33 protein-coding genes and 2 pseudogenes are annotated in these 41,544 nt (G+C 70.8%); 11 read left to right on the plus strand and 24 right to left on the minus strand.

Going from position 1 to position 41,544, the window contains the following annotated elements; translation table 11 throughout:
- Positions 1-23: 23 nt before the first annotated feature.
- The 9 genes from ABT116_RS12380 to ABT116_RS12420 form a co-directional block, all read right to left on the minus strand.
- Complete coding sequence (locus ABT116_RS12380; protein ID WP_351631477.1) at positions 24-1,805, minus strand: sensor histidine kinase; 1,782 nt, start codon at positions 1,803-1,805, stop codon at positions 24-26.
- A gap of 15 nt (positions 1,806-1,820) precedes the next feature.
- Positions 1,821-2,708, minus strand: coding sequence for a DUF5936 domain-containing protein (locus tag ABT116_RS12385; protein ID WP_003992659.1), 888 nt, complete (start codon positions 2,706-2,708; stop codon positions 1,821-1,823).
- 16 nt (positions 2,709-2,724) lie between these two features.
- A complete protein-coding gene (locus ABT116_RS12390; protein ID WP_351631480.1) occupies positions 2,725-3,669 on the minus strand; it encodes a type II secretion system F family protein in 945 nt (314 codons plus the stop codon).
- A gap of 9 nt (positions 3,670-3,678) precedes the next feature.
- A complete protein-coding gene (locus ABT116_RS12395) occupies positions 3,679-5,016 on the minus strand; it encodes a TadA family conjugal transfer-associated ATPase (protein ID WP_351631484.1) in 1,338 nt (445 codons plus the stop codon).
- A 25-nt stretch (positions 5,017-5,041) separates the two neighbouring features.
- Positions 5,042-5,398 carry a TadE/TadG family type IV pilus assembly protein gene (locus tag ABT116_RS12400; RefSeq protein WP_351631486.1) on the minus strand — a complete coding sequence of 119 codons (357 nt, stop codon included), beginning with the start codon at positions 5,396-5,398 and terminating at the stop codon, positions 5,042-5,044.
- Positions 5,395-5,790, minus strand: coding sequence for a TadE family protein (locus ABT116_RS12405; protein WP_351631488.1), 396 nt, complete (start codon positions 5,788-5,790; stop codon positions 5,395-5,397). The genes ABT116_RS12400 and ABT116_RS12405 overlap by 4 nt, the downstream gene beginning before the upstream one ends.
- Complete coding sequence (locus ABT116_RS12410; protein ID WP_351631490.1) at positions 5,787-7,019, minus strand: CpaE/TadZ family protein; 1,233 nt, start codon at positions 7,017-7,019, stop codon at positions 5,787-5,789. Before ABT116_RS12410 ends, ABT116_RS12405 begins: the two co-directional genes overlap by 4 nt.
- A 9-nt stretch (positions 7,020-7,028) precedes the next feature.
- Positions 7,029-7,736: a Flp pilus assembly protein CpaB gene (gene cpaB / locus ABT116_RS12415; protein WP_351631493.1), complete on the minus strand. Its 708-nt coding sequence runs from the start codon at positions 7,734-7,736 to the stop codon at positions 7,029-7,031.
- A gap of 69 nt (positions 7,737-7,805) precedes the next feature.
- Positions 7,806-8,639, minus strand: a complete 834-nt coding sequence (locus ABT116_RS12420) for a hypothetical protein (RefSeq protein ID WP_351631560.1) — start codon at positions 8,637-8,639, stop codon at positions 7,806-7,808.
- 410 nt (positions 8,640-9,049) lie between these two features.
- Between ABT116_RS12420 and ABT116_RS12425 the strand changes: the two genes are divergently transcribed.
- Complete coding sequence (locus tag ABT116_RS12425) at positions 9,050-10,738, plus strand: chitinase (protein WP_351631495.1); 1,689 nt, start codon at positions 9,050-9,052, stop codon at positions 10,736-10,738.
- Between the two features lie 6 nt (positions 10,739-10,744).
- On the opposite strand, the gene ABT116_RS12430 is transcribed toward ABT116_RS12425, so the two are convergent.
- The 5 genes from ABT116_RS12430 to ABT116_RS12450 all read right to left on the minus strand — a co-directional run bounded on the left by ABT116_RS12430 (position 10,745) and on the right by ABT116_RS12450 (position 16,740).
- Entirely contained in the window at positions 10,745-11,104 is a 360-nt protein-coding gene (locus ABT116_RS12430) for a hypothetical protein (RefSeq protein WP_351631498.1), read from the minus strand.
- Positions 11,086-12,390, minus strand: a complete 1,305-nt coding sequence (locus ABT116_RS12435) for an Nramp family divalent metal transporter (RefSeq protein ID WP_351631501.1) — start codon at positions 12,388-12,390, stop codon at positions 11,086-11,088. The genes ABT116_RS12430 and ABT116_RS12435 overlap by 19 nt, the downstream gene beginning before the upstream one ends.
- 157 nt (positions 12,391-12,547) lie before the next feature.
- Positions 12,548-13,033, minus strand: a complete 486-nt coding sequence (locus tag ABT116_RS12440) for an ATP-binding protein (RefSeq protein ID WP_351631504.1) — start codon at positions 13,031-13,033, stop codon at positions 12,548-12,550.
- Positions 13,034-13,114: 81 nt separating this feature from the next.
- Positions 13,115-14,014, minus strand: a complete 900-nt coding sequence (locus ABT116_RS12445) for an anti-sigma factor RsbA family regulatory protein (RefSeq protein ID WP_351631507.1) — start codon at positions 14,012-14,014, stop codon at positions 13,115-13,117.
- Entirely contained in the window at positions 14,011-16,740 is a 2,730-nt protein-coding gene (locus ABT116_RS12450; protein ID WP_351631510.1) for an ATP-binding protein, read from the minus strand. Before ABT116_RS12450 ends, ABT116_RS12445 begins: the two co-directional genes overlap by 4 nt.
- Before the next feature lie 273 nt (positions 16,741-17,013).
- On the opposite strand from ABT116_RS12450, the gene ABT116_RS12455 reads away from it, so the two are divergent.
- A complete protein-coding gene (locus tag ABT116_RS12455) occupies positions 17,014-18,366 on the plus strand; it encodes a M14 family metallopeptidase (protein ID WP_351631512.1) in 1,353 nt (450 codons plus the stop codon).
- Here the strand turns inward: ABT116_RS12455 and ABT116_RS12460 are convergent.
- The 5 genes from ABT116_RS12460 to ABT116_RS12480 all read right to left on the minus strand — a co-directional run bounded on the left by ABT116_RS12460 (position 18,363) and on the right by ABT116_RS12480 (position 22,747).
- Positions 18,363-18,902: a hypothetical protein gene (locus tag ABT116_RS12460; RefSeq protein ID WP_351631515.1), complete on the minus strand. Its 540-nt coding sequence runs from the start codon at positions 18,900-18,902 to the stop codon at positions 18,363-18,365. The two genes, ABT116_RS12455 and ABT116_RS12460, sit on opposite strands and share 4 nt — an antisense overlap.
- Positions 18,903-18,967: 65 nt before the next feature.
- Positions 18,968-20,446 carry a GntP family permease gene (locus ABT116_RS12465; protein ID WP_351631518.1) on the minus strand — a complete coding sequence of 493 codons (1,479 nt, stop codon included), beginning with the start codon at positions 20,444-20,446 and terminating at the stop codon, positions 18,968-18,970.
- A gap of 101 nt (positions 20,447-20,547) precedes the next feature.
- A complete protein-coding gene (locus tag ABT116_RS12470) occupies positions 20,548-20,958 on the minus strand; it encodes a RidA family protein (RefSeq protein ID WP_351631520.1) in 411 nt (136 codons plus the stop codon).
- The gene (locus ABT116_RS12475; RefSeq protein ID WP_351631523.1) at positions 20,955-21,716 is read right to left on the minus strand and encodes an IclR family transcriptional regulator; all 762 of its coding nucleotides are present in this window, start codon (positions 21,714-21,716) and stop codon (positions 20,955-20,957) included. Before ABT116_RS12475 ends, ABT116_RS12470 begins: the two co-directional genes overlap by 4 nt.
- A complete protein-coding gene (locus ABT116_RS12480) occupies positions 21,713-22,747 on the minus strand; it encodes a sugar kinase (protein ID WP_351631526.1) in 1,035 nt (344 codons plus the stop codon). Before ABT116_RS12480 ends, ABT116_RS12475 begins: the two co-directional genes overlap by 4 nt.
- Positions 22,748-22,881: 134 nt before the next feature.
- Between ABT116_RS12480 and ABT116_RS12485 the strand changes: the two genes are divergently transcribed.
- Both ABT116_RS12485 and ABT116_RS12490 read left to right on the plus strand, forming a co-directional pair.
- Positions 22,882-24,165, plus strand: coding sequence for an amino acid deaminase (locus ABT116_RS12485; protein WP_351631529.1), 1,284 nt, complete (start codon positions 22,882-22,884; stop codon positions 24,163-24,165).
- 13 nt (positions 24,166-24,178) lie between these two features.
- A complete protein-coding gene (locus ABT116_RS12490; RefSeq protein ID WP_351631532.1) occupies positions 24,179-25,792 on the plus strand; it encodes an N-acyl-D-amino-acid deacylase family protein in 1,614 nt (537 codons plus the stop codon).
- A gap of 21 nt (positions 25,793-25,813) precedes the next feature.
- Here ABT116_RS12490 and ABT116_RS12495 read toward each other — a convergent pair whose 3' ends face one another.
- Positions 25,814-26,740: a S1 family peptidase gene (locus ABT116_RS12495; RefSeq protein WP_351631535.1), complete on the minus strand. Its 927-nt coding sequence runs from the start codon at positions 26,738-26,740 to the stop codon at positions 25,814-25,816.
- Between the two features lie 162 nt (positions 26,741-26,902).
- Positions 26,903-27,991: a hypothetical protein gene (locus ABT116_RS12500; protein ID WP_351631538.1), complete on the minus strand. Its 1,089-nt coding sequence runs from the start codon at positions 27,989-27,991 to the stop codon at positions 26,903-26,905.
- A gap of 126 nt (positions 27,992-28,117) precedes the next feature.
- Between ABT116_RS12500 and ABT116_RS12505 the strand changes: the two genes are divergently transcribed.
- Together ABT116_RS12505 and ABT116_RS12510 are read left to right on the plus strand one after the other, a co-directional pair.
- Complete coding sequence (locus tag ABT116_RS12505) at positions 28,118-29,329, plus strand: pyridoxal phosphate-dependent aminotransferase (protein ID WP_344458447.1); 1,212 nt, start codon at positions 28,118-28,120, stop codon at positions 29,327-29,329.
- A gap of 128 nt (positions 29,330-29,457) precedes the next feature.
- Entirely contained in the window at positions 29,458-29,877 is a 420-nt protein-coding gene (locus ABT116_RS12510; RefSeq protein WP_351631541.1) for an SCO4983 family protein, read from the plus strand.
- 333 nt (positions 29,878-30,210) lie between these two features.
- On the opposite strand, the gene ABT116_RS12515 is transcribed toward ABT116_RS12510, so the two are convergent.
- Positions 30,211-30,507 carry a hypothetical protein gene (locus ABT116_RS12515; protein ID WP_351631544.1) on the minus strand — a complete coding sequence of 99 codons (297 nt, stop codon included), beginning with the start codon at positions 30,505-30,507 and terminating at the stop codon, positions 30,211-30,213.
- An 808-nt stretch (positions 30,508-31,315) separates the two neighbouring features.
- Between ABT116_RS12515 and ABT116_RS12520 the strand changes: the two genes are divergently transcribed.
- Complete coding sequence (locus tag ABT116_RS12520) at positions 31,316-34,516, plus strand: RHS repeat-associated core domain-containing protein (RefSeq protein WP_351631547.1); 3,201 nt, start codon at positions 31,316-31,318, stop codon at positions 34,514-34,516.
- A gap of 312 nt (positions 34,517-34,828) precedes the next feature.
- Positions 34,829-35,598: pseudogene (locus ABT116_RS12525) on the plus strand (transposase).
- A 17-nt stretch (positions 35,599-35,615) separates the two neighbouring features.
- Here the strand turns inward: ABT116_RS12525 and ABT116_RS12530 are convergent.
- Positions 35,616-36,248, minus strand: a complete 633-nt coding sequence (locus ABT116_RS12530) for a hypothetical protein (RefSeq protein ID WP_351631550.1) — start codon at positions 36,246-36,248, stop codon at positions 35,616-35,618.
- Positions 36,249-37,052: 804 nt separating this feature from the next.
- The gene (locus tag ABT116_RS12535) at positions 37,053-38,882 is read right to left on the minus strand and encodes a phosphoenolpyruvate carboxykinase (GTP) (protein ID WP_351631551.1); all 1,830 of its coding nucleotides are present in this window, start codon (positions 38,880-38,882) and stop codon (positions 37,053-37,055) included.
- Positions 38,883-39,210: 328 nt separating this feature from the next.
- Between ABT116_RS12535 and trhA the strand changes: the two genes are divergently transcribed.
- The 3 genes and pseudogenes from trhA to ABT116_RS12550 all read left to right on the plus strand — a co-directional run.
- Positions 39,211-39,924: a PAQR family membrane homeostasis protein TrhA gene (trhA, locus tag ABT116_RS12540; protein WP_351631554.1), complete on the plus strand. Its 714-nt coding sequence runs from the start codon at positions 39,211-39,213 to the stop codon at positions 39,922-39,924.
- A gap of 138 nt (positions 39,925-40,062) precedes the next feature.
- On the plus strand, positions 40,063-40,689 hold the full coding sequence (locus tag ABT116_RS12545) for a TetR/AcrR family transcriptional regulator (RefSeq protein WP_351631557.1): 627 nt from the start codon (positions 40,063-40,065) through the stop codon (positions 40,687-40,689).
- A gap of 33 nt (positions 40,690-40,722) precedes the next feature.
- Positions 40,723-41,445, plus strand: a pseudogene (locus ABT116_RS12550) (Mut7-C RNAse domain-containing protein); the annotation flags it as partial.
- Positions 41,446-41,544: the final 99 nt, after the last annotated feature.

Genomic DNA, 41,544 nt, shown 5'->3' on the forward strand with positions numbered 1-41,544 from the left:
GGGCCTCCTCTCGGGTCGTGGGGTCATGCGGTGGGGGTGGTCAGGGCGGCCAGGGGCAGTTCCAGGCGTACCTCCGTGCCCTGGGAGTGGCCGCCGCGGCCTATGCGGATGCGGGCGCCGACCGAGGCGGCGCGTTCGACCATGCCGACCAGGCCGAAGTGGCCCGCCCGGCGCAGCTGTTCGAGGGTGGTGCCCGGCGGGAGGCCGCAGCCGTCGTCGTAGACGCTGATGCGGAGCAGGTGGCCGTGGACGCCCGCGCTGACGTCGACGCGGGTGGGGTGGGCGTGGCGGTGGGCGTTCTCCATGGCTTCCGAGGCGATGGTGAGGAGTTGGCGGGCCACGGCCGGGGGGACAGGGGGTACGGCGTGGGCGCCGGTGGGGCGGTAGACCGCCGGGAGGCCGGTGCGGGTGCTGAAGTCACGTGTGCGGGCGGCCAGTTCGACCAGGACGTCCGTGGCCTGGGACGGGTCCGATTCTCGGCGCAGGTCGGCCAGGAGTTCCCGGGATTCCGCGGCGGCCCGGCGGGCCGAGCGGGCGACCAGAGCTGCCTGCTGGCTCACCAGGGCCGGGTCCATACGGTCGGCGTTCGTCGAGGTGGTCAGGCCGTCGGCGGCCAGGGCCACGCCGTGCAGGGTCTTCGCGACCGAGTCGTGCATCTCGCGGGCGAGGCGGGCTCGTTCGGCGCTGACCGCTTCCGTCACGGCGAGCCGGGCCTGGACGGTGGTGAGGGCCTGGGTGGCCGCGCCGAAGCGGAGCATGAGGTTGCGGAGGCTGGAACCGACGGCGCCGGCGATGACGCAGAGGCCGGGCAGAAGGGCGGACTCGGTGATGCCGGGGGCCGGGTCCTCCTGTGCCGCGTGGATGAGGAGCAGGAGGAGGGCCTGGAGGGAGGCGAAGACCGCCGCGCCGCGCCAGCCGTAGACGAGGCCTGCCAGGAGCGGGGTGCAGACGCTGACGTAGGCGAGGGTGCTGTCGGGGCCTGCGGCGATGAGGAGCAGGGCGCCGAAGAGGGTGTCCACGGCGAGGAGGGAGGGGTGGCGCAGGAGGAGGGGGCCGAAGCGTTCCCAGTCTCGGAAGAGGACGTAGGAGGTCATGAAGGTGACGACCACGGCCGCGCCGACGAGGCGGGTGGGCAGGCCGTCGTTCGCGTTGACGAGGGCGGTGGGGGTCGCCAGGGCGATCATGGCCAGGCGGAAGCCGAAGACCTGGCGGCACATGGCCTGGAGGGCATTGATCTGGATGTCGATCGCGGGACCGGCGGGATGGGTCGTGTCCTGGCCTTCTTCGGCCGGGAGCCGGGTTGCCACCGCACCACCCGGGCGGCCGCCGCCGTCGGGTGCGGGCGGTGCGGGGTGGCTGGTCTCCTGGTCTTCTTCGGCCGGGAGCTGACCCCCGGCCGCACCACCCGGGCTGCCGTCGTCGTCGGGCGCGGGTGGCCCCTGCAAGGGCGCGGCGCCCTCGGCGGCCGATCGGCCGTTCAACGACGCTTGCGACTCACCGTCCGCGTGTCGCTCCGGTGCGGCGCTGCCCGCGGCCGTCGGCAGGTGACCCGGCGCAGCCCCCCTCGGCCCCCCGGCCTTCCGCCGCCCACCCCCGTTGATCCGCAGCGTCGGCTCACCGCCCACCGCCGCCTCCCACCCCGGTGGCAGCGCAGGCGTCACCGATGTCACGGGCACGTCCGGTGCACCCGTGCGGACATGCGCCGGCAGCACGGTCCCCGCCGGGGGCGTCGTGATCTCCGGTGGCTGCTCGGTCCGGCGGCGGCGACGGCCCAGCAGCCCCGTCCGCTCCCCTGTCATCGACATACCGTCGCCCCTCCCCTACTTCCCCGTGACCGAGCCGAAGTCCGTGCCCGAGCCGAGGATCAGGCCGGCGCCGAGCAGGAGCATGGTGGCCGGGACCATGAAGGTCGTGATCATCATCGTGGCCTTGGGGACGGCCCGGGCCGCCTTGCGGCGGGCGTTCTGCGCGTCCGTGCGGCGCATGTCCTTGGCGAGGGACACCAGCGTGTCGACGATCGGCGCGCCCAGTTCCTCGCCCTGCTGCAGTGCCGTCACGAACATCGCCACCTGCTCGGAGTCGTTGCGGCGGCGCAGTTCCGCGAAGGCCTGGCGGCGGCTCATGCCGAGGTCCATCTGGCGCAGGGTGATGCGCAGTTCGTCGGCCCAGGGGCCCTCGTAGCGGGAGGCGACCCGGTCCAGCGCCTGGCGGAATCCGAGGCCGGCGCTCACCACGACCGCCAGGACGTCCAGGAAGTCCGGCAGGGTCCGTTCGATGACGTCCTTGCGGATGCGGATCGCCGACCAGATGCCGACCTCCGTCCAGAATGCTCCGAAGGCCAGCAGGAGCAGGGCGACCAGCAGCTGGCCCCGCATGAGGAAGACCAGGAAGCCCACCGCGCCCAGGAAGCCGTAGACCGCCCGCCGCGCCGCGTACCGGTCGATCGTCAGGCCGCCGGGGTTGCCCGCGAGGTCGATCTTGCGGCGGTACTTGGCCACCTGCTTCGGACCCATCAGCCGCAGCACCGCGGGCGCGTAGCGCATGCCCAGGCGGTCGATGAGCGAGTCGACCGCGCCGGTGCGGGTGGAGCCGACCTCCAGGGCCAGGGCAAGGTCGCCGGGCAGTTTGGCCTCCGCGCGGTACATGCGGATGCCGGCGAAGACGCCCCAGACACTGAGGCCCATCAGCAGGGCGAGCAGCAGTCCCATGGTTGCCTCCGTGCTCTCAGACGTCGATGCGGGACAGGCGGCGGATGAGGACGAAGCCCACGGCGTAGAGCGAGAAGGCGATGATGACCGCCGCCTGGCCGAAGGCGGAGCCGGTCATGCGGTCCAGGGCGCCGTCCTTCACCCCGTTCATCAGGAAGAGGGAGCCGACGCCCAGGACCGGGACGGCGTACGACGTCATGTTGACCTGGGAGAGCTGGGTGCGGACCTCGCGCCGGGTCTCCTTGCGTTCCTCCAGCGTCTCCGTCAGGTTGCGCAGGGCGCTGACCACCTGACCACCGGCCCGGTTGGACAGGACCAGTGTGGTGACGAGGACGACCAGTTCGCGGGAGGGGAGGCGGTCGGCCAGTTCGCCCAGCGCGTCGTCCATCGAGGCGCCGACCGCCAGCTGGTTGGACACCTTGCCGAGTTCCTCGCCCGCGGGGGCTTCCATCTCCTCGGCGGCCATGCCGATCGCCGTACGCAGGGCGAGGCCCGCCTGGGTGGCGTTGGCGAGGATCCGGGCCATCTCGGGGAGCTGGTTGATGAACTTCTCGATGCGTTTCTGGCGCTGCCAGTTGAGGAACTGGACCGCCACCCCGATGCCCAGGAGGCCCGCCAGAGGCCCGAAGAACGGGGCCAGGGCCGCCTGGCCGATCAGCCACAGGCCCGCGACCGTGGCGAGCATGTAGACGAAGAACTCGCCCGGGGTGATGTCCAGGCCGGTCGCCGCCAGGCGCAGTTCCAGTTTCTTGCCGAGCCTGGTGCGTCGCAGACGGCGGTCGATGCCGCGGAAGTTGCGGCGTCGGCCGCCGGCCGGGATCTGGCCCGTGGTGGACAGGCGGTCGACCAGGGCCTGCCGTTGTGCCTTGCCCATGGCGTAGGAGTGCAGGCCGACGACCACGAGGACGCAGGTCAGCAGAGTGACGCCGGTGGTGAGCGTGATGAGCGATTGCAGTTCCATCGGTCGGTCCTACCTGGCTTCTCGGGTGGCTAGCTGGTCCGCCGACCGAGCGATGCCGAACGCCTGCGGAAGGGGCTGGCTCGCCATGTAGAGGCGGTCGGCGGTGCGGCGCGGGAGGGGGTAGTACTCGAAGGCCCCGTGGATACGGCCGTCGGAGGTCATGGGTTGCGCGTTGAAGCGGGCGACCGTGACCAGGCGGTAGGGGTCGCTGCCGTGGCTGTCCATCAGGGCGATCTCGGTGATGCGGCGGGCGCCGTCGGCGAACCTCGTCAGCTGCACGATGACGTCGACCGCGCTGTTGATCTGGTCGTGCAGCGCCACGAAGGGGATCTCGACGTCCGACATGGACGCCAGGGTCTGCAGTCGCATCAGCGCGTCCTCGGCGCTGTTGGCGTGGACGGTGGCGAGTGAGCCGTCGTGGCCCGTGGACATCGCCTGGAGCATGTCGAGGGACTCGCCGCCGCGGACCTCACCGACGACGATCCGGTCGGGGCGCATGCGCAGGGAGTTGCGGACGAGGTCGCGGATGGTGATCTGGCCCTTGCCCTCGACGTTCGGGGGCCGCGACTCCAGGCGGATCACGTGGGGTTGCTGGAGCTGGAGTTCGGCGGAGTCCTCGATGGTGATGATGCGTTCGCCCTCGGGGATGAGGCCGGACAGCGCGTTGAGCAGCGTCGTCTTGCCGGTGCCCGTCGCACCGGAGACGATGATGTTGAACTTCGCCTGCACCAGGCCCGCCAGCAGATACAGCATGTGCTCGTCGAGCGAGCCGAGGCCGATCAGCTCCTGGAGCGTGAAGGAGCGCGGGAAGCGGCGGATGGTGAGGGTGGCGCCCGTCAGGGACAGGGGCGGGATGATGACGTTGACGCGCTCGCCGGAGGGCAGGCGGGCGTCGACCATCGGGTTGGACTCGTCCACGCGGCGGTTGACCGTGGAGACGATCCGCTCGATCGTCTGCATGAGCTGGTCGTTGGAGGCGAAGCGCAACGGCAGTTGCTCGACCCGGCCGCCGCGCTCCACGAAGATCGCGTCCGGGCCGTTCACCATGATCTCGGTGATGGACGCGTCCTCCAGGAGCGGTTCCAGGATGCCGAGGCCCAGTGCCTCGTCGACCACCCTGCGGATCAGCTGCGAGCGCTCCACCGTCGACAGGACCGGGCCCTCGCGGCTGATGATGTGCCCCAGCACCCGCTCAAGCCGCGCCCTGCGCTCGGCGGCGGCCAGCGAACTCATTTCCGCGAGGTCGATCTCCTCCAGGAGCTTGGCCCGGTAGGAGGCGACCATGTGGCCGTCCTCGCCCCGGTTGCCCTTCTCCTCGGGGGTGTTGATCCGTGCTCGCAGGCTCATGAGTCGGGTGCTCCTCGTTCGTCGCTCAGTGGTCGCGCGGCATCGTGGCGGTCTTGACGGCCGGGTCGAACTTCCAGCCCGGCACGAGGGACGGGATCTGCACGGTGGCCGTGACCGTGACCTCGTCCCCGCCGGTCGGCGCCGAGCAGCTCGTCCCGTCTGCCAGCCAGCTGCTGACCGCTGCCCTGCAGTCCGCCTCGGACGGACCGTCCAGCGACGCACTGCGCGCCCCCGTCCTGGCCGCCGTGCCGGCCTGCTGGGCCGTGTAGGCGATCAGGCCGAGCTGCACGGCCCCCAGCGCGACGATCAGCAGGATCGGCAGGAAGCCGATGTACTCGATGGCGACCTGGCCGCGGTCGCGGACCTTGCGGATACCGGTCATCTCGGTTTCGCCTCCTCGACCGCCCCGGCGTGGCCTTCGACCGTGAACCCGAAGGACAGCGTGCCGGGGAACAGGACCGGGACCTCCAGGGCCACGTCGGCCGTCACGAAGCCCGAGCCGCCGCAGGTCACCTCGGCCCCGGAACGCCACGCGTCCGACAGCTTGTCCTTGCCCGCCTGCTCGCACACGCCCTGCCGCACCCCCGGCTCCGCAGCCGTCCCCTGCCGTACGGCCTCGTCGGCGGCGTTGCCCGCGAGGATGTAGGTGTAGCCGACGAGGACGGCCTGCCACAGCGCGATCAGCGTCACGATGATCGTCGGCGTCATCCCCAGGAACTCGATCGTCACCTGCCCCCTGTCCCGCTTCCTTAAAGGCACCCTCAGCACCCTCATCCCTCCCTCCTCCGCCGGAAGCCCACCGCCCCCCGGCCCCCCTTCTGGGCACCGTCCGGGGTCTTGACCAGCCCCAGCTCCCCCGCCAGGCCCCACAGGGCCTGCTTCACGGAGCTCTTGTTCTCCAGTTCGTGGATACGGCCCGCGTCCACGACGCTCTGCAGTTCCTTGAAGTTGGCGGGGACCACGGTGGCCGCGACCGCCGTGCCGGTGATCTTCTGGATCAGGGGCGGCTGGATCTCCGTACCGCGCGAGTGCCGGTTGACGACGACGGTCGTCTCCTCGGCCTTGCGGATCTGCAGCCGGTCCCACATCCGCACGGCCCGTTTCGCGCCCCGTACGGCGACCACGTCCGGCGTGGTGACGAGCAGGGCCCGGTCGGCCATCTCCACGGCCGCCGCCCCGGCGCCGCCGAGCTGGGCGCCGCAGTCGATGACGACGACCTCGTAGCGCGAGCGCAGGGCGCTGACGATCTGCCGGGCGGCGCGGTCGGTGACGTCCTCGCCGCGTTCCCCTTCGGCGGGGGCGAGCAGCAGGGCGAGGCCGGTGTCGTGCCGGAAGACCGCGTCGGCGAGGACACGCGGGGAGATGTCGGTGATGGCGGCGAGGTCGACGACGGAGCGGCGGAACTGGACGTCCAGGTAGGAGGCGACGTCGCCGGTCTGGAGGTCCATGTCGACCAGGGCGGTGCTGCGGCCGGAGGCCTGGGCGGCCAGGGCGAGCTGGATGGCGGTCAGGGTGGTGCCTGCGCCGCCCTTGGCGCCGCTGACCGTGACGACGGTGCCGCCGACGCCGGTGAACACGTCGCCGCCGGCGCCCAGGTGCCGTCGTACGCCGGTGGACCACTGGGCGACGGCCTGGACGCGGCTGGCGAGTTCCTCGTAACTGAGGGGCAGGGCGACCAGGCCGCGGGCGCCGTAGTCCATGGCGGCCTGGAAGAGGCCGGGGCTCGCGTCGGAGGTGACGAGGATGACGCCGACGGCCGGGAAGCGCAGGGCCACTTCGCGGATCAGTTCCAGCGCGGGAACCGGGCCGATCCGCTCGTGGACGATCACGACCTCCGGCAGCTCGTCGACCGATTCGGCGGCCAGCCGCGCGAGGGTGTCGATGAGCTGGGTGGAGTCGACCACGGGGGCGACGGGCTCGGCGTCCGGGAGCTGGCTGAGCAGTGTCGTGACGGACCGGACCGCGTCCGTGTCACCGACTGCCGGGAGGATCCTCGTGGGCATGGCAGCCTCTCACTTGTCCTTCGCGAGTTCGTACGTCCGGTCCCGCTCGGGGACGGTGGTGTCGCCGCCGGGCGCGACCAGGGCGAGCCGGACCCGCTTGGCGAACGACTCGGCGTAGGTGATGCGCTGGGCGTCGAGGGCGGACAGTGCGAAGGTGATCGGGACGGCGTCGGTGGGCTGCTGGGTTCGGTTGCTCTCGTCGGGTTTGAGCGCGGTGAGGTCGCCGACGTCGAGGACCTTGGCGTTGGTGACGATGATCTTCGACTGGTCGGGGTCGCCCTCGCGTGCGCCCTCGAAGGTGGCGTAGACGTTGACCGAGGCGCCGGGCGTGATCTTGCCGGCCACGCCGGTCGCCGCGTCGATCATGATGGCGACCTCCTGCTGGCCGGGCTGGAGGGCCGGCCGGCGGACGATCATGTCGGACTGGAGCAGGGAGCCCGCGCGCAGCGTGGTGACGGCGATCTTGCCCTGGATCTCCCGCAGATCGGTGACCGCGTTGTCGGACAGCCACCGTTCGGGCATCTTGATCTTCTCGAACTGGCCCGTGCTGAGGGTGGTGTAGGGCGGCACCTCGGACTTCAGCCGGTAGGCGGTGACCTCGGGGCCGACCTTCGACTTCACGTCGCTGATGACGGAGAGCACGCCGGCGAAGGCGCCGAGGGCGCAGACGACCGACAGGAGCAGGAGAATCACGCCGCGGCGCTGACGGGAGTTCATGAACCGTACAACCTCGTTGGGGATATGGTCGAGCGGGATCGGAACAGTGCTGACGAGCGGTGTCAGGCCTCAGCCGACGGCCGTTCGGTTCTCGAGCTGCTGGTGGGGCGGGCTGTCGTGGACGGGTGGCGTGGCCGAGCAGAACACGCAGCGGTCCCCGATGACGTCGATGCCGCACCAGTGGCACCGGCTGCGCCGGACGGAGGTGACCAGCTGGTAGAGGACGGACAGGTCGGGCAGGTAGCTGCAGAACTCGATGAGCCTGCCGGTGCCCCACCAGCCGGGTGATTCGGCCGGGAGCGGGGTCTCACGCAGGCCCTGCACCTTCCAGGAGGGGGCGAGGGTGCCGGTGACCCAGTCGGACTGGAGCTGGCCCTTGGCGAGAAGCATCCAGGTGCCGAACTCGGGGCCGGGAAGCTGCGCCTCGGGGGTGATCCTCACGAGGTGCGGCTCGGGGTGGGCGAGGACGCCGAACTGGCTGCCGGGCACCCAGGACTTGGCGTGCGACTTCAGGCCGACGGGAACGCGGTCGAGGCGGGCCACGGAGTTCAGCAGCGCGCCGGCGTGGATGTAGTGGACGAGCAGCCGGCCGGCCGAGGCGAGCACGCCGGGGCTGATGTCGCAGGAGGCGAGCTGCCGTAACTGGCGGGCCAGGACGGCCAGTCCGAGGGGTGGCAGGTCGGGGCGGAACAGGGCGATCCGGTCGCTCTCCATGAGGGAGCGCAGGGTGTGCAGGCGTCGCTGCACCGCGGTGGGCGCGGCCTGCGAGCAGACCACGATCACATGTCCGTGGTGCTCGACGAGGGCCTGCATCTCGGCCAGCGCCTGCTCCAGGGGGCGTCGGTCGACGTCCCGCAGCACGACGGCGGGCAGGGTGCGTTCGTCCTGTGGCGGCAGCGCCATGTCGGCGCTGGTCACGGCAATGGCAGTTGGCACGCGCAGCTCCCCGTTTCCCCATGCCGGTCGGAACGCCGGGTGTCACTCCGGCGCACCGTGTCGACTTCACTGCGTGACTACCTCAGCACTGTATCCACGCCTCTGTGACCGGAGAACAGCGTTTGTGTAGCTGGAGGGCAACTGCCGTTGCACAAGAGGCGTCAAAACGGGGCACGTTGAGCATCTTGCCGGTCATCTCGGCGGCCGGGGCGGTCCCGGGCGGTGGGCCCAGCGGGCCCAGTGGTGACGGCGGGCCTTCGCTCGGGTCCTTAAGGCCCACGCCTGGCGCCGCGTCGCGTACCCGCGCTCGCGCATCCCGCTCGACCGGTTGGTCTGGACCTCTTGACAGTCGCTTTGGTCTGGACCATTTTCTTGTCATGTCCCCACACAGACGATCCCTGCGGCTCTGGTCGGGTGCCGTCACGGCTGCCCTGGCCCTCACTGTCACGACCGTCGGCCAGGCCAGCGCCGCCGACGTCAACAACGCCAGGAACGCCGGCTTCGAGTCGGGCCTGAGCGACTGGACCTGCTCGGCGGGCAGCGGCACGACGGTCTCCTCCCCGGTCCGCACCGGCACGGCCGCGCTGCGGGCGACCCCCTCGGGGCAGGACAACGCCCGGTGCGCCCAGACGGTCCGGGTGAAGCCCGACTCGACGTACACGCTGGGCGCCTGGGTCCGGGGCGGGTACGCCTACCTCGGCGTGACGGGCACGGGCACGACGGACGTGTCCACCTGGACGCCCGACTCCTCCTCCTGGAAGCAGCTGTCGACCACCTTCACCACGGGCTCCTCGACCACCTCGGTGACGGTGTACACGCACGGCTGGTACGGGCAGGCGGCCTACTACGCGGACGACGTGTCGGTGTTCGGCCCCGACGGCGGCGGGGGCACGGACCCCGGCCCCACGATCCCGCCCGCGCCGGGCGGCCTGAACGTCTCCGGCACCACGTCCTCCTCGGTCTCCCTGGCGTGGAACACGGTGTCGGGGGCGACGGGTTACACCGTCTACCGCGACGGCACGAAGGTGACGGCGGTCTCCGGCACCTCGGCGACGGTGACCGGGCTCGCGGCCTCGACGTCGTACTCCTTCCAGGTGACGGCGACGAACGGGGCCGGTGAGTCGCCGAAGTCGGCGGCCGTGACGGGGACCACGAACAAGCCGAACGGGCCGGGCCCCGCCCTGCCCGAGCACGCGGTGACCGGCTACTGGCAGAACTTCGACAACGGCGCGACGGTCCAGCGCATCTCGGACGTCCCCGCCGCCTACGACATCATCGCGGTGGCCTTCGCCGACGCCACGGGCACGCCCGGGGCGGTGTCCTTCACCCTCGACTCGGCCGGGCTGAACGGCTACACGGTCGAGCAGTTCAAGGCGGACGTGAAGGCGAAGCAGGCCGCCGGCAAGAAGGTCATCATCTCGGTCGGCGGTGAGCGCGGCACGGTGTCGGTCAACGACGCGGCCTCCGCGACGAACTTCGCGAACAGCGTGTACTCCGTGATGCAGACGTACGGCTTCGACGGCGTCGACATCGACCTGGAGAACGGCCTGAACGCGACGTACATGACGCAGGCGCTGCGTGCGCTGTCGGCGAAGGCGGGCCCGTCCCTCGTCCTCACGATGGCTCCGCAGACGATCGACATGCAGTCGACGTCCAACGGCTACTTCCGGACCGCGCTGAACGTGAAGGACATCCTCACGGTCGTCAACATGCAGTACTACAACAGCGGTTCCATGCTCGGCTGCGACGGCAAGGTCTACAGCCAGGGCTCGGTCGACTTCCTGACGGCCCTGGCCTGCATCCAGCTGGAGAACGGCCTCGCCCCGTCCCAGGTGGGTCTGGGCCTGCCGGCCTCGACGCGCGGCGCGGGCAGCGGCTACGTCTCGCCGGCCGTGGTGAACAACGCCCTGGACTGTCTGACCAGGGCCACCGGCTGCGGCACCTTCAAGCCGCCGCGGACGTACCCCGGCCTGCGCGGTGCGATGACCTGGTCGACCAACTGGGACGCCGCGGCGGGCAACGCCTGGTCCAACGCGGTGGGGCCGCATGTGCACGGGCTCCCGTAACAGCCCCTATCCCGTCGGACGGTAGTGGCCGAGCACCCAGGCCAGCTGCGGGAACCACTCCTGGAGCCGCGACCTGGGCTTGGCCTCCACCACGCACTCGAAGAACCGGCCGTCCATGTGGATCACGGCGACCATCAGCGCCTTGCCGCCCGGGCTCGCCTGGTAGTGGACGCTGCGGATCTCGGGCCAGCGGAACTCGATCGAGAGCCCGGACGACTCGAAGGCGACGCCCGACGCGTCGACGACGACCGCGTTGCGCTTGTCGACGGCCAGGAAGTCCGGGCCGTCCGCCACAGGCTGCGACGGAGCCTGGGCGTACGGCGGCTGCTGCGGAGCCTGGGCCTGCCCTAGAAGAACTCCCCCCACGGCTGGTCCCAGATCTGCTTCACGCACAGGATCAGGAACAGCAGGCCGGCGACGGCGAGCATGACGTTGCTGAGGGCCCCGTTGCGCCACTCCCGGGGCGTGCGGGAGGAGTTGAGGAGCCAGAGTAGGGTGCCGGCGAGGAAGGGCAGGAAGGCCGCGCCGAGGACGCCGTAGATGATGATCAGACGGAAGGGCTGGCCCTCGAAGAGCAGAATCATCGGCGGGAAGGTCAGCCAGAGCAGGTAGGCGCGGAACGGCCAGGAGCGCTCGCGGGTCCCCGAGGCGACCTCCTCCCCCTTGGCCTGTCCCCGGCCCGACAAGCGGGCCACGAAGTCGGCGAACATCAGGCTCACGCCGTGCCAGACGCCGATCAGCGAGGTGAAGGACGTGGCGAAGAAGCCGATCAGGAAGAACTTCGCCGTGGCCGAGCCGTACTCCTTCTCCAGGATGTCGCCCAGCTGGATCAGACCCTTGTCACCGCTGGCGATGGCCACGTTCGCCGAGTGGAGCAGCTCCGCGCCGACGAACAGCATCGCGACGACGAAGACGCCGGTGGTGGCGTAGGCGACGCGGTTGTCCAGCCGCATGACCTTCATCCAGCCGGTGTCGGTCCAGCCCTTGGCGTTGACCCAGTAGCCGTACGCCGCGAGCGTGATCGTGCCGCCCACCCCGCCGATCAGGCCCAGCGTGTTGAGGATCGAGTCCTTCTCGTCCGGCAGTACCGGCAGGAGTCCGGCGAAGGCGTCGGGGATGTTCGGCGTGACCCGGATCGCCAGGTACACCGTCACCACGAACATGACGCCCACCAGGACCGTCATGACCTTCTCGAACACCGCGTACTTGTTGAACCAGACGAAGACCAGGCCGACCAGGCCGCAGGCGATGCCCCACCACTTGAGGTCCATCACGTCCGGGAACAGCGCCTGCAGCGGCAGCGCGCTCGACGACATCGCCGCGGCGCCGTAGACGAAGCCCCAGACCACGACGTAGACCGCGAAGAACCAGGTGGTCCAGCGGCCGAGGCTCGCCCAGCCGTCGAACAGGGTGCGGCCGGTGGACAGATGCCAGCGACCCGCCGCCTCGGCCAGGGAGATCTTCACCAGACAGCCGATGATCGCGGCCCACAGGAGGGTGTAGCCGAAGTTGCTGCCCGCGATCAGCGTGGCGACCAGGTCACCGGCGCCGACACCGGTCGCCGCGACGACGATGCCCGGACCGATGTGTTTCCAACTCGCCTTTCGCGGTTGGGGTTGCTGCGTACCCGTGTGCTCCGTGGTGTCGGCCATACAGATCAAGAAACCGTAAAGAACGGGACCCGACAAGAGGGCCTGAGCGGGATCGCCTCAGGGGCGCGGGGAACTGCGCGATCAACCACGACGGGCCGCGGCCCGAAGACGGGCCCAGGCGGGCAGAAACGCACCGCCAGGGCCCACCCGCGGAGCGTCACGGCTGTCGCCGACCGCAGCCGTCCGATCCGCACGTGCCGAGCTCGAACCACACGGTCTTGCCCGGCCCGTCCCGGTGGCAGCCCCAGCGCTGGGCGAGCGCGTCCACCAGGAACATCCCACGGCCGCTCTCCCCGGTGCCCGCGTCCAGCACCCGCGGCACACGGCGTGCGGCGTCGGCGACCTCGCAGCGCAGGAGGCCGTGCGCGGCGAAGAGGGTGAGCCGGAAGGGGCTCGCGGCATGCACCACGGCGTTGGTGGCCAGTTCGCCGACGAGCAGTTCGGCCACCTCCGCGACGTCACCGCGCTCGCCGAGCCCCCAGCCCTCCAACTGCCTGCGGACCTCCGCGCGTGCCTCACGGACGGCGGAGGGCCGGGGTGCGTACTCGACCCTCAGGTGCCCCGCTCCCAGCGGTGGTTGCGGGAACGGGCCGTAGCGGGCGTCGGGGTCGGGGAGGTGGTGCCGCCCGGAGAGTTGCAGCATGGGTCCAGGGTGATCCCCTCGGGCGGTCCCGCGCACGGGGAGGACTACCCGATCCCCTACCTGCTTGTGCAGGTGAGGGGGTCACGCGTACTGGAGACGGACCGTCGCGCCGTCGGCGTCGTCGCGGATGTCCACGTAGGCGCAGACCTGACGCGCGTACCACAGCCCTGGTCCCGGTTCCGGGCCGGCGGCCGGCGGGACGAAGCCGGCGAGCGCGTCGTCGAGACGGCGGGCCGAGCGCAGTTCGCAGACACAGCCGGGAGCCTCCCCCCACAGCAGCAGGCCACCGTCGAGGGGCGCGAGGGCCGCCGCGCTCTCCGCCACGGCGGCGGCGAACAGCTCGGCGTCCGCATCAGGCAGCCCCCGCCCCACGGCCCAGCTCTGCACGGCCGCACCGTGCGGCTCCGGGACGCGCAGCGCACCGGCGGGGGGCAACGGCAGCGGTACGGCGTCGAGTTCGGCCGCGAGCCGCAGCGGGTCCTCGTACACCTCGGTGTCGGGGTGGGTGCGGCGGGCCGCGGCGACGACGGCGGGCCCGGCGGTGCGGGTGTCGTACGCGCACAGGGCGGTCGTGGCCATGGGGGCGAAGAGGAGGTTGGCGAGGGCCTCGTAGCGGATCCACTCGGTGGTCTCGCGGGCCGAACGGCCGGCGCGGCCGCTCCAGACGGGCTCCATGACGAGGTGGAGCCGGCCGCCGGGGCCGGCGTGCGCCGTGAGGTACGCGGCGGCCCGGGCGACGGCGTTGGCGGCGGAGCCGGTGTACCAGTCGGTGTGCGGGATGCAGGTGACGTCCTTCGCGCCGGAGCCGAGGGCGTCGCGCAGGAGGTCCAGGTGGTGCGGGGCGGCGATGGCCACCGGCGGCGGTTCGCCGGAGGCGTCGAGGCCCTCGCCGAGGAAGGGCAGGGCGGCGGCCAGGAAGCCGTCGTCGGAGTCGAAGACGGCCATGCGGTGGTCGAACGGGCTGAGTTCTCCGGTGGTCACGTGATCCCCTCGGGTGGGTGGGTGGGGGTGGGGCAGCGCTGGGCCGTCACCCAGGCGGCGATCTGGCTGCGGTTGCTGAAGCCGAGCTTGCCGAGGATGCGTTCCACATGGCCCTCGGCGGTGCGGCGGGCGATCACCAGGCGGTCGGCGATCTGCTGGTTGGCGAGCCCTTCGGCGACGAGCTGGGCGACCTCCGTCTCACGGCGGGTCAGACGGACCGTGCCGTCGTGCGGGGGCGCGGTGGCGGGTTCCGTGGGGTGCGGGCGGCCCGGCTCCTGGAGCTCGTGGCCGGCCAGTTCCGCGAGACCCAGGGCTCCACCACGGCGATGGGCCCGCTCGAACACCTCGTGCCCGAGGGCCCGGGCCGCCCGCTCCTCGCTGTCCCGGCGTGCGGAGTTGAGGGTGTGGGAGCCCCAGCGGCCGGTGTCGATGTCGGCCCAGACGCGGTCGGCGCCGCCCAGCAGCACGGCGGCGTGCTCGTGGTCGCCGCGTGCGGTCGCGATCGAGGCGAGCAGATCGAGGGTGAGGGCGATGCCGATGACGTCGTGGACGGCGAGTTTGAGCCGCAGGGCCTCTCTGGCGTGCCGTTCGGCCCGGGGCCAGTCGCCGCGCACGGTGTGGGCGAGGGCGAGAATGCGCAGCACGTAGGACCGGACCCACTGTTCGCCGTGCCGCTCGCACAGCCTGAGGGCCCGCTCGCAGACCTCAACGGCCCGCTCTGCCTCGCCCAGGTAGCCCAGCGCGCAGGCGAGTTCCACCTGGTCGAGGCCGACGAGGCTGAGGTGCTGGCCGGGCACGGGGCCGCGGGCGACGGTGGTCTCGAAGTGCCGCAGCGCTCCGGGCAGGTCGTCTCCGAACAGCCGGATGACGCCGATGACGTACTCGGCGTGCGCGGCCTCGGCGTCGTCGCCGAGGGCGCGGGCGAGGGCGAGGGCGTCGGTGGCGTGGCGGCGGCCCCGGGGGAAGTCCCGGGTGGCGGCGGCCAGCAGCCCGGCGACCCACAGGCCGCGCGCGCGTTCCCGGGTCGGTCCGGGGGCGGCGGTCAGGGCCCGGTCGAGCCAGTACAGGCCCTCGCGGGAGGCGCCGCAGGCGTGCCAGTAAAACCAGAGCGTGCCGGCGAGACGCAGCCCGGCGAGGGCCTCTCCTGGGGCGGAGAGGCTGAAGTCGAGGGCGGCGCGGAGGTTGTCCCGGTCGGCGCGCAGCCGGGCGACCGTCTCCGGCTGCCCGGGCCCGAACCAGCCGCGCTCGTACTCCTCGGCCCGCCGCGCCATCCAGTCCCGCTGCCGCCGCCGGGCGGCCTCCTCCTGTCCGGCGCCCCACCGCAACTGCTCAAGACCGTACTGCCGCAGGGTGTCGAGCAGCCGGTAGCGCACACCGCCGGGCCCGGGCTCCCGGCAGAGCACGGACTTGTCCACGAGCCCGGCGAGGGCCTCCAGGACGTCGTCCGTGCGCAGGCCGGGGGGCGGGGCCGGGGCCCCCGCGACCGCTGCCGCGGCCCGGGCGTATGGGTCGGAGCCGTCCGGGCACCGGTCCGGCAGGCCGGGCAGGGCGGCCGGTGCCGCGCGCCGGAGCGCGACGAGCTGTCCACGGCCCCCCGGAACCGGGACGAGGCCCCCAACGGGGCGGGTGCTCTCCAGGGACCGAGCACCGCCCGGACACACAGCCCCACCCAAAGGCCCGGCGTCTTCCCGAAGCTCGGCCCCGTCCAGAGACCCAGCACCACCCGGACACACGGCCCCACTCAAAGGCCCGGCGCTTTCCCGAAGCTCGGCCCCGTCCAGACACGCGGTCCTGGCCAAAGGCCCGCTGTTGTCCTGGGCGGGACCGTCCGCGCACACCGCCTCCGCCGTCTCCAGGTCGAAGCCGCCGGCCAGGACCGACAGCCGGGCCCACACCGTCTGCTCGGGGACGGTGCACAGGTCGTGGCTCCAGGCGACCGCCGCGCGCAGGGTCTGGTGGCGGGGCAGGGCCGCGGGGCTGCCGGTGGTGAGGAAGCGGTAGCGGTCGTCGAGGCGGTCGAGGAGCTGGTCGACGTCGAGGACCCGCATGCGGACGGCGGCGAGTTCGATGGCCAGGGGCAGCCCGTCCAGGCGGTGGCACAGCCGGGCGACCGAGGCGCGGTTGGCCGGGGTGAGGCGGAAGCCGGGGACGACGGCGGCGGCCCGGTCGCTGAAGAGCCGGAGGGCGGGGTAGCCCTCGGCGGCGGACAGGTCGCCGTCCGGGTCGGGCACCGGCAGCGGCCGTACCTCCAGCAGGTGCTCCTCGGTGAGACCGAGCCGGTGCCGGCTGGTGGCGAGGACCCGGACGCCCCCGGAGCCGTGCAGCAGGGCGGCGGCGAGCCGGGCGCACGCGTCCGCCAGGTGCTCGCAGTTGTCGACGACGAGGAGCAGCCGCCGGTCCCGTAGCTGTTCCACGAGGGCGTCCAGGGGCGGCTGGGCGGAGCGGTCGTGGAGCCCGAGCGCGTCGGCGACGGCCAGCGGGACCAGAGCCGGGTCGTGCAGTCCGGACAGGTGCACGCAGCGCACGCCGTCCGGGAAGGCGCGCTGCACCCGGGCCGCGATGCGTGCGGCGAGCCGGGTCTTGCCGACGCCGCCCGGTCCGGTCAGCGTCACCAGCCGTGCGCGGGCCAGCAGTTCGCGGCCCTGGGTCAGTTCGCCACGCCGGTCGACGAAGCTGGTCGTCTCGGCCGGCAGGTGGTGGTCCCGTCGTGGCGCTGATCCGCCCATGATCAGCCAGTCCTCTGAGGGGTGGGGGTCGGGGATCCGGACACTCCGGCTCCCTGTGCGCGGACCTCACTCTCTCCGAGTCCCGTACATATATGCACGCCGGAGCCACCCCTGGGGGTGCACTTCCGCCGTGACACCTCGACCGTGACGCCGCGCGCGTACACTGCGCGGCCACTTTCAGTCTTGACCTGCTCATGCCATTGGCAGAACGATATGCGCCACCCGCACCACGTACGTCGCACGGAACAACCCCACCTCCCACAAGGAGATTTCATGCGACTTCGCATACGAGGCTCCGGTGCCCGCACCGGCAGACGCACCGCCGCCCTCGCCGGCCTCCTCGCCCTGGTCCTCGCGGCGCCCCTGTCCGCGACGACCGGCGACGCCACCGCCGACAGCGCCCGCAAGCCGGCCGCCTCGGCGGACGACGTCCGGCAGTACGAGATCCATCTGCACTCGACGGCCAAGGACCGCACGGCACTTCAGCGCACGGGCGTGACCGTGGACGAGGTCCACGGCCACGGTGTCGTGGTCTCCGGCCGCGCCGGCCAGATCAAGAAGCTGCGCGCCCTGGGTTACGAGGTCACCCCGCTCGGCGCCGTGCCGGACCGGTCCGCCGGCGAGGACGACGTCCGGCTCCTCGACTTCCCGTCGGCCGACTCGAAATACCACAACTACGCGGAGATGACGAACGAGATCAACTCGATCGTCTCTGCCAACCCGTCCATCGCGAGCCAGCGCGTGATCGGCAAGTCCTACCAGGGCCGGAACATCGTCGCCATCAAGATCAGCGACAACGTGGGCGCCGACGAGTCCGAGCCGGAGGTGCTGTTCACGCACCACCAGCACGCCCGCGAGCATCTGACCGTCGAGATGGCGCTGTACCTGCTGCGCGAGCTGACCTCCGACTACGGCTCCGACTCACGCGTCACCGGCATGGTGAACAACCGTGAGATCTGGATCGTCCCGGACATCAACCCGGACGGCGGCGAGTACGACATCGCCACCGGCTCGTACCGCTCCTGGCGCAAGAACCGGCAGCCCAACTCCGGTTCGTCGTACGTCGGCACGGACCTGAACCGCAACTGGAACTACCGCTGGGGCTGCTGCGGCGGCTCCTCGGGCTCCACGTCCTCCGACACGTACCGGGGTTCGGCCGCGGAGTCCGCGCCCGAGGTGAAGGTCGTGGCCGACTTCGTGCGCAGCCGGGTCGTGGGCGGCAAGCAGCAGATCAAGGCGGGCGTGGACTTCCACACCTACAGCGAGCTGGTGCTGTGGCCGTTCGGCTACACGTACTCCGACACGACGACCGGGATGACCGCCGACGACCACGCGGCGTTCAAGACGGTCGGCCAGAAGATGGCCGCGAGCAACGGGTACACGGCGGAGCAGTCCAGCGACCTGTACATCACGGACGGGTCGATCGACGACTACCTCTGGGGTGCGCACAAGATCTTCGGCTACACCTTCGAGATGTACCCGCGCTCCGGCGGGGGTGGGTTCTACCCGCCCGACGAGGTGATCGAGCGGGAGACCTCCCGTAACCGCGACGCGGTGCTGCAGTTGCTGGAGAACGCGGACTGCATGTACCGGTCGATCGGTAAGGAAACGCAGTACTGCAGTTAGGTGCGCGGTTCCTCGCGCCCCTCAGGTTCACTCACCTCGAAGTAGGCATCGAGGACCGCGTCCAACTGCTCGTCCCACTCCTTGAAGTGGCTCCTGGCCGGCGCCTCGATCTCGATCGGGTACCAGCGCCGGTCAGGGGTGTGGACGGTGACGGTGTACCGCTTGCCGAAGCGGGCCGTCTCCGTCTCCACCGCGCCGATCTCGTCCCAGCGGAACTCGCACTCCTGGTCGTCCAGGGACAGGCGTACGCCTCTGTGGTCGGCGACCAGCCGGGCGCGGCGGTCGGACGCCTCGAAGACGGGGCCGTCGACGTCGGCTTCGGTGTCCTCCTCCGGCTCGGAGGGGGACGCCTTCGCCGTCTCCTCCGACTCGGCGGCGGCCTCTTCGGCCTCCTCGACGTCCGCGACCTCAGGCTCCTTCTCCGGCCCGTCCTCCTCCGTCCGTCCGGACGCGGGTGACGTGAGCCCGGGGATGAAGGCCGGGTCGAATCCGGCGCCTTCCAGGGGCTGGCTGCTCGAACCTATGCGCTGCTCCACAGGGGAGCAGTATGGTCGAGAAACCTGTGCGGCACACAGTCGACCCCGACTTCGTTATCAGACGCCTACACGAACAGGCTCAATACCGCCGCCACCGCGAACCCCGCCACGGACAGCACACTCTCCAGCACCGTCCAGGTCTTGAGGGTGTCCCGCTCGCTGATGCCGAAGTACTTGGCCACCATCCAGAAGCCCCCGTCGTTGACGTGCGAAGCGAAGATGGAGCCGGCCGAGATGGCCATGATGACCAGGGCGACGAAGGCCTGAGAGTGGTTTGTCTCGGAGAGGAGCGGGGCCACGATGCCCGCCGTCGTCACGATCGCCACCGTCGCCGAGCCCTGGGCCACGCGCAGGACCACGGAGATCAGGTAGGAAAGGACGAGCACCGGCAGACCCACGTCGTTGAACGTGTCCGAGAGGGCCTGGGCGACACCGCTGGCCTTGAGGACCGCGCCGAAGATGCCGCCCGCACCGACCACCAGCAGGATGTTGCCGACCGGCTTGAGGGACGCGGTCGACACCGTCTCCAGGGACTTGCGGGACCAGCCGCGGCGGATGCCCAGCAGGTAGTACGCGAGGAACAGGGCGATCGTCAGCGCCACGAAGGGGTTGCCGAAGAACTCGATCACCGAGCGGAGCGTGGAGGGGTCCAGGGCGATCGAGGAGAAGGTCGCGGCGAGGATGAGGACCAGGGGCGTGCCGATGATGGCCAGGACCGTGCCGAGGGACACCGGCTGCTCGCTGGGCGCGACCCCGGCGGCCCGCTGCTCGTCGACGACGGCCTGCTTCGCCTCCTGAGCCGCCTCGACCATGTCCTGCGGCACGGCGACGAAGATGCGGCGGCCGATCCACGCCGAGTAGGCCCACGCGGCCGCCACGGCCGGCAGACCGCAGACGATGCCCATCAGGATGACCCAGCCGAGGTCGACGTGGAGGAGACCGGCGGCGGCGACCGGGCCGGGGTGCGGCGGCAGGAACGCGTGCGTCACGGAGAGGCCCGCGAGCAGGGGCAGGCAGTACAGCAGGATCGACTTGCCCGACCGCTTGGCGGCGGCGTAGACGATCGGGGCCAGGACGAAGATGCCGACGTCGAAGAAGACCGGGATGCCGAAGATCAGGCCCGTGAGGCCCATGGCGAGCGGGGCGCGCTTCTCGCCGAACAGGCCGAGCAGCCGCCGGGCCAGCACCTCGGCGCCGCCGCTGACTTCGAGGATCGCGCCGAGCATGGTGCCCAGGCCGATGATGATGGCGACGTGGCCGAGGATGCCGCCCATGCCGGACTCGATGGTGGAGACGGCGTCCGACTTCTGGACCGTGCCGAAGAGTTCGGTGACCGACAGACCGGCGGCGAGGCCGACGGCTATGGAGACCGCGAGCAGGGCGACGAACGGCTGGAGTCTCATCCGGATGATGAGGAAGAGCAGCAGCACGATGCCGAGCGCTGCGGTGAGCAGGAGTCCGGCGGTGCCGTCCACGAGGAGGAGCAGTCCTCCGGTGTGGGGTGGGGTCTCGGCAGGGGCGGACGCGGCGAGCGAAGGGGACATTCGGGGGTCCTCTGCGTAAATGCATGCGGCTTCTGGGTAGGGGGGAGCGCGGCGCGGCGCATCGAACGGCGCCGCGCCTCGAAAAGGCCGGTGGGGGTGGGTCAGCCGAGGACGGCCAGCGCGTCGATCTCGATGAGGAGACCCGCGGGGAGGCCGACGTAGACCGTCGTGCGCGCGGCGGGCGGCTGGGTCAGGCCCTGCTCCTCGAAGTACGCGTTGTAGATCTCGTTCATCTCGGCGAAGTGGGCCACGTCCGTCAGGTAGACGCGGATCATCATCACGTCGTCCCAGGAGGCGCCGCCCTCCTCCAGGATCGCCTTGACGTTGGCCAGGGTCTGGAGGGTCTGCTCGCGCAGGGTCGGTCCGGCGGGGGTGGGCGCCTTGCCCTCCTCGGCGGGCAGGAAGCCGACCTGGCCGGCGACCTGGAGGATGTTGCCCTTCTTCACACCGTGGGAGAACTTCGCCGGCGGGGTGGTGTGGGTCTTCGGGGTGAGTGCGATCTTGTCCGTCATGCGGTGCCCTTCACTGGTGTCCTGCCGGAGTACTCACCGCTGATGGCGTCCGCCGTACGGCGCACCAGCGGCAGGAGGGTGAGGAGTTCGTCGGCGGTGACGACGACGTTCGGCGCGGAGACCGACATCGCGGCGACGACCCGGCCGTCGGCGCCGCGGACGGGTGCCGCGACGCAGTTGATGGACTCCTCGTGGCCGCCGAGGTCGGTGGCCCAGCCCTGTTCGCGCACCTTCTCCAACTCGCGCAGGAACGCGGCCGCGTCGGGGGTCGAACGGGACGTGTAGGTGGGGTAGTCGAGCTTCTCCGCGATCGCCCGCCGCTCGTGCTCCGGCAGGTCGGCCAGCAGCAGCTTCGCGACCGCGGCGACGGTGATGGCGACGGGCTTGCCGATGCGGGAGTACATCCGCACGGGGTAGCGGCTGTCGACCTTGTCGATGTAGAGGACCTCGTTCTCCTCGTACACCGCGAGGTGCACGGTGTGCCCACAGCTCTCGTTGAGGCGGACCAGGTGGGGATGGGCGATCTCGCGGACGTCGAGGTTCTCCATCGCCTCCTGGGCGAGCGCGAAGAGCCGGGCGCCGAGGCGGTAGCGCTGGTCGGACTGGCGGTAGACGAGTCCGTGCTCGTGAAGGGTGCGCAGCAGGCGCAGGGCCGTGGACTTGTGCACGCCGAGGCGGTCGGCGACCCGTCCCAGGTCGGCGGGGCCCTCGGCGAGCAGCGGCAGGATGCTGAGCGCGCGGTCGACGGTCTGGCTCATGGCGTACGTACCTCCTCGGCGGCCCGCTGTGTCCCCTCGGTCCAGCCCGGGCCGAATCGCAGTCTCCCCCATGCCGCGTCGTCCAGGGCGGCGAGCCGGTCGGCGTGCTCCCGGGCGGGCGGTGTCGCGAGGTCGCCGGGCACGGTGAGGGCGGCTGCGGCCATGAGGTGTCCGTGCCGCAGCCGGTCCCGCACGGGCAGTGCGCGCAGGGTGGCGGAGAGGAACCCGGCGGCGAAGGCGTCCCCCGCGCCGACTGCGGCGACGACGTCGACCCGGGGCGCGGGCACGAAGGTGACGTCCCGCTGCTCGAAGACGGTGGCTCCGGCGGCGCCCTGCTTGACGACCAGCACCTCGGGTTCGGGGAGGGCGGCGCGGACGGCCTCGGGGCTGCTCAGGCCCCAGGCCTCGTCCTGCCCGACGAACACCAGGTCGGCGCCCCGGGCGAGGTCGCGCAGGACCGTGGGGGCGTCCCCGTCGCGCCACAGGCCGGGCCGGTGGTTGACGTCGAAGGAGACCAGGGGGCGGCCGGGGCGGCGGGCGGTCAGCTCGCGCATCAGGTCGAGGCAGGTTTTGGACAGGGCCGCGGTGATCCCGGAGAGGTGCAGCACACGGCCCGCGCGCACCGCCGCCGGGTGCACCGTGTCGGCGGACATCGCCGAGGCGGCCGATCCGGCCCGGTAGTAGGCCACCTCGTGGGCGTCGCCGGCCCGGTCCCCGGCGGTGCGGAAGTAGATGCCGGTGGGGCGGTCGGGGTCGCGCCGGACGTGCGCCACGTCGACCCCGTACCCGCCGATCGTCTCCACCAGGTGGTCGCCGAACGGGTCGGCCCCCACCCTGCTGATCCACCGCGCGGAGTGCCCCGCGGCCGCCAGCACACAGGCCACGTTCGACTCCGCCCCGCCGATCCCCCGCTCGAAGGACGGAACGTCGGCGAGGCGTCCCGGCCCGGACGGCAGGAACGTGACCATGGACTCGCCGAGCGCGACGACGTCCACGACGCCGGGGGCGTCGCAAGGTCCGGTGGGGGTCACGATGGTCGTAGCTCCTCGGCGGCTCGGGTGGGTGGCGGTTTCATTGACCGGCGGTGGCCGAGATGTTAGACAGCGTTCAGCGCCCTATGCAATGAAGGTTGCAAATACTGCAACACCGCAGATCAGGAGGCTCCATGCCAGCCGACACCGCAGCCGAGGCCCTCGCCCGGCTCGCCGCCGAGCGCGTCGACCACCGCTTCAAGGGCCTCCCGCCGGACGCCGACGGGCTGACCGTCGCCGAGCTGGCCGGCCAGCGCCGCAACCTCTTCACCGGCGGCTTCGCCACGCCCGTGCTCGCGCTGTCCGCCGAGCGCCTGGAGCACAACCTGAAGCTCATGGAGACCTACGCGGCCCGGCACGGCCTGGCCTTCGCGCCGCACGGCAAGACCTCCATGGCCCCGCAGCTGTTCCAGCGGCAGATCGAGCACGGGGCGTGGGGCATCACGCTGGCCGTTCCGCACCAGGTGCGGGTGGCGCGGGCGTTCGGGACCCGGCGCGTGTTCCTGGCCAACGAGCTGGTCGACACGGCGGCCCTGCGCTGGATCGCGGCCGAGCTCGACGCCGACCCGGACTTCGAGCTGGTCTGCTACGTCGACTCCGTGCGCGGCGTCGAGCTGATGGACGCCGCGCTGCGGGACGCCGGCGCCACGCGCCCCGTGGACGTCGTCGTCGAGCTCGCCGCGGGCGAGGGCGCCCGGACCGGTGTCCGCACGGAGACCGAGTGCGCTGCGGTCGCGGACGCGGTGGCGGGCACCCGGACCCTGCGGCTCGTCGGTGTCGCGGGCTACGAGGGCGAGGTGCCGAAGGCCGACACCGAGCGGGTGACGTCCTGGCTGCGCCGGCTGGTGGCGCTCGCCGCCGACTTCGACAAGGCGGGCCGTTTCGCGGGCCTGGACGAGATCGTGGTCAGCGCGGGCGGCAGCGCCTGGTTCGACGCGGTCGCCGAGGTCTTCGCGGAGATTCCCGAACTGTCCCGTCCCGTACTGAAGTTGCTGCGCTCGGGCGCCTACGTCTCGCACGACGACGGCCACTACCGCAAGCTGACCCCGTTCAACCGGGTGCCCGAGGAGGGCGCCCTGGAGCCGGCGTTCCGCCTGTGGACGCAGGTGGTCTCGCGCCCCTCCGCCGAGCAGGCCTTCGTCAACGCGGGCAAGCGGGACGCGGCCTACGACCTCGACCTGCCCTTCGCCCAGGTGATCCGCAGGGACGGCGCCGAGCGCCCGGCCACCGGCGTGTCCGTGACCGGCCTGTCCGACCAGCACGCCTGGCTCGCCACCGCGCCGGAGGCGGACCTGGAGGTCGGCGACTGGGTCGGGCTCGGGCTGTCCCACCCGTGCACCTCGTTCGACAAGTGGCAGCTGATCCCCGTCGCGGAGGCGGACGGCACGGTCGTCGACTACGTCCGCACGTTCTTCTAGGAGGCAGACAGCGATGGAAGAGCTCGTCATCCGGGACGCCGACGTCGTCGACGGCTCGGGCTCGGACGCGTACCGGGCCGATGTCGTGGTCGACGGCGGCCGGATCGTCTCCATCGTCAAGGAGGCCGCCGCGGCCGGCTGCCAGCGGCCGAAGGCACGCCGGGAGCTGGACGCCGAGGGGCTCGTCCTCTCCCCCGGGTTCGTGGACATGCACGCCCACAGCGACCTGGCGCTGCTGCGCGACCACGACCACAGCGCCAAGGCCGCGCAGGGCGTGACCCTGGAGGTCATCGGCCAGGACGGCCTGTCGTACGCGCCGGTCGACGACCGCACCCTCGGCGAGGTGCGGCGGGCGATCGCCGGGTGGAACGGCCCGGGGGACGACATCGACTTCGACTGGCGCACGGTCGGCGAGTACCTGGACCGGCTGGACCGCGGGATCGCCGTGAACGCGGCCTACCTGATCCCGCAGGGCACGGTCCGGGCGCTCGCCGTCGGCTGGGAGGACCGCGAGGCGACCCCGGCCGAGCTGGACCGGATGCGCCGGCTGGTCGCGGAGGGGCTGGAGCAGGGCGCCGTCGGCATGTCGTCGGGGCTGACGTACACGCCCGGCATGTACGCGCAGGATGCCGAACTGACGGAGTTGTGCCGGGTGGTGGCGACGTACGGCGGCTACTACTGCCCGCACCACCGCTCCTACGGCGCCGGGGCCCTTGAGGCGTACGAGGAGATGGTCGCGCTGACCCGGGAGGCCGGCTGCTCCCTCCATCTCGCGCACGCCACCATGAACTTCGGCGTGAACAAGGGCCGGGCACCCGAGCTGCTGACCCTGCTGGACGAGGCCCTCGCGGCCGGGTCCGACATCAGCCTCGACACCTACCCGTACACCCCGGGCTGTACGACACTGGCGGCCGTGCTGCCGAGCTGGGCGAGTGAGGGCGGCCCCGAGCAGACCCTGAAGCGGCTGGCGGACGAGGAGACGGCGGAACGCATCCGCCACCATCTGGAGGTCACCGGCTCGGACGGCTGCCACGGCGTGCCCGTCGAGTGGGACACCATCGAGATCTCGGGCGTGAACGACCCGGCCCTGGCCGAATTCGTCGGCCGGACCATCCAGGAGTCGGCGGACCGGCGGGGCGAGGCTCCCTGGGCAACCGCGCGTGGCCTGCTGCTGGCCGACCGGCTGGCCCCGACGATCCTCCAGCACGTGGGCCACGAGGAGAACGTCCGGGAGATCATGCGCCACCGGGTGCACACCAGCGGCTCGGACGGCATCCTCCAGGGCGCGAAGCCCCACCCGCGCGCCTACGGCACGTTCCCGCACTATCTGGGGCGCTACGTCAGGGAGTTGGGGGTGCTGTCGCTGGAGGAGTGCGTCGCGCACCTCACGTCCCGCCCGGCGGCGCGGCTCCGGCTGCCCGACCGGGGTCTGGTCCGCGAGGGCTACAGGGCCGACCTGGTGCTCTTCGACCCGGCGACGGTCGCGGCGGGCTCCACGTTCGAGCAGCCGCGCACGCTCCCGGTGGGCATCCCCCACGTCCTGGTCGACGGCCGGTTCGTGATCGAGGACGGTTCGCGCACGGACGTACTGGCGGGCCGGGCGGTCCGCAGGACTCCTCCCGCGTGACCGCCCGGCCGGCACCCCGCCTCAGGGCCTGGGCAGGGTGCAGCCGCTCGCGCTCAGGTCGAGCTTGTTGTCGATCCCGAAGCAGGCCGGGATCCCGTGCGTCTGCTGGGCGTAGTTGATGCCCTTGCGGACGGTCACGTTGCCGCTCGCGTCGACCTCGCACGGGTTGTTCACCGTGCAGCGCTCACCGTCCTCGTTGCCGGTGTTGTTGATGGCGACGACCTTGTTGGTGGCCTGGTCGACGACGGGCGAGCCGGACGTGCCGCCGATGGTGTTGCAGGCGGAGGTGTAGCGGACCGAGTCCTTCCAGGTCCAGTCGCCCTCCTTCAGGGTGGGCACGAACCCGTCGATGTTGCAGCTGTAGATGCGCTTCCAGTAGCCGGAGGGGATGCCGATGGCGGTGCCGGCGACCGGGTGACTGTCGTTCAGCGTCAGCGCGTTGATGTTGTACGAGCTCTTGATCCGCGCGTACGTGGTGGTGAGCTGGTACAGCGCGACGTCCGTGTCGGTCATCGTGCCGTAGGCCAGCTTGGCGGCGCGCAGGGTGGCGACGCGCGAGCCGGAGGCGTTCAGCAGGGTGAAGGTGCGGCTGGAGGCCTTGTCGACGAGGACCTCGCCGGGGCCGGGGAAGCCGGACTCCAGGCAGTGGCCGTTGGTCATCACGAGTGCCGGGTCGTCGGCCTCGGAGTCCGGCATGCGGACGACCGAGCCGGAGCAGTTGCTGAGCGCGACGGTGCCGGCGAAGTTCACGGCCTTGGCCTGAGGGCCGCGGAGCCCGGACAGCGTCTGCTCCACGGACGTGACCACGCCGGAGACGGCGGACGTGGCCGAGCCCGTGTCCGCGGCCTTGCCGACGCCCGTGGGGGCGGCCTCGGCAGCGGTCGCGGGAGCCGCGCCGGCCCCGGCTATCGCCAGGGCGCAGAACGCGGCGGCGAGAGGTTTTCTCATGGGGGGTCCCCTCTTGCGACGGAGGCGGCCGGAAATCCTCCGGCCGCCTGCACGATTGTCATGTGCATTGTGATCGTGCAGAGGGGGGCGGCACAAGAACCTGTTCCACAACCGGAATCCCGGCGTCCTGAACGACCCTACTCAACCGCCCTCAGGGGCAGGTCACTTGGGTCCCTTGGCGCCGCCGGGTCCGTGTCCGGGTTTCCCGTCGGATCTGCCGGGGGCCGAGGTCGTGGCCGTGGGGCTGGGGCCGGAGTCGGCCGGGGCAGTGGTCGTGGGGGTGACGGCCGGGGGCCGCGCGCCTTGCGTGGCGGACGCGGACGGGGTCCGGCCCACCGTGGGGGGCGGACTCGGGGACGCGGCGCCGGACGGACCGTCAGATTCCCCCGGTCGGCCCGCGAGCGGGGCGTCGGGGCTCGCCGCCGGACCGGTGTCCGCGGGGGACGCCGTCGAGGACTCCCCCGCCGCCGTCGGATCGGTGCGGCCGCCCTCGCCGCCCCGTGTCCCGCCGGAGGACCCGCCCGAGAAGGAGACCCCGGCGATGAGTACGGCCGCGGACACGGCACCCACGGCACCGGCGGCGACCGCCACCCGGCGCGACCGCCGCGCGGGCGGCTTGCGCCGGGCCCGGTACCCGGCCCCGGACCGGCCACCCGGCCCCGGCACCACCGGCAGCTCGCGCGTCTCACCGATGCCGTCCGCGCCCTCGGGGTGCGAGGGGGCGAGGACGTCGCGGGGGTACGCGAACCCGGCGGCGTCACCGGGGTAGGCGGGGTCGCCGGAGTACGCGGGGCCACTGCGGGCATCGTCCGCGCCGCCGCCGGAGTACGCGAGGCCGTCGGCGCCGCCGGAATACGCGAACCCGTCGGCGTCGGGGTAGGCGGGGTCGCCGGAGTATGCGGGGTCGCCGGAGTACGCGTGGCCACTGCGGGCATCGTCCGTGCCGCCGCCGGAGTACGCGAGGCCGTCGGCGCCGCCGGAATACACGGGCCCGCCGCGGGCAGCGTCCGCACCGGCGCCGGAAGGGTCGGCCGTTCCGCCCCCGCCGGTCGTGCCGCCGCCCGGATGCGGGGTGCTCCGGGCGGCCGCCGGGTTCGTCGGGCCGTACACGTCCTGCCATCCGTGTGCCGCCGCCGGATCCGCGTAGGCGTCGTACGCCGGAGGGGTGGCCCCCTGGGGCAGGTAGACGTTCGGCGGGCCCTGCGGCTCGCCGCCCGTCGCTCCGTCGGCGTAATCGAATGGCTTGGACATGGCGGCGCATTCTAGGGACCGAAGGGGCTGGTGGGACAGCGTGCGGCGATATCGCCTCAAATCCCCGCGTCTCACGTGGCGGAAAACACGACCCGGGAGCCATTACCGGGCCGTAAGCTCCCAGACATGCAGGTGATCCAGTCGACCAAGCTCGCCAACGTCTGTTACGAGATCCGGGGCCCGGTGCTCGAGGAGGCGATGCGACTGGAAGCTGCCGGTCATCGGATCCTCAAGCTGAACACCGGCAATCCGGCCGCGTTCGGCTTCGAGTGCCCGCCGGAGATCCTGGAGGACATCCTCCGCAACGTGTCCACCGCGCACGGCTACGGCGACGCCAAGGGCCTGCTGGCCGCACGCCGGGCCGTCGTCATGCACAACCAGACCCTCGGCATCGAGACCGACGTCGAGCACGTCTTCATCGGCAACGGCGTCTCCGAGCTGATCGTGATGGCGATGCAGGGCCTGCTGGACGACGGCGACGAGGTCCTCGTGCCCGCGCCCGACTACCCGCTGTGGACCGCCGCCGTCTCCCTGTCCGGCGGCACCGCCGTGCACTACCGCTGCGACGAGCAGGCCGACTGGATGCCGGACCTCGCCGACATCGAGCGCAAGGTCACCGACCGCACCAAGGCGCTCGTGATCATCAACCCCAACAATCCGACGGGGGCCGTCTACGACGAGGCGATGATCAAGGGCCTGACCGACATCGCCCGCCGGCACAACCTCCTCGTCTGCTCCGACGAGATCTACGACAAGATCCTCTACGACGGCGCCACCCACACCCCGACCGCCTCCGTCGCCCCGGACCTGCTCACCCTCACCTTCAACGGCATGTCGAAGGCCTACCGGGTCGCGGGCTACCGGGTCGGCTGGATGTCGATCTCCGGGCCGCGCGCCCACGCCGACTCCTACATCGAGGGCCTGACGATCCTGGCGAACATGCGCCTGTGCGCGAACATGCCGGGGCAGCACGGAGTGGTCGCTGCACTCAGCGGGCGCCAGACGATCAACGACCTGGTGCTGCCGGGCGGACGGCTGCGCGAGCAGCGGGACACGGCGTACGAGCTGCTGACCCAGATCCCCGGCGTGAGCTGTGTGAAGCCGAAGGGCGCTCTGTACCTCTTCCCGCGCCTCGACCCCAAGGTCTTCAAGATCAAGGACGACCGCCGCATGGTCCTGGACCTGCTCCGGCGCGAGAAGATCATGGTCGTCCAGGGCACGGGCTTCAACTGGCCGGAGCCGGACCACTTCCGGGTGGTGACCCTGCCGACGGTCGGGGACCTGACCGACGCGGTGGGGCGGATCGGGCACTTCCTGGACGGCTACAGCCAGCCCTGATCCGACCGAGCCTCTACCCGGCTGCCCGCTCACCCTATGTGCGCGGGCAGTCCTGTTTTGTGAACAACTCAACTTTAGACGAAATCTAAGCTAGGATGGTTTCCTGTAAGCACTCAGGAGGCCTTCCCATGTACGAACCGATCCGCACCAAGTCGGTCCACAGCACGGTGGACGGCCCCAACCCGGACTTCCCCCACCGTTCCCGCGAGGAAGAGCTGGACATCCAGCTCGCGGGCCACCTCGCCGCCCTGCTCGCGGTCACGGACGAGCTGCGTGCGGCGCAGGCCTCGGCCGACCTGGACACGGCGGCGGAGCGGCTCACGGAGCAGGTGAGCAGGCTGCGGGGAGGCCGCACCCCCGTGCGGGCGCCGATGAGCGGCCGACGCGAGAAGAATGCCGCCGCCCTGCACCGGCGGGCGCACGCCCTGGCGGGCCGAGCCCTGGTCGTGGCCGCCTCCCGCGCCGACACGGCGGCCGCGATCCTGGCCGCCGAGCGCATGGATGCCCACACGGCGGCCCTGGAGCCCCGCGAACTCGCGTCCCGCTGAGCCCCTCCCGGGCCCCCTGACGGCCCCGGTCCGCGCGCACCCGCAGCGACGCGCGGACCGGGAGCCACTAACCCCTTCGTGAGGGCGATCGGGTACCCGCGCCCGAATCCGTCACGCCTGTCGGAGACCGCGATGTGACCCCCTGGTCACCCCCGGCTGTCACCCGCCCCCGGCTCCACGCGGCCGGGGACGACCGGATCGGCCGGAGCGCGGAGACGACGTGGCGGAAGACCCCGCGGCCGTCCGCCTCTGCCTCCGCCCGCACCAGGACGCCCGTCTCCGGGGCGACGGTGAAACCGCACGTCAGGCTCTCGCCCGGAGCCCAGGCACTGTTTACGGGAAGGTGCGCAGCGGACGGACACCGGCCCGGACGGCGGTCGCCGACATGGCCGTGACGTGCGCCAAGCGGGACACGATCCTGGCCGGCGCGAACAGTTCGACCGGCCGAGCCGCCAACGGGCTCGTCGCGTCCGGCGCGTAGTCCCGGGTCATTGCCGGCTCCCGCCCGCCGACCGAAACCGCCCAGGACCGGACCGACGGCTCGCCCGTGAAGGCCAGGTCCTCGTACGGGTCAACCTCGACGGCGACAACGGCCGTCAGCCGGACGGGCTCGACCAGGGTCCCGCCCATCCGCGCCACCACCCGCCCCGTCGCGGCCGGCGACCGCACGTTGCGGACACTCGCCTCATCGACCGTCGTGGTCGGGGGGCCATGGTCGTCGTGGAGCGTGACGGACCGCAAAAAACCGTGGCCGGATCGAGCCGCACGACAAGGCCGCGGGCACCGGGCGGCAACCAGGCGCCGGCGGGGTCGGCGGACAACGGTTGCGCCACCAGGGAGAATTCGCCCCACTCCTCACCGGGCTCGGCTCGCGCCACCGCCCGTCCCCCGGATCAGCCGGGCAGGGTCGAACAGAACGACCCACGGCTCGTCGGAGTCCTCCGCCCGGAGCAGGGCGGGCGAGATCCCGTCCAGCCGGAAGGTCTGCGTTCCCCCGGACCGCCGCGACGGCACTTCCCCGGTCGTCCCGGAACCGAACCGCCCGCCGAGCTGCGGCTCGAACTCCCGCTCCGCACGCCGTCTCGACCATGATGCTCACACAGGTTTCGGTCAACATGCCCCCCACAAGTGAGGACAGAACCGTCTATTCCGCCTGCCTCACGCGACAGTTGAGCCCGCATCGCCCTGGTTTGACGGGGAGAACCGGCAGGGCTCATTCCAGGCCGCATGCAAGGGGCGTTCGAGGGCACGCCGCGTTGATTTGTGCGCTTCTTGTGACAACTTGTGTGGCCCAGGTGACCGTCTGCGTCACCGGTTCTGACTGTCTGTCTGACTTCCGTGGGGGAAGCTGATGCATTCACGTGCGGGAAGCACGTCGCTGTGGCGTGCCCGAAGAACACACAGAACCGCTCTCCTGTCCGCGATCACGACCGCCGCTGTGTTGCTCTCGGCGGCACCCGGGCTGGCGGCGACGCCGAAGCCGGAGCTACCGAAGCCGGAGAGCCCGTGGACGAACCCGACCAAGGTGGAGGCTCCCGCGACGCCGGCCGGGTCGGTCAAGGCACCAGAGTCGCAGGCTGAGGCCAAGCCGACGGCGGAGGTCGCCGCTTGGCGGGCGGCGCAGCAGGCCCGTACGGGCGGCAAGGCCGGCTCCGAACGGGCGGGGGCCGCTGCCGAGGTCACCCCATCCGTTCCCGAGGGGCAGGGCGAGGTGCCCTGGCACCGCATCATCGACACGCGCTTGAACGACGCACTCGTGGCGCGGGTGAACGTGTCCAACGGCAACCTGATGCTCGCCGCGACGGACTTCGACATCGCAGGCGTCGGCCAGAAGCTGCAGCTGACCCGGACGTACAACTCCCTGGAGGCGCCCTGGGGAAAGGTCTCGCAGCGCTGGTGGCAGGCGTACGAGCGCTACCTCCAGTTCGGTGACGGGGAAGTGATCGTCTACGACGCCACCGGCGACGCTCTGCGCTTCAAGCAGACGTCCACCGGCGGTTACACCACGCCGACGGGCTACTCCAAGGACCTGAAGAAGAACGCGGACGGCACCTACACCCTGACCGACCGCAAGTCCGGTTCGAAGGACACCTTCGACGAGCATGGCACGCTGACGAAGGTCACGGACAAGAACGACGGCACGATCACCGTCGACCAGCACGACGAGGGCAGCGAGCACAAGGGCTTCAAGCTGACCGAGACCCGCTCGGGCCGGTGGATCGACCTGGTGAAGACGGACGCAAGCCAGTGGCAGGCCAGGGATCACACGGGCCGCACGGCCGTGTTCGACCTGGACCCGGCGGGCAACCTGGCGAAGGTCACCGACACCGACGGCAAGGCCACGGCGTACGCGTACGACTCCTTACGCCGCCTGACGAAGGTGACCACGCCCGAGGGCACCATCACCCTGTTCACCTACGACGCCCACAACCGCGTCAGGTCCGTGCAGCGTGCCACCGAAGTGACGAGCAACGGCCACGTCGGTCCGACATGGCGCTACGACTACACGGCCGCCACCCCCTCCGACGCGGGCACCACGACGGTCACCGACCCCGACGGCGACGCCACGAAGTACCTGCACAACGCCGACGGCGAGGTCACCAAGATCACCGACCCCCTCGATCACTCGCGCCACGCCAAGTACACCAACCACCTCCTGCAGAGCGCGATCGACGCGATGGGCACGGGCGCGGACGGCACCGGCGGCAACACCACGACCTACGGCTGGGACGGCCGCAACAACGCCGTCTCCCAGAAGCTCCCGCTCGGTGCGACGGCGTCCGTGACGGCCTACCAGACCGTCGCCGGCACGGACCTGCCCAACGACTTCACCACCGCGGACGGCCGCAAGGACACCTTCAAGTACGACACCAACGGCAACACGATGTCGGTGACCACGTCCGGCACGGCCGGTGGCACCCGCGAGTACACCTACAACAAGGACACCCCGACCTGCGGCGGCTTCGAGGGCCAGCGCTGCACCGCCAAGGACGCAGGCGGCAAGATCACCTCCTTCGAGTACGACACCAAGGGCAACCTCAAGAAGGTCACCCCGCCCGCCCCACTGGGCACGACGGCCTACACCTACGACGCACTCGGCCGGGTGGAGACCGTCACCGACGGACGCGGCATCAAGACCGTCTACGTCTACGACAACCGCGACCGCGTGACGAAGGTGTCGTCCACCAACGCCACGGTCACCTACTCCTACGACGGCGACGGCAACGTCAGGACCCGCACCGACGCCTCCGGCAGCACGGGCTGGACCTACGACAAGCTCAACCGCGAAAGCGTCCGCACCCTGCAGAACGGCGCCCAGACCGCCCTCGCGTACACGCCCGGCGGCGAGGTCGACCACTACACCGACCCGACCGGCAAGACCGACTACACCTGGGACAAAGCCGGCCGCCTGGACCACCTGACCGCCCCGGACGGCAAGAAGACCGACTTCGACTACGACGACAACGACAAACGCACCAAGACGGTCTACCCCGGCGGTACGACGCAGTCGGTGACGATCGACGACAACGGCCGCCCCGAGGCCATCAAGACCACCTCGGGTACGACCACACTGATCCACCTGACCTACGACTACAAGAACACCGCGGGCAAGGACACCACGAAGATCCGCACCCGCACCGACAACCTCACCAAGTACAAGACCACCTACGACTACGACTCCCAGGACCGCCTGCGTTACGCCCTGGAAGCCGACTCCGCGGGCGCCCGCAAGGCGTCGTGGCTGTACTGCTGGGACAAGGCCGGCAACCTCACCTCCCAGGACGGCAGCAAGAACGCCTGCCCGGGCGGCACCACCTACACCTACGACGACGCGAGCGAACTGACCGACAAGAACGGCTCCACCACGGGCTGGTCCTACGACAAGCTCGGCAACGAGACGGCAGGCGCGAGCACCACCGCCCGCACGAACGAGACGTGGACGGACTACAGCCAGCTCTCCTCCATCACCGCGGCCGGCAAGTCCTACGACCTGGTCCACGCGGGCACGGACAACTCCGAGCGTACGAAGCTGGGTTCGACCTGGTTCCACCACACCGCGCTCGGCCTGGCATCCACGACCACCAACGGCGTGGACACCGGATTCATCCGCGAACCGGCGGGCACCTTGAACTCCATGACGACTGGGGGGAAGTCCTACTACTACCTCACGGACGCCACGGGCAACGTCCTCGGCCTGGTCGACGACGCGGGCAAGCGCACGCACACCTACACCTACGGCCCCACCGGCCTGCCCCGCGGCACCACCACCGAGGCAGCCCCCCAGCCCCACCGCTACACCGGCGCCTACCTCGACCCGACCGGGCTGTACAAGATGGGCCACCGCTACTACGACCCGTCCCTCGGCCGCTTCACCCAACCCGACCCCTCCGGCCAAGAGGCCAACCCCTACCTGTACGCCGCCGGAGATTGCATCAACCGCACCGACCCCACCGGCATGATCTCGTTGGGGTGTATAGGTTCAGGCCTGCAACTCCTCGGCGGCGCAGTGGCGCTTGGCGCGGGAATCGCGTCTGCCATCGGTTCAGGAGGCTTGTCCACGCCTGCATCCGTGGCAGCGATCGGAGGCGGGATAGGCCTCATCGGTAACGGACTCAGCACCGTGGATGCATGCCAATGACCAAGAAATCCATTCTCGCCATTCTCATCTGGACCGGCATCATGTTGGGAGTGATCGGAATCGTCCTGACCATCATCGATTGACTTCCAGCGACAAAAACCAGCCCGTCCTTCTGCTTCACGCAGGGGGACGGGCACCTCTCGCGAGGGTGCGGTAAGGAGCAGCCAGCTACGGGACTACGGCCCCCGTTAGTGGCGACACCGTGCCGATTGCGCTCGGAGTGATCGCAGCAGCAGGCGAATTGATCCTGGCGGTCTTCGCCTTCCTAAAGGCTGTCCCGTAACGGCTGGCCACGGCTGAGATGATCTTGCGGTGTCTCGTGTGATCACCGCGTCGGAGTCGTCTTGGATAGCCCCGTTTACCGGGCTGAGCCCGCGGGTGTTTGGCAAGCTGATGCGTCGGCTGCGGCGTGAGGGCGGCGACGCAGGCCGCCGGGGCCGGCCGTGGAGCCTGCCGCTGGAGGATCGGGTGCTGCTGGTCACGGCGTACTGGCGCACCAACCTGACCCTGCGCCAACTTGCCCCACTCTTCGGGATCTCCAGTCAGCGGCCGATCGCATCATCGACCGCACCGGTCCGTTGTTGGCGCTGCAAACCAGGAAGCGGTTCCGCAGGGATACGGTGCTCATCGTCGACGGCACGTTGGTGCCCACCCGCGACCACAAGATTGCAGAGCAGTCGAAGAACTACCGATACTCCACCAATCACCAGGTGGTCATCGACGCCGACACCCGCCTGGTCGTCGTGGTCGGCCAGCCCTTGCCTGGCAACCGCAACGACTGCCGGGCCTGGAGCGAGTCCGGCGCCCAGACCGCCGTCGGCACCACGACCACCATCGCCGACGGCGGCTACCGGGGAACAGGGCTGGTCATCCCACATCGCCGCCACGCGAAGGACGAAGAACCGACCGCCTGGAAGCAGGCGCACAACAAGTCCCACAAGCAGGTCCGGGCCCGTGTCGAGCACGTCTTCGCCCGCATGAAGACGTGGAAGATCCTTCGCGACTGCCGGCTGAAAGGCGACGGCGTCCACCACGCGGTGCTCGGCATCGCCCACCTGCACAACCTCGCACTCACCGGATGACGGCGACGGTGTTCATCTCACGGACCAGGCTCCGCCGTTAGTCCGGCGGGCGTGTGGCGGGGCCATGGCCTGCCTGTGCGGTCGATTGCGGCGGCCCGCAAAAGCTCCAGCAGATGGCAGCCCGGGTATGTGCCGAACACGGGGAACTCCCACCGGTAGTAGCAGGACCAGTAGCTCACCACCCGGCGCTCGGACCGAGCGAAGAATCCCGGATTCCGTGCGATGAAGTCCCCGTATGCCAGCCGCTGAGCAGACCGCTTGGAGGGCAGGTCGGAAAGGCCATGTTGGATGGATTCCAAGATCTCTAAGACGTACTCGCCGGCCAACTGCACCACGAACGGCACCACCCACAGTTCGTCGGAACTGGCGATTTGCTCCAGGTGACGCTGGCGGACCAGCCCGTCGCAGTGCCGTGAGTACAGACAGTGCAGGATCGCCTGCTGCACCACCGTCAGCGAGCGCACCACGTCGGCCGGCAGCTCGTCCTGATAGATCCGATACGGAATGGCGACGGCTTCATCGCCCACGTGCACCTGGAACGGCGACGCAGGTGCCATCCGGGCCTCCGGCATGACCGCCAAGACCGCGCGAACGTCATTGGCAAGCTGGCGCGGAAACGCCGCAACCAGGTCACCACCGGTCATCGCCATGGATCGAGGCTGCTGCATGGCGGAAGCATAGGCGGGTCCGCTTGCCCCCGCCCTTCGCCTCCGCTGACGGCAGATCCTCCGCCTCGTTTGTAGCCAACCGAGCATTGCGGGACAGCCCTTAGCCCATCGGAAGACCCGCTCCTGACACGATACTTCGAATATTCGAGACGGCGGGCGCGAGCATCACCGCCCGCACGAACGAAACATGGACGGACTACAGCCAGCTCTCCACCATCACCACGGCCGACAAGAGCTTAAGAGCGGGGTCTAGAAGTGGATGAAAAGCGAAATCTGAAGATCTTCGCCGCTGTCAGTGGCGTGGTGTCAGTCGCCTCTCTTGGTGGTAGGTCAAGCGAATGAGGGGCAAGGACCGATGAATCGCCTCATCCTCGCCTATGGCCGGCACCGGAGGAGCGAACGGGCCAGGGGACGGAATCGGTGTTGTCACCGTAGTGGTCATGAGCCGTCGAAGTCATTGCGAACTGTTCACCGACGCCGAAACCGTCGCCGTCACCGCCACCGGCGCCCTGAAAACGCCCGAGCGCCCCGGTCGACGTAGGCCGTCGGCCGGAGCGCTCGGTCATTCATCGGCACGTTCGTGAGCCCGCGGGGCGGGCCGCGCCGAAGCGGGCGGGAGTGGGCCTGTCGCCGCCAGGCTCCGTCGGGGCGGACGGAGGGCGGTGACGAGCCCGGAACCCCGCACGCCGTTGTGCGGGCCCCGCCTGTCTGTTCCGCGGCCGGCCGTGACGATGTTGCTGGTCAGGGCACTGTCGGTTCCAGCCGGCCGCGGAGTTCGGGGTGGGCTCAGCCCAGGCGCTCCACCAGCGCGCGGTACTGGTCCCACAGCTCCTTCGGCGTGTGGTCGCCGAAGGTGTTCAGGTGCTCGGGGACCAGGGCGGCCTCCTCGCGCCAGACCTCCTTGTCGACCGTGAGCAGGAACTCCAGGTCGGACTCGGCCAGGTCCAGGCCGTTCGTGTCGAGGGCCTCCTTGGTCGGCAGGATGCCGATCGGCGTCTCGACGCCCTCGGCCTCGCCGTCCAGGCGCTCCACGATCCACTTCAGGACGCGGCTGTTCTCGCCGAAGCCGGGCCAGACGAACTTGCCGTCGTCGTCCTTGCGAAACCAGTTGACGTAGTAGATCTTCGGCAGCTTGGACTGGTCCTTGTCCTTGGCCACGTCGATCCAGTGGGCCATGTAGTCGCCCATGTTGTAGCCGCAGAACGGCAGCATCGCGAACGGGTCACGGCGCAGCTCGCCGACCTTGCCCTCGGCGGCGGCGGTCTTCTCGGAGGCCACGTTGGCGCCGAGGAAGACGCCGTGGTTCCAGTCGAAGGACTCCGTCACCAGCGGTACGGCGGTGGCGCGGCGGCCCCCGAAGAGGATCGCAGAGATCGGCACGCCCTTGGGGTCCTCCCACTCGGGCGCGATGATCGGGCACTGCGAGGCCGGGACGGTGAAGCGGGCGTTGGGGTGGGCGGCCGGGACGCCGGACTCGGGAGTCCAGTCGTTGCCCTTCCAGTCCGTGAGGTGGGCCGGGGTCTCCTCGGTCATGCCCTCCCACCAGATGTCGTTGTCGTCGGTGAGGGCGACGTTGGTGAAGACGGAGTTGCCCCAGAGCGTCTTCATCGCGTTGGCGTTGGTGTGCTCGCCGGTGCCGGGCGCGACACCGAAGAAGCCGGCCTCGGGGTTGATGGCGTAGAGGCGGCCGTCCTCGCCGAAGCGCATCCAGGCGATGTCGTCGCCGATGGTCTCGACCGTCCAGCCGGGGACGGTCGGCTCCAGCATGGCGAGGTTGGTCTTGCCACAGGCGCTCGGGAAGGCCGCGGCGACGTACTTGGCCTCGCCACGCGGCGGGGTCAGCTTCAGGACGAGCATGTGCTCGGCGAGCCAGCCCTCGTCACGGGCCATGACGGAGGCGATGCGCAGGGCGTAGCACTTCTTGCCGAGCAGGGCGTTGCCGCCGTAGCCCGAGCCGTAGGACCAGATCTCGCGGTCCTCGGGGAAGTGCGAGATGTACTTGGTCTGGTTGCAGGGCCAGGGGACGTCCGCCTGGCCGGGCTCCAGCGGGGCGCCGAGGGTGTGGACGGCCTTGACGAAGAAGCCGTCGGAGCCGAGCTCGTCGAGGACGGCCTGGCCCATGCGGGTCATGGTGCGCATGGAGACGGCGACGTACGCCGAGTCGGTGATCTCCACGCCGGGTGCGGACAGCGGCGAGCCGAGCGGGCCCATGCAGAAGGGCACGACGTACATGGTCCGGCCGCGCATCGAGCCGCGGAACAGACCGCCCTGGCCGCCGGTGCCCTGGAAGATCTCCCGCATCTCGGCGGGGGCCTTCCAGTGGTTGGTCGGGCCCGCGTCCGCCTCCTTCTCGGAGCAGATGAACGTCCGGTCCTCGACGCGCGCGACGTCGGTGGGGTCGGAGGCGGCGTAGTAGGAGTGGGGGCGCTTGATCGGGTCGAGTTTGCGGAAGGTGCCCTTCTCGACGAGCTCCTCGCACAGTCGCTCGTACTCGGCCTCGGATCCGTCACACCAGACCACGTTGTCCGGCTGCGTCAGTTCGGCGATCTCGTTGACCCACGAGATCAGTCCCTGATGGTTGGTGGGGACGGTGGGAGCCGCGATGTCGCGCGCCACGATTGCTCCTAAATGAGGGATTTTTTGTGATGTGGAGGCCCCGTGGGGGCTGCGACCCGGATGCTTCAGGGTGGATCTTGGCGCTCATCCGGTGCCGACCGCACTCATTTGATCATCCGACGTGCGCGCCCATCTGTCCAGAGGAGCGCACAGGTGAGCAACGTGAGGCTCGCCACGGTTTCCGCGCGCCGCTTTGCGTGCACGTTGCGTTCACGTGGCAGTCCGTTTGCGTGACCATCGCCGGGGCGCGGTGAGAGGATGGCCACTCTTCGCCGGTCAATCGACGGCACCGACACGCCACTTACGGTTCCGTAGCTACCATTCGGCCATGACTGCGTTCGTCCCCGACGCGCCCACGGACTCGGCGGCCGACGGCCACGGTCCGAAGGCGCTCTCCCTGCCGCATCCGGTCAAGCCGAAGCTGCGCGGCTGGCTGCACCTGGGCATGTTCCCGGCCGTTCTGGTCGCGGGCCTGGTGCTGACCGCGCTCGCCGACTCCTCCAGAGGGCGCATCGCCTGCGGGATCTTCGCGCTGACAGCCTGCCTGCTGTTCGGTGTGAGCGCGCTGTACCACCGGGGCAACTGGAGCCCGCGCATGGACGGCGTCCTGCGCCGGCTGGACCACGCCAACATCTTCCTGATCATCGCGGGCACCTACACGCCGCTGACCATGCTGCTCCTGCCGGGCGCCAAGGGTCAGTGGCTGCTGTGGGGCATCTGGGCCGCGGCCGTGGCCGGCATCCTCTTCCGCGTCTTCTGGGTCGGCGCCCCGCGCTGGCTCTACACGCCCTGCTACATCGCGATGGGCTGGGCGGCCGTCTTCTACCTGCCGGACTTCATGCGGACCGGCGGCATCGCCGTCCTGGTCCTGGTCGTCGTCGGCGGCCTGCTCTACAGCGCGGGCGGCGTGGTCTACGGGATCAAGCGGCCCAACCCGTCACCGCGCTGGTTCGGCTTCCACGAGGTGTTCCACTCCTTCACCCTGGCGGCCTTCATCACGCATTACGTGGGGATCTCGCTGGTGGCGTACCAGCACGGGTAGGCCCCCTCTCACCCTCTCAAGGCCACGGCATCCAGCCGTGGCCTTTCTGCATGCCCGGACACCATGGCGATTGAGAGTCACCATCATTTGACAGCTACTTTCATTGCGGCCCGAGTCCGATGCCCGACAATGACCTTCATGACGGCCGCACGCACCACTTCCGCCGACCGCCCCCAGCCGGGGCTCCGGGAACGGAAGAAGATCAAGACCCGCCAGGCGATCCGCACCGCGACCTACGCGCTGATCGAGGAGCAGGGCTACGACGCCACGACGGTCGAGCAGATCGCCGAGCGCGCCGAGGTGTCGCCGTCGACGGTCTTCCGGTACTTCCCGACCAAGGAGGACATCGTCGTCACCGACGAGTGGGACCCGGTGGTGATGGCGGAGCTGCGGGCCCGGCCGCAGGACGAGTCGTGGGCCGACGCCGTGCGGCACGTGATGCGCACGGCCCTCGACCTGAGCCTCGCCGAGGAGCCCGAGGTGACGCGGCTGCGGACGCGGCTCGGCGTCGAGGTCCCGGCCGTCCGCGCCCGGATGTTGGAGAGCATGGCCGCGACCGGCCGACTGCTGCGCGAGGCCCTCGCGGAGCGCTCCGGGCTCGATCCCGACGGCCTGGAGCTGCGGGTTTTCGCCATGTCCGTGATGGGCGGGCTGATGGAGGCCTCCCACTACTGGGCCGAGACCGGCCACCGGGACGACATCCGGGATCTCGTCGACCGCGCCCTGGACGTCCTGGAGCACGGCCTGCCGGCCGGAAAACCCTGAGGCCGGCGCCCGTCGCCGTGTCATCCTGACCGGGTGAACGGTCCCGAGATCCACGTCGAGTTCGCCCCCGAGCTGCACGTCTTCGTCTCCCAGGCCCGCAGGGACGGCACCGTACGGGCCGCCACCGACGGCGTCTCCAGCCTCGGCCATGTCGTCGAGTCGCTGGGCGTGCCGCTGACGGAGGTCGGCGCGCTGCTCGTGGACGGCCGCGAGGTGCCCTTCGCGCACGTCCCGTCGGCCGGCGAGTCGGTGACGGTCCGGGCTGTGGCCCGTCCGCAGCAGGTCCCGGGCGCTCCCCTGCGCTTCCTCCTCGACGTGCACCTCGGCACGCTGGCCCGCCGGCTGCGCCTGCTCGGCGTGGACACGGCCTACGAGTCGACCGACATCGGCGACCCGGCCCTCGCGGCGCGTTCGGCCGCCGAGCAGCGGGTGATGCTGAGCCGCGACCGGGGGTTGCTGCGGCGGCGCGAGCTGTGGGCGGGGGCGTTCGTGTACAGCACCCGGCCGGAGGAACAGCTGCGGGACGTACTGGAACGGTTCCGGCCCGAGTTGCTGCCCTGGACGCGCTGCACGGCTTGCAACGGGATGCTGCGCAGGGCGAGCAAGGACGAGGTCGCGGACCAGCTGAAGCACGGCACGCATGCGACGTATGACGTGTTCGCGCGGTGCGGTGCGTGTGGGCGGGCCTATTGGAAGGGCGCGCATCACGAGCAGTTGGAGGCGATCGTGGAGCGGGCGCTTGCGCTCCGCGCGGAGCGCCGTTGTTTCCTGCGCGCCGCGGGGAACTGCGGGACCGTCGTCGCCGTGACGATGACGGTGTACGCCCCCGCCTCCATCGGCGTCGCGTCCCGCACG

This window comes from Streptomyces sp. NPDC002130, assembly GCF_040296465.1.
In the GTDB taxonomy this organism is placed as follows: Bacteria; Actinomycetota; Actinomycetes; order Streptomycetales; family Streptomycetaceae; genus Streptomyces.

Bases quoted from the DNA above. Each gene is read 5' to 3' on its own strand.
- ABT116_RS12465 (WP_351631518.1), bottom strand. From the start codon at position 20,446: ATGTCCCCTTCGCTCGCCGCGTCCGCCCCTGCCGAGACCCCACCCCAC.
- ABT116_RS12440 (WP_351631504.1), bottom strand. From the start codon at position 13,033: ATGCTGCAACTCTCCGGGCGGCACCACCTCCCCGACCCCGACGCCCGC.
- ABT116_RS12455 (WP_351631512.1), top strand. From the start codon at position 17,014: ATGCGACTTCGCATACGAGGCTCCGGTGCCCGCACCGGCAGACGCACC.
- ABT116_RS12510 (WP_351631541.1), top strand. From the start codon at position 29,458: ATGTACGAACCGATCCGCACCAAGTCGGTCCACAGCACGGTGGACGGC.
- ABT116_RS12395 (WP_351631484.1), bottom strand. From the start codon at position 5,016: ATGAGCCTGCGAGCACGGATCAACACCCCCGAGGAGAAGGGCAACCGG.
- ABT116_RS12425 (WP_351631495.1), top strand. From the start codon at position 9,050: ATGTCCCCACACAGACGATCCCTGCGGCTCTGGTCGGGTGCCGTCACG.
- ABT116_RS12400 (WP_351631486.1), bottom strand. From the start codon at position 5,398: ATGACCGGTATCCGCAAGGTCCGCGACCGCGGCCAGGTCGCCATCGAG.
- ABT116_RS12405 (WP_351631488.1), bottom strand. From the start codon at position 5,790: ATGAGGGTGCTGAGGGTGCCTTTAAGGAAGCGGGACAGGGGGCAGGTG.
- ABT116_RS12420 (WP_351631560.1), bottom strand. From the start codon at position 8,639: ATGGCGCTGCCGCCACAGGACGAACGCACCCTGCCCGCCGTCGTGCTG.
- ABT116_RS12385 (WP_003992659.1), bottom strand. From the start codon at position 2,708: ATGGGACTGCTGCTCGCCCTGCTGATGGGCCTCAGTGTCTGGGGCGTC.
- ABT116_RS12495 (WP_351631535.1), bottom strand. From the start codon at position 26,740: ATGAGAAAACCTCTCGCCGCCGCGTTCTGCGCCCTGGCGATAGCCGGG.
- ABT116_RS12485 (WP_351631529.1), top strand. From the start codon at position 22,882: ATGCCAGCCGACACCGCAGCCGAGGCCCTCGCCCGGCTCGCCGCCGAG.
- ABT116_RS12390 (WP_351631480.1), bottom strand. From the start codon at position 3,669: ATGGAACTGCAATCGCTCATCACGCTCACCACCGGCGTCACTCTGCTG.
- cpaB (WP_351631493.1), bottom strand. From the start codon at position 7,736: ATGAACTCCCGTCAGCGCCGCGGCGTGATTCTCCTGCTCCTGTCGGTC.
- trhA (WP_351631554.1), top strand. From the start codon at position 39,211: ATGACTGCGTTCGTCCCCGACGCGCCCACGGACTCGGCGGCCGACGGC.
- ABT116_RS12505 (WP_344458447.1), top strand. From the start codon at position 28,118: ATGCAGGTGATCCAGTCGACCAAGCTCGCCAACGTCTGTTACGAGATC.
- ABT116_RS12545 (WP_351631557.1), top strand. From the start codon at position 40,063: ATGACGGCCGCACGCACCACTTCCGCCGACCGCCCCCAGCCGGGGCTC.
- ABT116_RS12490 (WP_351631532.1), top strand. From the start codon at position 24,179: ATGGAAGAGCTCGTCATCCGGGACGCCGACGTCGTCGACGGCTCGGGC.
- ABT116_RS12530 (WP_351631550.1), bottom strand. From the start codon at position 36,248: ATGGCGATGACCGGTGGTGACCTGGTTGCGGCGTTTCCGCGCCAGCTT.
- ABT116_RS12435 (WP_351631501.1), bottom strand. From the start codon at position 12,390: ATGGCCGACACCACGGAGCACACGGGTACGCAGCAACCCCAACCGCGA.
- ABT116_RS12470 (WP_351631520.1), bottom strand. From the start codon at position 20,958: ATGACGGACAAGATCGCACTCACCCCGAAGACCCACACCACCCCGCCG.
- ABT116_RS12515 (WP_351631544.1), bottom strand. From the start codon at position 30,507: ATGGGCGGGACCCTGGTCGAGCCCGTCCGGCTGACGGCCGTTGTCGCC.
- ABT116_RS12380 (WP_351631477.1), bottom strand. From the start codon at position 1,805: ATGTCGATGACAGGGGAGCGGACGGGGCTGCTGGGCCGTCGCCGCCGC.
- ABT116_RS12450 (WP_351631510.1), bottom strand. From the start codon at position 16,740: ATGGGCGGATCAGCGCCACGACGGGACCACCACCTGCCGGCCGAGACG.
- ABT116_RS12500 (WP_351631538.1), bottom strand. From the start codon at position 27,991: ATGTCCAAGCCATTCGATTACGCCGACGGAGCGACGGGCGGCGAGCCG.
- ABT116_RS12410 (WP_351631490.1), bottom strand. From the start codon at position 7,019: ATGCCCACGAGGATCCTCCCGGCAGTCGGTGACACGGACGCGGTCCGG.
- ABT116_RS12475 (WP_351631523.1), bottom strand. From the start codon at position 21,716: ATGAGCCAGACCGTCGACCGCGCGCTCAGCATCCTGCCGCTGCTCGCC.